The sequence below is a fragment of the Actinocorallia aurea genome, assembly GCF_054783995.1.
Window position 1 is genome coordinate 1 of the sequence record NZ_BAAGPQ010000026.1, and the last position, 55,567, is coordinate 55,567.

Annotated in this window: 52 protein-coding genes and 1 pseudogene (1 of these 53 cut by a window edge); 21 read left to right on the top strand and 32 right to left on the bottom strand. The window is 73.3% G+C overall.

Annotated features, from left to right (window positions below):
* Nucleotides 1–57 precede the first annotated feature (57 nt).
* Together ACYVOM_RS28770 and ACYVOM_RS28775 are read right to left on the bottom strand one after the other, a co-directional pair.
* Nucleotides 58–738 (bottom strand): DNA alkylation repair protein, encoded by a 681-nt coding sequence (locus ACYVOM_RS28770; protein WP_460306663.1) that lies wholly within the window; start codon nt 736–738, stop codon nt 58–60.
* 121 nt (nt 739–859) lie between these two features.
* Entirely contained in the window at nt 860–2,683 is a 1,824-nt protein-coding gene (locus ACYVOM_RS28775) for an ABC transporter ATP-binding protein (protein WP_460306664.1), read from the bottom strand.
* Nucleotides 2,684–2,762: 79 nt separating this feature from the next.
* On the opposite strand from ACYVOM_RS28775, the gene ACYVOM_RS28780 reads away from it, so the two are divergent.
* Nucleotides 2,763–3,179: a MarR family winged helix-turn-helix transcriptional regulator gene (locus ACYVOM_RS28780; RefSeq protein WP_460306665.1), complete on the top strand. Its 417-nt coding sequence runs from the start codon at nt 2,763–2,765 to the stop codon at nt 3,177–3,179.
* 76 nt (nt 3,180–3,255) lie between these two features.
* Here the strand turns inward: ACYVOM_RS28780 and ACYVOM_RS28785 are convergent, their stop codons facing one another.
* From ACYVOM_RS28785 to ACYVOM_RS28805, 5 genes are all read right to left on the bottom strand, one after another.
* A complete protein-coding gene (locus ACYVOM_RS28785) occupies nt 3,256–4,287 on the bottom strand; it encodes a DUF2889 domain-containing protein (protein WP_460306666.1) in 1,032 nt (343 codons plus the stop codon).
* Nucleotides 4,288–4,376: 89 nt separating this feature from the next.
* Complete coding sequence (locus tag ACYVOM_RS28790; protein ID WP_460306667.1) at nt 4,377–5,198, bottom strand: enoyl-CoA hydratase/isomerase family protein; 822 nt, start codon at nt 5,196–5,198, stop codon at nt 4,377–4,379.
* 87 nt (nt 5,199–5,285) lie between these two features.
* Complete coding sequence (locus ACYVOM_RS28795; RefSeq protein WP_460306668.1) at nt 5,286–5,759, bottom strand: hypothetical protein; 474 nt, start codon at nt 5,757–5,759, stop codon at nt 5,286–5,288.
* A 10-nt stretch (nt 5,760–5,769) separates the two neighbouring features.
* Nucleotides 5,770–7,227 (bottom strand): arylsulfatase, encoded by a 1,458-nt coding sequence (locus ACYVOM_RS28800; protein ID WP_460306669.1) that lies wholly within the window; start codon nt 7,225–7,227, stop codon nt 5,770–5,772.
* 205 nt (nt 7,228–7,432) lie between these two features.
* Nucleotides 7,433–7,783: a hypothetical protein gene (locus ACYVOM_RS28805; protein ID WP_460306670.1), complete on the bottom strand. Its 351-nt coding sequence runs from the start codon at nt 7,781–7,783 to the stop codon at nt 7,433–7,435.
* Between the two features lie 214 nt (nt 7,784–7,997).
* On the opposite strand from ACYVOM_RS28805, the gene ACYVOM_RS28810 reads away from it, so the two are divergent.
* Both ACYVOM_RS28810 and ACYVOM_RS28815 read left to right on the top strand, forming a co-directional pair.
* Nucleotides 7,998–8,429, top strand: a complete 432-nt coding sequence (locus ACYVOM_RS28810; protein WP_460306671.1) for a PPOX class F420-dependent oxidoreductase — start codon at nt 7,998–8,000, stop codon at nt 8,427–8,429.
* Between the two features lie 420 nt (nt 8,430–8,849).
* On the top strand, nt 8,850–10,382 hold the full coding sequence (locus ACYVOM_RS28815; protein ID WP_460306672.1) for a DHA2 family efflux MFS transporter permease subunit: 1,533 nt from the start codon (nt 8,850–8,852) through the stop codon (nt 10,380–10,382).
* A gap of 246 nt (nt 10,383–10,628) precedes the next feature.
* Here ACYVOM_RS28815 and ACYVOM_RS28820 read toward each other — a convergent pair whose 3' ends face one another.
* Nucleotides 10,629–11,300 (bottom strand): class II aldolase/adducin family protein, encoded by a 672-nt coding sequence (locus ACYVOM_RS28820; RefSeq protein WP_460306673.1) that lies wholly within the window; start codon nt 11,298–11,300, stop codon nt 10,629–10,631.
* A 218-nt stretch (nt 11,301–11,518) separates the two neighbouring features.
* On the opposite strand from ACYVOM_RS28820, the gene ACYVOM_RS28825 reads away from it, so the two are divergent.
* Both ACYVOM_RS28825 and ACYVOM_RS28830 read left to right on the top strand, forming a co-directional pair.
* On the top strand, nt 11,519–12,715 hold the full coding sequence (locus ACYVOM_RS28825) for a cytochrome P450 (protein ID WP_460306674.1): 1,197 nt from the start codon (nt 11,519–11,521) through the stop codon (nt 12,713–12,715).
* A gap of 4 nt (nt 12,716–12,719) precedes the next feature.
* On the top strand, nt 12,720–13,919 hold the full coding sequence (locus ACYVOM_RS28830; protein WP_460306675.1) for a cytochrome P450: 1,200 nt from the start codon (nt 12,720–12,722) through the stop codon (nt 13,917–13,919).
* A gap of 1,075 nt (nt 13,920–14,994) precedes the next feature.
* Here ACYVOM_RS28830 and ACYVOM_RS28835 read toward each other — a convergent pair.
* From ACYVOM_RS28835 to ACYVOM_RS28850, 4 genes and pseudogenes are all read right to left on the bottom strand, one after another.
* Nucleotides 14,995–15,102, bottom strand: a pseudogene (locus ACYVOM_RS28835) (TerD family protein); the annotation flags it as partial.
* Nucleotides 15,103–15,106: 4 nt separating this feature from the next.
* Entirely contained in the window at nt 15,107–16,612 is a 1,506-nt protein-coding gene (locus ACYVOM_RS28840) for a penicillin-binding transpeptidase domain-containing protein (protein ID WP_460306676.1), read from the bottom strand.
* A 114-nt stretch (nt 16,613–16,726) separates the two neighbouring features.
* A complete protein-coding gene (locus ACYVOM_RS28845; protein ID WP_460306677.1) occupies nt 16,727–17,359 on the bottom strand; it encodes a TetR/AcrR family transcriptional regulator in 633 nt (210 codons plus the stop codon).
* A 149-nt stretch (nt 17,360–17,508) separates the two neighbouring features.
* Nucleotides 17,509–18,153, bottom strand: coding sequence for a TetR/AcrR family transcriptional regulator (locus ACYVOM_RS28850; protein ID WP_460306678.1), 645 nt, complete (start codon nt 18,151–18,153; stop codon nt 17,509–17,511).
* Nucleotides 18,154–18,268: 115 nt separating this feature from the next.
* On the opposite strand from ACYVOM_RS28850, the gene ACYVOM_RS28855 reads away from it, so the two are divergent.
* Nucleotides 18,269–18,826 carry an NAD(P)H-dependent oxidoreductase gene (locus tag ACYVOM_RS28855; RefSeq protein ID WP_460306679.1) on the top strand — a complete coding sequence of 186 codons (558 nt, stop codon included), beginning with the start codon at nt 18,269–18,271 and terminating at the stop codon, nt 18,824–18,826.
* Nucleotides 18,827–19,072: 246 nt separating this feature from the next.
* Here the strand turns inward: ACYVOM_RS28855 and ACYVOM_RS28860 are convergent, their stop codons facing one another.
* Both ACYVOM_RS28860 and ACYVOM_RS28865 read right to left on the bottom strand, forming a co-directional pair.
* Nucleotides 19,073–20,185, bottom strand: a complete 1,113-nt coding sequence (locus tag ACYVOM_RS28860) for an FAD-dependent monooxygenase (RefSeq protein WP_460306680.1) — start codon at nt 20,183–20,185, stop codon at nt 19,073–19,075.
* A 134-nt stretch (nt 20,186–20,319) separates the two neighbouring features.
* A complete protein-coding gene (locus ACYVOM_RS28865) occupies nt 20,320–21,567 on the bottom strand; it encodes a cytochrome P450 (RefSeq protein WP_460306681.1) in 1,248 nt (415 codons plus the stop codon).
* A 100-nt stretch (nt 21,568–21,667) separates the two neighbouring features.
* On the opposite strand from ACYVOM_RS28865, the gene ACYVOM_RS28870 reads away from it, so the two are divergent.
* On the top strand, nt 21,668–22,327 hold the full coding sequence (locus tag ACYVOM_RS28870) for a TetR/AcrR family transcriptional regulator (RefSeq protein WP_460306682.1): 660 nt from the start codon (nt 21,668–21,670) through the stop codon (nt 22,325–22,327).
* A gap of 273 nt (nt 22,328–22,600) precedes the next feature.
* On the opposite strand, the gene ACYVOM_RS28875 is transcribed toward ACYVOM_RS28870, so the two are convergent.
* The 3 genes from ACYVOM_RS28875 to ACYVOM_RS28885 form a co-directional block, all read right to left on the bottom strand.
* A complete protein-coding gene (locus ACYVOM_RS28875; protein ID WP_460306683.1) occupies nt 22,601–23,260 on the bottom strand; it encodes a response regulator transcription factor in 660 nt (219 codons plus the stop codon).
* On the bottom strand, nt 23,257–24,597 hold the full coding sequence (locus tag ACYVOM_RS28880; RefSeq protein ID WP_460306684.1) for a histidine kinase: 1,341 nt from the start codon (nt 24,595–24,597) through the stop codon (nt 23,257–23,259). The genes ACYVOM_RS28875 and ACYVOM_RS28880 overlap by 4 nt, the downstream gene beginning before the upstream one ends.
* Nucleotides 24,598–25,049: 452 nt before the next feature.
* On the bottom strand, nt 25,050–25,544 hold the full coding sequence (locus tag ACYVOM_RS28885) for an SRPBCC family protein (protein WP_460306685.1): 495 nt from the start codon (nt 25,542–25,544) through the stop codon (nt 25,050–25,052).
* A 279-nt stretch (nt 25,545–25,823) separates the two neighbouring features.
* On the opposite strand from ACYVOM_RS28885, the gene ACYVOM_RS28890 reads away from it, so the two are divergent.
* Nucleotides 25,824–26,519, top strand: coding sequence for a tetratricopeptide repeat protein (locus ACYVOM_RS28890; RefSeq protein ID WP_460306686.1), 696 nt, complete (start codon nt 25,824–25,826; stop codon nt 26,517–26,519).
* 378 nt (nt 26,520–26,897) lie between these two features.
* On the opposite strand, the gene ACYVOM_RS28895 is transcribed toward ACYVOM_RS28890, so the two are convergent.
* The 4 genes from ACYVOM_RS28895 to ACYVOM_RS28910 all read right to left on the bottom strand — a co-directional run bounded on the left by ACYVOM_RS28895 (nt 26,898) and on the right by ACYVOM_RS28910 (nt 30,150).
* Nucleotides 26,898–27,215 carry an ArsR/SmtB family transcription factor gene (locus tag ACYVOM_RS28895; RefSeq protein WP_460306687.1) on the bottom strand — a complete coding sequence of 106 codons (318 nt, stop codon included), beginning with the start codon at nt 27,213–27,215 and terminating at the stop codon, nt 26,898–26,900.
* A gap of 82 nt (nt 27,216–27,297) precedes the next feature.
* Nucleotides 27,298–28,518, bottom strand: coding sequence for an MFS transporter (locus ACYVOM_RS28900; RefSeq protein WP_460306688.1), 1,221 nt, complete (start codon nt 28,516–28,518; stop codon nt 27,298–27,300).
* A 211-nt stretch (nt 28,519–28,729) separates the two neighbouring features.
* Nucleotides 28,730–29,380 (bottom strand): response regulator, encoded by a 651-nt coding sequence (locus ACYVOM_RS28905; protein WP_460306689.1) that lies wholly within the window; start codon nt 29,378–29,380, stop codon nt 28,730–28,732.
* Nucleotides 29,377–30,150 (bottom strand): sensor histidine kinase, encoded by a 774-nt coding sequence (locus ACYVOM_RS28910; protein WP_460306690.1) that lies wholly within the window; start codon nt 30,148–30,150, stop codon nt 29,377–29,379. The genes ACYVOM_RS28905 and ACYVOM_RS28910 overlap by 4 nt, the downstream gene beginning before the upstream one ends.
* A 139-nt stretch (nt 30,151–30,289) precedes the next feature.
* Between ACYVOM_RS28910 and ACYVOM_RS28915 the strand changes: the two genes are divergently transcribed.
* The gene (locus ACYVOM_RS28915) at nt 30,290–30,964 is read left to right on the top strand and encodes an ABC transporter ATP-binding protein (RefSeq protein ID WP_460306691.1); all 675 of its coding nucleotides are present in this window, start codon (nt 30,290–30,292) and stop codon (nt 30,962–30,964) included.
* Nucleotides 30,961–33,219, top strand: coding sequence for an ABC transporter permease (locus tag ACYVOM_RS28920; RefSeq protein ID WP_460306692.1), 2,259 nt, complete (start codon nt 30,961–30,963; stop codon nt 33,217–33,219). Before ACYVOM_RS28915 ends, ACYVOM_RS28920 begins: the two co-directional genes overlap by 4 nt.
* Before the next feature lie 46 nt (nt 33,220–33,265).
* Here ACYVOM_RS28920 and ACYVOM_RS28925 read toward each other — a convergent pair whose 3' ends face one another.
* The gene (locus ACYVOM_RS28925; RefSeq protein WP_460306693.1) at nt 33,266–34,126 is read right to left on the bottom strand and encodes an LLM class F420-dependent oxidoreductase; all 861 of its coding nucleotides are present in this window, start codon (nt 34,124–34,126) and stop codon (nt 33,266–33,268) included.
* 226 nt (nt 34,127–34,352) lie between these two features.
* Here ACYVOM_RS28925 and ACYVOM_RS28930 point away from each other — a divergent pair, with 226 nt between their 5' ends.
* The gene (locus ACYVOM_RS28930) at nt 34,353–36,224 is read left to right on the top strand and encodes a peptidoglycan D,D-transpeptidase FtsI family protein (RefSeq protein WP_460306694.1); all 1,872 of its coding nucleotides are present in this window, start codon (nt 34,353–34,355) and stop codon (nt 36,222–36,224) included.
* Between the two features lie 42 nt (nt 36,225–36,266).
* Here the strand turns inward: ACYVOM_RS28930 and ACYVOM_RS28935 are convergent, their stop codons facing one another.
* Both ACYVOM_RS28935 and ACYVOM_RS28940 read right to left on the bottom strand, forming a co-directional pair.
* A complete protein-coding gene (locus ACYVOM_RS28935; protein ID WP_460306695.1) occupies nt 36,267–37,268 on the bottom strand; it encodes an NAD-dependent epimerase/dehydratase family protein in 1,002 nt (333 codons plus the stop codon).
* A 149-nt stretch (nt 37,269–37,417) separates the two neighbouring features.
* A complete protein-coding gene (locus ACYVOM_RS28940; protein WP_460306696.1) occupies nt 37,418–38,401 on the bottom strand; it encodes a hypothetical protein in 984 nt (327 codons plus the stop codon).
* A 382-nt stretch (nt 38,402–38,783) separates the two neighbouring features.
* On the opposite strand from ACYVOM_RS28940, the gene ACYVOM_RS28945 reads away from it, so the two are divergent.
* Both ACYVOM_RS28945 and ACYVOM_RS28950 read left to right on the top strand, forming a co-directional pair.
* On the top strand, nt 38,784–39,821 hold the full coding sequence (locus ACYVOM_RS28945; protein ID WP_460306697.1) for an agmatine deiminase family protein: 1,038 nt from the start codon (nt 38,784–38,786) through the stop codon (nt 39,819–39,821).
* On the top strand, nt 39,812–40,759 hold the full coding sequence (locus ACYVOM_RS28950; RefSeq protein ID WP_460306698.1) for a nitrilase-related carbon-nitrogen hydrolase: 948 nt from the start codon (nt 39,812–39,814) through the stop codon (nt 40,757–40,759). Before ACYVOM_RS28945 ends, ACYVOM_RS28950 begins: the two co-directional genes overlap by 10 nt.
* A gap of 40 nt (nt 40,760–40,799) precedes the next feature.
* Here the strand turns inward: ACYVOM_RS28950 and ACYVOM_RS28955 are convergent, their stop codons facing one another.
* The 5 genes from ACYVOM_RS28955 to ACYVOM_RS28975 form a co-directional block, all read right to left on the bottom strand.
* A complete protein-coding gene (locus ACYVOM_RS28955) occupies nt 40,800–41,558 on the bottom strand; it encodes a sporulation protein (protein ID WP_460306699.1) in 759 nt (252 codons plus the stop codon).
* Between the two features lie 101 nt (nt 41,559–41,659).
* Nucleotides 41,660–42,259, bottom strand: coding sequence for a CbiQ family ECF transporter T component (locus ACYVOM_RS28960; RefSeq protein ID WP_460306700.1), 600 nt, complete (start codon nt 42,257–42,259; stop codon nt 41,660–41,662).
* The gene (locus tag ACYVOM_RS28965) at nt 42,256–42,930 is read right to left on the bottom strand and encodes an energy-coupling factor ABC transporter ATP-binding protein (RefSeq protein ID WP_460306701.1); all 675 of its coding nucleotides are present in this window, start codon (nt 42,928–42,930) and stop codon (nt 42,256–42,258) included. The genes ACYVOM_RS28960 and ACYVOM_RS28965 overlap by 4 nt, the downstream gene beginning before the upstream one ends.
* 4 nt (nt 42,931–42,934) lie before the next feature.
* Nucleotides 42,935–43,507 (bottom strand): biotin transporter BioY, encoded by a 573-nt coding sequence (locus tag ACYVOM_RS28970; protein ID WP_460306702.1) that lies wholly within the window; start codon nt 43,505–43,507, stop codon nt 42,935–42,937.
* A 53-nt stretch (nt 43,508–43,560) separates the two neighbouring features.
* A complete protein-coding gene (locus ACYVOM_RS28975; protein WP_460306703.1) occupies nt 43,561–43,944 on the bottom strand; it encodes a ribosomal maturation YjgA family protein in 384 nt (127 codons plus the stop codon).
* Between the two features lie 108 nt (nt 43,945–44,052).
* On the opposite strand from ACYVOM_RS28975, the gene ACYVOM_RS28980 reads away from it, so the two are divergent.
* The 3 genes from ACYVOM_RS28980 to ACYVOM_RS28990 all read left to right on the top strand — a co-directional run bounded on the left by ACYVOM_RS28980 (nt 44,053) and on the right by ACYVOM_RS28990 (nt 47,917).
* Nucleotides 44,053–44,640, top strand: coding sequence for a TetR/AcrR family transcriptional regulator (locus ACYVOM_RS28980; protein WP_460306704.1), 588 nt, complete (start codon nt 44,053–44,055; stop codon nt 44,638–44,640).
* Nucleotides 44,637–46,133, top strand: a complete 1,497-nt coding sequence (locus ACYVOM_RS28985) for an MFS transporter (RefSeq protein WP_460306705.1) — start codon at nt 44,637–44,639, stop codon at nt 46,131–46,133. The genes ACYVOM_RS28980 and ACYVOM_RS28985 overlap by 4 nt, the downstream gene beginning before the upstream one ends.
* 68 nt (nt 46,134–46,201) lie before the next feature.
* Nucleotides 46,202–47,917 (top strand): serine/threonine-protein kinase, encoded by a 1,716-nt coding sequence (locus ACYVOM_RS28990; protein WP_460306706.1) that lies wholly within the window; start codon nt 46,202–46,204, stop codon nt 47,915–47,917.
* A 27-nt stretch (nt 47,918–47,944) separates the two neighbouring features.
* On the opposite strand, the gene ACYVOM_RS28995 is transcribed toward ACYVOM_RS28990, so the two are convergent.
* The 3 genes from ACYVOM_RS28995 to ACYVOM_RS29005 all read right to left on the bottom strand — a co-directional run bounded on the left by ACYVOM_RS28995 (nt 47,945) and on the right by ACYVOM_RS29005 (nt 50,786).
* Entirely contained in the window at nt 47,945–48,913 is a 969-nt protein-coding gene (locus tag ACYVOM_RS28995; protein WP_460306707.1) for a patatin-like phospholipase family protein, read from the bottom strand.
* Between the two features lie 134 nt (nt 48,914–49,047).
* A complete protein-coding gene (locus ACYVOM_RS29000; protein ID WP_460306708.1) occupies nt 49,048–49,941 on the bottom strand; it encodes an LLM class flavin-dependent oxidoreductase in 894 nt (297 codons plus the stop codon).
* 44 nt (nt 49,942–49,985) lie between these two features.
* The gene (locus ACYVOM_RS29005) at nt 49,986–50,786 is read right to left on the bottom strand and encodes an SDR family NAD(P)-dependent oxidoreductase (protein ID WP_460306709.1); all 801 of its coding nucleotides are present in this window, start codon (nt 50,784–50,786) and stop codon (nt 49,986–49,988) included.
* A 63-nt stretch (nt 50,787–50,849) separates the two neighbouring features.
* Here ACYVOM_RS29005 and ACYVOM_RS29010 point away from each other — a divergent pair, with 63 nt between their 5' ends.
* The 5 genes in view from ACYVOM_RS29010 to ACYVOM_RS29030 are tightly spaced (at most 17 nt apart) and all read left to right on the top strand, a layout consistent with a single transcriptional unit that may run on beyond the window.
* On the top strand, nt 50,850–51,797 hold the full coding sequence (locus ACYVOM_RS29010; protein WP_460306710.1) for an acyl-CoA dehydrogenase family protein: 948 nt from the start codon (nt 50,850–50,852) through the stop codon (nt 51,795–51,797).
* Nucleotides 51,794–52,579, top strand: a complete 786-nt coding sequence (locus tag ACYVOM_RS29015) for an enoyl-CoA hydratase/isomerase family protein (RefSeq protein ID WP_460306711.1) — start codon at nt 51,794–51,796, stop codon at nt 52,577–52,579. The genes ACYVOM_RS29010 and ACYVOM_RS29015 overlap by 4 nt, the downstream gene beginning before the upstream one ends.
* A gap of 17 nt (nt 52,580–52,596) precedes the next feature.
* Nucleotides 52,597–53,403: an enoyl-CoA hydratase/isomerase family protein gene (locus ACYVOM_RS29020; RefSeq protein ID WP_460306712.1), complete on the top strand. Its 807-nt coding sequence runs from the start codon at nt 52,597–52,599 to the stop codon at nt 53,401–53,403.
* Nucleotides 53,388–54,194, top strand: coding sequence for an enoyl-CoA hydratase/isomerase family protein (locus ACYVOM_RS29025; protein ID WP_460306713.1), 807 nt, complete (start codon nt 53,388–53,390; stop codon nt 54,192–54,194). The genes ACYVOM_RS29020 and ACYVOM_RS29025 overlap by 16 nt, the downstream gene beginning before the upstream one ends.
* Nucleotides 54,191–55,567: the 5' portion of a class I adenylate-forming enzyme family protein gene (locus tag ACYVOM_RS29030; RefSeq protein ID WP_460306714.1), read on the top strand. The gene runs 171 nt beyond the window's last position; 1,377 of the gene's 1,548 nt are visible here — the first part of the coding sequence; it begins with the start codon at nt 54,191–54,193; its stop codon lies off the right edge, out of view. The genes ACYVOM_RS29025 and ACYVOM_RS29030 overlap by 4 nt, the downstream gene beginning before the upstream one ends.

A 55,567-nucleotide genomic window follows, 5' to 3' on the forward strand; every position in this document is an offset into this window, starting at 1 on the left:
TCACACCCCCACACCAAGATCCACCTCAGCCGAACACCAAGATTCACAGGACACGGCCTAGGCCCCGGCGCGGCGGACCATCTCGGCGATCCACGTCGGGGCGTAGGGGGAGGTGCAGTTCGGTGGGGTCGGGTAGTCCTTGAGAACCTCCAGGCGCTCGCCGACGGCGACGGCCCGGGGCCGGAGCCCGGCGTGGCTGATGCCGATCTGGGCCAGGCAGTGGTTCATCGCCCACTGGAGGCGGTCGGGGGCGTCCTTCATGTCCTTCTCGATGGTGTCGAGGAGGCCGGGGAGATCGAGGCCGGCGGGCTTCTTGGCCACCCGTTCGACGGTCAGCGCCCAGCCCGCGCTCGCGACGACCGGATCGGGGTCGGCCAGCCAGGCGAGGCGGAGCCCTTCGGCGTGCGGGCTCTTCTTCACCACGTAGTTGACGAGCCAGTCGTGCACCTTGGGGGTGCGCGCGTCGCGGAGCATGGCGTCCAGGGCGTCGCTCTCGAAGGCCTTCGGCCGGCAGACCAGGATCGCCAGCAGGCGGGCCGCGGAGTCCCGCGTCTCCCACAGCGCGGGCACGAGGTCCTGCCGCGTCCTGAGCCGTTTGGCGACCTCCCGCAGCCGGGTGAGGTTCACCCCGTGGTCGTCGCCGTGGCGCTCGTTCACCGCCTGGATCTTCGGGTCGTGCAGCGCGGCGAGCTCGGCCGCCAGCTCGGCGACCTGCCCGTCCAGCGTCGGATCGGCCATCGGGCCTCCTTCCGTCGTCGGAGGCCAGCCTACGAGCACCGTCCGACACTCTGGCCGGCACTCTGACCGCGGCGCCCGCCCGGCCGGGGCCCGGCTCCTCGCGGCCGCGAGCGCGGCGCGCTCAGGCGGTGGCCGCGAGCTCGGGCGAGCCCCCGGCGAGGGCCGCGTAGGGGCCGCCGGCGGCGATCAGCTCCGCGTGGGCGCCCCGGTCGGCGACCCGCCCGTGATCGAGGACGATGATCTGGTCGGCGTCGCGGATGGTGGACAGGCGGTGCGCGATGGTGATGGTGGTCCTGCCCTCGGACAGGGCGTCGAGGGCGTGCTGGACCTCACGTTCCGTGGTGTTGTCGAGGGCGCTGGTGGCCTCGTCGAGGACGAGGATCGGAGGGTCGCGCAGGAGGGTGCGGGCGATGGCCAGGCGCTGCTTCTCGCCGCCGGAGAAGCGGTAGCCGCGCTCGCCGACGAGGGTCGCGTAGCCCTGGGGCAGCGACATGATGTGGTCGTGGATGCGGGCGGCGCGGGCCGCCTTCTCCAGTTCGGCGTCGGTCGCGTCGGGCTTGGCGAAGCGGAGGTTGTCGGCGATGGAGGAGTGGAAGAGGTAGGTCTCCTGGGAGACGACGCCGACGGCGGCGGCGAGGGTCTCGGCGGACAGGTCGCGGACGTCGACGCCGTCGATCGTCACCGCGCCAGAACCGGCGTCGTAGAGGCGGGGGATCAGGTAGCCGAGGGTGGTCTTGCCGGAGCCGGTGTGGCCGACGACGGCGAGGCTCGTGCCGGCCGGGACGGTGACCGTCACGTCGTCGAGGGCCTTGCGGTCGGGCCCGTAGGAGAAGCCGACATGGTCGAGGCGGACCTCCCCGCGCACCTCGGGCAGCGGGACGGGCCGCGCCGGCTCGGCGACGTCGGGCCGCAGGTCCAGGTACTCGAAGATGCGGTGGAACAGGGCGGTGGACGTCTGGAGGTCCACACCCGTGGAGAGCAGCATGTTCAGCGGGCGGTAGAGGTTGCCCTGGAGGGTGGTGAAGGCGACGAGCGTGCCTATCGTCACCAGCGGGCTGCCCTGCGCGGAGGCGAGGCCGGCGACCCAGTAGATGATCGCGGGCATCGTGGCCATGACGAGCTGGATGTTGGAGATGCGCCAGCGGCCCGCCGTCTCCGAGCGGATCTCCAGATCGGCGAGCTTCTCGGACTCGGCGGCGAACTCCTCGGTGAGCGAGGCCGAGCGGCCCATGGTGCGGCCGAGCAGGATGCCGCTGACCGACAGCGACTCCTCGACCATCGCCGACATGTGCGCGAGCTGCTTCTGCCGCCGCACGGTGAACTTCTTGCGCTGCCCGCCGACCTGCTTGGTGACCAGCATGAACACCGGCAGCATCACCAGGGACACCAGGGTGAGCCGCCAGTCGAGGGCGATCATGGCGACGAGCGCGGCGAGGACGGCGGTCAGGTTCGACACGAGCTGGGTCGCGGTCGAGGTGACCGTCGACTGCATGCCGCCGATGTCGTTGGAGATGCGGGACTGCACCTCGCCGGTGCGGGTCCGTGTGAAGAACGCGAGCGACATGTGCTGCATGTGCCCGTAGACGGCGGTGCGCAGGTCGTGCATGACCCGCTGCCCGACCTTGGTCGACAGGTAGGCCTGCACGACGGAGAACACGTTGGTGACGACCGCGATGGCGACCATGCCGAGCGCGAGCAGGCTCAGCAGCCCGACCCTGCCCTGCGGCAGCGCGGTGTCGACGATCTCGCGCAGCAGGAACGCCGACGCCACGGAGACCAGGGCGGAGAACGCCACGAACAGGGCGATGACGAGCAGGGGCCTGCGGTAGGGCGTGAACAGGCGCAGGATCCGGGGGATGTCGGCCTTCTGGCCGGGCCCGCGCGCGGGTTCTCGGTGGGGCTTTGAGGTGGTCTGGAGCTTCTGATCGGGGTGCGGGAAGGTCATCGTCGCCTCCTTAGTGAGCTTGTCTCTTAATGAGTCTACCTCACAGTTTTCGAACTGAACAATGAGGTAGACTCCGACCATGGACTCCGCCCAGTTGGCCGATCTCCTGATGCAGGCGGCGCGCCGCATCAGGCACGGGGAGAAGCAGGCGATGGCACCCCTCGGGCTCACCCCCGCGCAGGCCAGGGCGCTGCGCGTCGTCCTCAACTCGCCCGAGCCACCGCGCATGGCCGTCGTGGCCGAGTCGCTGCGGATCGTCCCCCGCTCGGTCACCAGCGTGATCGACGCCCTGGAGCAGGAGGGGCTCGTCACCCGGGTCCCCGATCCGGCCAACCGACGCGCCACCCTGCTGCACCCCACGGCCAAGGCCCTCGGCGTCGGCGCCCGCATGCGCGAGGCCCGCCGCGCCACCGCCGAGTCCCTCTTCGCGGCCCTCACCGACGCCCAGCGCACCGAACTCGGCGCCCTCCTCACCGCCCTCACCGGCGACCGCTGAGCGCCCCGCCCGCACCCGCCGCACGCACCCGCGCTGGGCAAGGCCGCGCGGGACGCGGCGGCGGCCGGAGCGTGGGTCAGGTGGCGGCGCGGGAGCCGACCGCCAGGAGGTGGGCGACGTCTTCGAGGGCGCGGAGCGTGTCGTTCAGGTGGGTGCAGGTGGACGGGCCGGTGAAGGCGGTCCGGACGTGGTCGCGCAGGCTGGCCAGCGGGAGTCCCGCGAGGCGGCGGGCGCTGGCGACGGCGGCGGGGCACTCCATCCAGGGCAGGACGCGCGGCGTCGCCTCGCAGGCCGTCAGGACGCCTCCGGAGCCCGAGGGGTCCGCAGCGCACGAGGCTTCCAGGGTGTACTCGTGGATGACGGTCTCGACGCCGTCGGGGCGCGTGTAGGAGTCGCGGAAGACCGCCTGGATCTCCCCGGTCGACGGGTCGACGTCGATCCTGCGGGCGCGCCGCATCCCCGTCGGCGGGAGCGGGTCGAGGACGTGCCAGCCGTCCGGGTCGGCCGGGTCGGTGAGCGCGGGCGCCTCGGGGCCCACGACGATCGGGGGCATGCCGGTCCGCTCGACGTTCCCCATGAGGGTGCTTCCTGCGGCGAATCCGGCGCACAGGTCGACGGGGAAGGCCGCCGCGGCCCGGTCGGGCGGCAGCGACAACTCGGGAAGGGTGACGACGACGGCGTGCCCGGACACCAGCGACGTGACGGGGAAGTCGTCGAGGATGAGGTACAGGAGGCCGTGCTCGGCACGGAGTGCCGGGTCGGCGGCGTCCAGCCGGTTGCGGAACCCGGACCCGATCGTGTCGCCGAGGAGCGCGGCGAGGCCGGGCCGCTCCGGCGAGGTCGACAGGGACAGCAGCCGTCGACCCGCCGCGTAGTCCACCACGGCCTCGGTCTCGGCGGCGGCCACGACCACGGCCCTCCCGTCCGGGCCGGTGACGATGTCCCGGCCTCTTCCGCGCAGCACGAGAGGGCCGCCCGGCCCGTCCGGGCGGAGCATGTCGGTGGTCGCGGTGCGCCGCACCGAGCCGGGGCGCCGGGCGGGGCTGCCCGCCGACGGCGCGTGGATCCCGTGCCGGGGGTGCGGGACGAGGGGCACGGCCATCGACATGAGGGGCTCCAGGGGTGGGGGCTCCCATGCTCGGCAGCGGGACGCGGAGGTGTCAAGACCGCGCCGTCCGGCCGACGCCCCGCCGCGCGTCAGAGGTCGAGGGGGTGCTCGCGGTTCACCTGGGCGAAGTCGGGCCGCCGCTTCTCCCGGTGCGAGGCGAGCCCCTCGCCGACCTCGTGCCCGCTGAAGCCGAGGAACTCCAGGCCGAGCGAGGTCTCGAAGATGGGCGACGCGACCCGGTACCAGTGGTTGAGCGACCGCTTGGTCCAGCTCAGCGCCGCCGCAGGTCCCGCCGCGAGCGAGGTCGCGACGCGCAGCGCCTCGTCCTGCACCTGGTCGTCGTCGACGACCTTGGAGACCAGGCCGATCCGCTCGGCCTCCTCGCCGGTGAGCGTCTCGCACGTCAGGAGGTAGTACTTGGCCTTGGCCATCCCGCACAGCAGCGGCCAGCAGATCGCGGCGTGGTCGCCGGCCGCGACGCCCAGGCGCGTGTGCCCGTCGACGATCTTCGCCGAGCGCGCGGCGATAGAGATGTCGGCGAGCATCCCGATGACCAGACCCGCCCCGACGGCAGGGCCGTGCAGGGCCGAGACGACGGGCTTGGCGCAGTTGATGACGCCGTAGACCATGTCCCTGGCCTCGCGCATGACCCGGGCGCGCGCCGTGTAGTCCTCGGCGAGGCTCTCGATGAGGTCGAACGTGCCGCCCGCCGAGAACGCCTTGCCCGCGCCGCGCACGAGCACCACGCGGGTCTCCTCGTCGCGGTCGATGACGTGCCAGATGTCGGCGAGTTCGCGGTGCGCCTTCGGGTCGACGGCGTTGAGGTTGGGCGCGTCGAACGTGATGCGCAGGACGCCGTCGGCGGGACGGTCGAACCGCAGGCTGGTGAAGGCCGCGTAGGTGTCGGTCACCGGCATTCCTCTCTCCGGGGTGGACGGGGACAGCAGCGATCTTCGCCCATCCCGCTCGGCCCCCGGCGCCCGCCCCGCCCCTTACGGTCAGGGCGCGGCGCGATGGGCGCGGGCGCGGGCGCGGAGGACCGCGACGACGCCCGCGAAGTCCAGGCCGTCGACCGGGGGGTCGCCGTCGCGGATGCCGGAGAGGGTGCGCGGGCCGTGAGAGCGACGGGTGAGCGCGACGACGCGGGTGCGCTGCCCGGCCACCACGACGTCCGTGACCTCGTCCCACGGGATGAAGAGCTCGGCGGCGAACGGGCGCTTGTCGCGCACGCCGTCGACGCCGACGACGGTGCGGGCGCCGAGCGTCACCACGACGAGGAAGCCGATGCCGACGGCGCAGAAGAGCGCCAGGAAGAGCAGCTCGCCGGACTCCAGGCGCACCGCGGCGGCGCCCGCGGCCGCCCCGAGCACCGCGAAGGCGGCGATCAGGGGCAGCGTCGGCCGCCAGCTCAGCCGCCTCTCCAGGAGAGGCGGCCCGCCGGGCGACGCGCCGGGTGCGTGCTCATCGGCCATGGGGGTCTCCTCAGGGGTTGCGCCAGGAGGCCTTCATGTAGGTGCGGGACCTGGCCACGAGGTCGGGGTGCTTCTTGGCCAGGTTCTTCTTCTCGCCCGGGTCGGCGGTGAGGTCGTAGAGCTCGATCTTCCACCTCGCGTCGGGCGTCGTGTACCCGGCGCCGGGGGCGAAGCCGACGGCCTTCCACTTGCCGAACCGGACGGCCGCCGCGGCGTTCCGGCCGAACTTGCCGTCCTCCTTGCGCTGCGACGGCGTGGAACCCGCGTACAGCCGCGACCAGTACAGGTACTGGTGCTTCGGCACCGCGCCCTTCCCGACGAGGACGGGGAGCAGGGACAGGCCGTCGGTGTCGGCCGGGGCCTCCGCCCCGACGAAGGCGGCGAAGGTGGCCATCAGGTCGTAGTGGACCGTCGGGTGGGCGGTCTTCTTGCCCTTGGTCTTGGCCATGATCTTGGGGGAGCGCACGATGAAGGGGACGCGGATGCCGCCCTCGTAGAGGTTGCGCTTGTAGCCGCGGAACTTCCCGTTGGCGTCGAAGAAGTTCGGGCGGACGCCGTTCTCCTCGTGCGGGCCGTTGTCGCCGGTGAAGATGACGACGGTGTCATCGTCGAGGCCGCCCGCGCGCAGCCCGTCGAGGATCCTGCCGACGTACCCGTCGAGGTGGGTGATCTGGGCGGCGTGCACCTTGTCGGGCCGCCGCCAGGTCTTCTTGCTCGCGTACCTGCCGAGCGACGGCGGGCCGACCGACGGGGCGTGCGGCAGCGGCAGGGTGAGCATGAGGAGGAAGGGCTCGTCCTTGGACTCCTTGAGGAAGGCCATCGCCCTCTTCATGATCGCCTCCGGCCCGTAGGTGGGCCCGGAGTCGCCCTTGTTCCCTTCCAGGTACTCGTACTTCATGCCGTCCATGAGCCGCGTCGGGTAGTAGCTCTTGGCGGCGAAGTGCGTGAGGTAGCCGTAGAAGTCGGTGAACCCGTGCGCGAAAGGGTGGGACGGGTTCGGCATCTGTCCGCCGAAGCCCCACTTGCCGAACAGGCCGGTCCGGTAGCCGGCGTTCTGGAGCAGCGTCGCGATGGTCGGGATGCCGTCGGGCAGCGGCAGGTCGCCGTCGTCCGGCGGGTTGCGGCGGACGGGGGAGTGACCGCCGTGCAGGCCGGTCAGCAGCGACGCGCGGGCGGGCGCGCAGACGGGCGCGGCGGCGTAGGCGTCGGTGAACCTGAGGCCTTCGCGGGCCATCTTGTCGATCCGCGGCGTCGCGATCTTCGTCTGGCCCTGGACGCCGATCTGCCCCCACCCGAAGTCGTCGGCGATGATCACGACGAAGTTCGGCTTGGCGGGGGCCCGGTAGGCGGTCTCGTCGTTCGCGGAGCCGCTCGTGGTGAGGGGCGCCGCGGCCGGGAGGACCGCTGCCGTCGTCAGGACGCCCGAGCCGAGCAGGAATCTGCGGCGTCCGAGGCTGCGCTCAGCCATGGGCGGGGGGTGGGGACGACTGTCGATGCGAGGTCACGTGGCTCCGCGGCGTCGTGTCCCGGCCGCGCGGACGCCGTCGCGCCGGTCTCGACTGAAGATCTTGGGGGATGGACGTCTCGGACCATAGCAGTCATAAGCCGAACGAGCCGACTTGTTGGCTTGTCCGGTCGGAGAGGGATTCTAGATCGTTATTTCTCACTTCCCCTCAGCGGACGAACGCGGTGGTGCTCTCGTGCGGGTCGGCCCCGGCCTGCACGGTTCCGTCGGGCAGGGTCCGGACGATCCCGACGCCGTCCAGCTCCCTGTCCCAGCGGGCGAGCCTCCGGACCGTGTAGCCGCGGGCCTCCAGCGCCTCGTGGAGCGCGTCGTAGAGCGGGGCCTCCAACTCGACCGTGCGCGGCTCGGTGGCGTGCGGGGTGATCCTGGGGCGCTTGCCGGGGGCCAGCGCGTTGGGGCTCGCCGGGTCCCCCTCGGCGAACGTCATCGTGCCCTGCTCGGCGAGGAGCGCGGTCAGGACGTCGGGGGAGGCGGGCAGGAGCTGCGCCCAGATGTCCATCTCCGGGACGGAGTCCCGGCCTTTCGCGCGGAACCGCTCCAGGGGGCGGGGGGTACCGGGGCGGCCCGAACATTACGGCACCCCGGTAGAAACCGGCAGAAATATGGCCTTAATTCGACCGTGTCGTCTGGGACGATCGCCGTGGTCCGGGAAGCAGCGGAACCGTTGCGCAGGAAGGGGAATAGCGCGCGCAGGCCGGAGACTTCTCCTGGATATGAACGCCACTCCGTTCGACCCGCGCGCGCTGCTCGCCGAAAGCAGGCTCGGCGTCCTGGCGACCCTCAAGCGGGACGGACTCCCGCAGCTCTCGCCCGTCATGCCCTTCTACGACCGGGACGCCGGAATCCTCTACGTCTCGATGACCGAGGGCAGGGCCAAGACGGCGAACCTGCGCCGCGACCCGAGGGCCGCGCTGGAGGTCACCGGGCCCGACGGAAGCTCCTGGGCGACCGCCGAAGGCACGGTGACCCTCACCGGCCCCGGCGCCGACCCGGACGGCCCCGAGGTCGAGGCTCTGGTCCGGTACTACCGGGCCGCCGCAGGGGAGCACCCGGACTGGGCCGAGTACCGCGCCGCGATGGTCGCCGACCGCAGGGTGCTGATGACGATGGCCGTCGAGCACGTCTACGGCGCCTCCCTGCGCTGACCCCGCTGACCGACCCCGCTGACCGACCCGCTGCCTTCACGGCGGCATCCCCCTGCCCGACGGGCACGGCGGTCTCACCGCCGGGCCCCGGCGCGCCCTCCGCGGAGCCCGTCAAGATGGAACCTGCCGGGGTCGCGCGGAGCCGTCACCAGCGGGAGAGGGCTCGGCGGGCGATTCTGTCACCGGGGTCCGATAGGTTTCGGGATTCGTGCGAAGCCGAGAGGCAGCCCCCTCCGCGAGTCTCTTCCGGAGGGCGGGGACACTTGGCACAAGCGCGTTCACCGGGGCTGGGATCCGCGGCAGGGGTTTGTCCCGCGGCGGACGAAAGGCGAACACCGCACACGCCTGCGAAGGCGTCGGGGGGTGTCCGGTCGACGAGTCCTTTTCGCATGTCGCACATCGATCAAGATAGGAAGATAGTTGAGTTCCTCAGCCCCCCCAGAGGCGAGCGCCGCCTCTGTAGGCAAGTCGAACGAGGCGGCCGGCCTCGACCGCGGCGTGCTCGCCGTGGCCGCCGTCGTGGTCCTCGGCGCGATCATGTCGATCCTCGACGTGACCGTCGTGAACGTCGCCATCCGCGACCTGTCCGTGGAGTTCAACGCTCCGCTGTCGCAGATCCAGTGGATCGCGACCGGCTACACCCTCGCGCTCGCCACCGTGATCCCCGTCACGGGATGGGCGGCGAGCCGCTTCGGGACCAAGCGCCTCTACATGGTCTCGATCGGCCTGTTCGTCATCGGCTCGGGCCTCGCCGGCATGGCGTGGTCGGCCGAGTCGCTCATCGCGTTCCGCGTCCTGCAGGGACTCGGCGGCGGCATGATCATGCCCGCCGGTATGACGATCCTCACCCAGAAGGCCGGCCCGCAGCGCGTCGGGCAGGTCATGAGCGTCGTCGGCATCCCGATGCTGCTCGGCCCCATCTCCGGCCCGATCCTCGGCGGCTGGCTCGTCGACGACGTCTCCTGGCGCTGGATCTTCTACATCAACGTGCCGATCGGCGCGCTCGCCCTGTTCCTCTCCTGGCGCATCCTCGACAAGGACTCGCCGCAGCCCGGTGAGAAGCTCGACCTCCTCGGCCTGCTCCTGCTGTCGCCCGGCCTCGCCTCGCTCATCTACGGGCTGGCGACGGGCGCCGAGCAGGGTGCGTTCGACTCCGCCAAGGTCATCGGGTTCACCGCGGTCGGCGCGGTCCTCGTCGTCGGCTTCGTGCTGCGCGCGCTGCGCGCCGAGGTGCCGCTCATCGACCTGCGGCTCTTCGCGCGCCGCTCGGTCGCGACGGCCTCGGGCACGATGGTGCTGTTCAACCTCGCGTTCTTCGGCGCGATGCTCCTGATGCCGCTCTTCTACCAGGTGGTGCGGGGCGAGAGCGCCTTCCACACCGGCCTCCTGCTCATCCCGCAGGGCATCGGCGCGATGATCACGATGCCGATCGGCGGCAAGCTCGTCGACAAGATCGGCCCCGGCCGGATCGTCCTGGGCGGCCTCGCCCTGGTCATCGCGGGCCTCGCCGGGTTCGCCGGCCAGGTCGGCGCCGACACGTCGGGCTTCGCGCTGGGCGGGGCGCTGTTCGTCATGGGTCTCGGCATGGGCCTCACCATGATGCCGACGATGTCCGCGGCGATGCAGACGCTGGAGCACGACGAGGTCCCGCGCGCCAGCACGGGCCTGAACATCATCCAGCAGGTCGCCGGGTCGATCGGCACCGCGTTCATGTCGGTGCTGCTCACCACCCAGATCCAGGACCGCCTGGGCGACACCGGCGAGGGCGGCGGCCTCGGCGCGGCAGCCAGCCTGCCGCCCGAGGCGGCCGCCATGGTCCTGCCGAAGATCGCCGACGCCTTCGGCGCGACCTTCTGGTGGGCCACCGGCCTCATCGTCCTGGCCTTCATCCCGGCGCTGCTCCTCCCGCGCCACAAGCCCGAGGCGTCCGTCAACGTCATGCCGATGCACTGACGGCCCCCACCGGCTCGCGAAGGGGTCCCCGCTACGGCGGCGGACCCCTTCGGCGTTCCCGGGGCCGGCCTCGGCGAAGGTCGCCGAAGCGCAGCGGCCCCTTCGCCAGGCGCGGGGCGGCCGGGCCGCCTCTGGCTTACTTCGTAAAGGCGGTGGGCCGGGACGTGGGCAAGGGTCCACGGCTTCGAGCCCGGCGGCGGGCATAGGACCAGGCCGCTTCGGCGGCGGCGACGCGCGGGCGGGCGGTCACGCTTCGGCTGGCCTGGTCGTGCCGTAGCCCGTGGCCAGGGCGGCTTCGATGACGGCGAGCTGCTGGGCCTCGGTGAGGGCGCGGGGGGCGCCCAGCGCGCGGGCGCGGGTGTAGAGGTCGGCGGCCCATTCGAGGAGGAGGGCGTTCTCGACGGCCTTGGGGAGGTCGGCGCCGGTCGCGACGGTGCCGTGGTTGGCCAGGATCGCCGCCTGCTTGCCGGTGAGAGCGGCGCGGACGGCGTCGGCGAGCTCCCGGGTGCCGAACACCGCGAAGGGCGCGACCCGGACGGATCCCCCGATCGTGAGCTGCTGGTAGTGCACGCAAGGCAGCTCGTCGAGGACCAGCGACAGAGCTGTCGCGGCGAGCGAATGGGTGTGCACGACGGCCCCGCCGCGCTCGCGCAGCACGTCGAGGTGCAGACCGACCTCGCTGGTGGGGGCGAGGTCGCCCGCGACGTGGCCGCCGTCGAGATCCAGGACGGTGACCTGCTCCGGCGTGGCGTCGGCGAGGACGACCCCGGTGGCGGTGACCGCGACCTCCTGCCCGCTCGGCCCGGCGAACCGGAGGCTGACGTTCCCTGCCGTGCCGATGAGCAGGCCTTCCCCGGCCAGCCTGCGGCTCGCGGCGGCGACGGCCTCCCGGGCGCGTGCGCGTGCGTCTGCGGTCATGGCGGGAAGCGTAGGACCTCGATCGAACCCGACTCAAACCCTGGTCCCCGGCACGGGCCCGGTCAGGGCGGTGCGGGTGAGAGGTGAGGGGAACCTGGCGTTCGGGTGATATTGCCGGACTGGCATGTCGGGCATTTCGGTGGATGCTGAGAATTTCTCGTTCGTCCCGCTCGTTTCCCCCTGCTCATGTCTCCCCAGGGGAGGCCGTTGGAGACGCCATGCAGACGCTCCCGTCGTATCCGTTCCCGACCGGCCACCGCCTCGACCCGCCGCCCGCCGCGACGCGGGCGCGGGAGGGCGGCGCGCCCCTACGGGTGCGGCCGACGTTCGGGGACGCCGCGTGGCTCGTCACCGGATACGAGGACGCCCGCTTCGTGCTGAGCAGCCCGGTCTTCGGACGGGACCGAACGCGGGTCGGCATCGCCGTCGACGCCGTCGCGGGCGTCGTCCCGATGGACTTCTCCGAGGGGACGTTCCTGGCCGCGGACCCGCCGGACCACACGCGACTGCGCAGGTTCGTGTACCGGACGTTCACGCCCCGCCGCGTCGAGGACCTCCGCGCGGGCACCCGGCGGATCGCCGAACGCCTCGTCGAGGCGATGATCGACGCGGGGCCGCCCGCCGACCTCGTCACGGGGTTCGGGCTCGACCTGCCCGGCGAGGTGATCGGCGACCTCCTCGGCGTCCCGGCGGAGGACCGGTCCCGGTTCGTCGTCTGGCTGGAGGCGCTGGTCGGGGGGAGCGGCGGCACCGTCGAGGAGTCGATCGCGCTCACCGGGGAGCTGAACGCCTATCTGAGCGGCCTGGCCGCCCGCCGCGTCGCCGAGCCGACCGACGACCTCATCGGCGCGCTCGTCCGCGAGCGGGTCGAGGGCGACCGCCTCACCGGCGCGGAGGTCGACGGCCTGCTGCGCGCCCTGCTCGGCGCCGGCCACGAGACGACGGCCGCGCAGATCCCCAACTTCGTGTTCCTCCTGCTGCGCGGCGACTACGCGCGGCTCACGGCCGAGCCCGCGCTGATCCCGCACGCCGTGGAGGAGCTGCTCCGGTGCGTCCCGCTGATCGCGCAGGGGTCGCTGACCCGGTTCGTGCTGGAGGACGTCGAGGTCGGCGGGGTCCTGCTGCGCGGGGGCGAGCAGGTCCTCGTCGACCTCGCCGCCGCCAACCGTGACGCCGCGGCCTTCCCCGACGCTGAGATCTTGGACGTCTCCCGCGAGACGAACCCGCATCTCGCGTTCGGCCACGGCCTGCACCGCTGCGTCGGCGCGGCCCTGGCCCGTATGGAGCTCCAGGTGGCGCTGGAGACCCTCACCGCGCGGCTTCCCGGCCTCCGCCTCGCCGTTCCGCCCGACGACGTCCACTTCGCCCCCACCCGCTTCATCCGCAGGCCCGACCACCTCCCAGTGACTTGGTGACATCTTGACGACGCTCCCCCCGTACCCGTTCGCGAACGACCACCGCCTCGACCCGCCCGCCGCGACGAGCGAGGCGAGGGAGGGCGGCGCGCCCGTCCTGGTGCGGCTTCCCTTCGGCGCGCCCGCGTGGCTCGTCACCACCTACGAGGACGCCCGCCTCGTGCTCGGCAGCCCGGCGTTCGGGCGGGACCGCGAGCGGGCCGGTGTCCCGTTCGGCGGCGTCGCCGGGGTCCTGCCGATCGACCCCACCGAGGGCACCCTCCTGGCCGCGGACCCGCCGGACCACACCCGGCTCCGCAAGTTCGTCTTCCGGACGTTCACCCCGCGCCGTGTCGAGGACCTCAGGCCGGGCACGCGCAAGACCGCCGACGCCCTCGTCGAGGAGATGATCGAGAAGGGCCCGCCGACCGATCTCGTCACGGGGTTCGGGCTCGACCTGCCCGTCCAGGTGATCTGCGAGCTGCTCGGCGTCCCGGCCACGGACCGGCCCCGCTTCGGCGCGTGGCTGGCGGCCCTCGCGTCGGGCAGCGGGCTGACGATCGAGCAGGCGATGGCGGCCATCGGCGAGATGAACGCCTACCTGGGCGGCCTCGCCGCCGAGCGGGTGGACGCGCCGACCGACGACCTCATCGGCGCGCTCGTCCGCGAGCGGATCGAAGGCGACGGCCTCACCGGCGACGAGGTGATCAACCTGGTGCGGGCGCTGCTCGGGGCGGGCCACGAGTCGACGGCCGCGCAGATCCCCAACTTCGTCTACCTGCTGCTGCGCAGCGGCTCCTACGCGCGGCTGGTGGACGAGCCGGCGCTCATCCCGGGCGCGGTCGAGGAACTGCTGCGCTACGTGCCGCTGAGCGCCCAAGGCTCCTTCACGCGCTTCGTCCTGGAAGATACGGAAGTGGGCGGTGTGCTGCTCCGCAAGGGCGAGCAGGTCCTGGTCGAGATCGGCGCCGCCGACCGCGACCCCGCCGTCTTCCCCGACCCGGAGACCCTCGACGTCGCGCGCGAGACCAATCCGCACCTCGCGTTCGGCCACGGCCTGCACCGCTGCCTGGGCGCGGCCCTCGCCCGCATGGAACTCCAGGTAGCCCTCGAAGCCCTGACCGCCCGCCTGCCCGGCCTCCGCCTGGCCGTCCCCGCCGAGGACATCGGCTTCGACCCCGTCCGCCTGATCCGCCGCCCCGACGCCCTCCCCGTCACCTGGTGACCCCTGCCTAGGCCGGGACCACTCCCTTGAGCGCGTTCAGGACCTCGGCGTGGAACCGGTCGACCGCGGTGTCGACGCTCCGGATGAATCCGGCCTCCTCCGGGCCGCGCCTGGTGCCCATGCCCGTGGTGAGGCTGAGCCGGAACGCGCTGATCTCGCCGTCCCCGGGCGTGAGGAGCAGCCCGGGTTCGGCGTGCAGGTTCCGCAGCAGCTCGCACCGGGCCGCTGCCGCGGCCCGGTGCGCAGGTCCGCTTCGACCAGCAGCGGTCCTGGCACCCCCGGAATCTTGACCTCGGCCCCCATCCGCCCGGCCCCGACGAGCCCGGCGACGGTCCTGGTCCCTGGCACCCGGCGTTGTCCTGTTCGAGGTAGTACAGGAGTTCGCCCAGCAGCCACGCGTGGACCTCGTTCGCGGCCCCTTCGTGATGGCACAGGACACGGGCCTCGTGCGCGACCTCGGCCCACGATAGGTGCTGGAGCGCGACCTTGCGGGTCTTGCGCTTCGCCACGGCCACCGGGCGCACGCCGTCCAGCGCGAGGTCGTTCGAGAGCGTGATGACGCTCTCGTAGCCGTTGCGGGACGCGACGTCCAGGTAGGCCTCGACCTGGTCCTGCCTCAGCGGGTTGCCGCCCGTGTTGGTCTCGATGAGCGCGGTCCAGATCCGGCCCGCGCGCGACACCCGCACGATCCCGTCCGGACGCACGGTCGTCTCGCCGTGCTTGAACTGCGCCTCGGCGAACGTGGAGCAGTCCCGCGGGGGCGCCGAAGCGCGCGGTGAGGCGGCGGCCGAACTCGGGGACCTGCGCCAACCGACAGGAGCGTCGAGGTCGCCCTGACCTCCCTTTCCTGGTCGTTGCGCAGGCCGTCGACGGAGAACAGGCGGGCCTGCCTCCAGTGCGGGTGGTCGGCGAGGTCGGTCTTGGCGGGGCTCAGCGTGCACTTCTTCGAGGGCCGGCGCCCCGTCCGCACCGGCCGTTCCGCCGCGGGCGGGGCCTCGTCGGCGGGGGCGGCCTGAGGGGGCGCCTCGTGCCCGGCGGGCGCACCGTCGGCCTGGTCGGCGGGCTCGTCGCTCTGGACGGCGATGCCGAAGTCCGCGGCGAGGCCCGCCAGCCCCGAGGCGTAGCCCTGGCCGACGGCACGGAACTTCCACAGCGCGTCCCGCCGAAAGCGCTCGCCGAACATAGCGTCAGCCGCGGTCGAGGGCCGCGGCGATTTCGGCGGCGATGGGGCCCGCGTCGCCGGCGCCGTTGAGGGTCGAAGGGCCCTCCACGAAGACGGCGAAGGCGTGGCGGGGCTCGTCGAGCGGGGCGAAGCCCACGAACCAGGCGCCGCCTCGGGTGGCGGTGAGTTCGGTGGTGCCCGTCTTGCCGGCGATGTCGCGGCCGCTCAACGCCTTGGCGGTGCCCGTGGTGACGACCTCGCGCATCATGTCGCGGAGGTCGGCTGCGGTGTCGGAGTCGATGGGCTCGCCGTAGACCTCGGGTTCTGCCGCGTGGACGGTGCCGGTGTCCTCGGGCTCGCCGTCGTCGCCGGCGACCCGGCCCACGGCCTTCTCGACGAGGTAGGGCTTCATCATCGTGCCGTCGCCCGCGATGGCCGCGGCGACCATCGCCATCTGGAGGGCGGTCGTCTTGGTCTCGCCCTGGCCGAAGGAGCCGCGGAGGATCTCGTCGCGGTGCGCGGCGTCGTGCGGGTACTGCGAGGCGGGCGCGGCGAGGTCCTGCTCGATCGGGATGTCCCGGTAGAAGCCGAACTTCTCGGCCTGGGCGCGGACCGCCTCGTTGCCGAGCAGGCCGTCGTCGGCGCCGAGGAGCGCGTAGGTCGTGTTGCAGGATTCGGCGAAGGTCCCGATCAGCGGGGAGCCGTTCCGGACGCCGCAGATGCCGTTGTCGTGGCTGTTCCTGATCGGTCGGCCTCCGGTCGGGACCTGCGGAGGGGCGGGCACGATGGTGTCCTTGTCGTTGCCGTCCCTGGCGAGGAACGCGGCCGAGACGACCGCCTTGAAGGACGAGCCGGGCGGGAACAGTTCGCGGAGGGCCTTGTTCACCTTCGGCTGGCCCTTCACTCCGTCCAGTTCGCCCAGCTTCTTCTGGTCGTCGCCGGGGTTCCTGATGTCGGCGACGGTGTTCGGGTCGAACGACGGGAAGCTCGCGGCGACCTTGATCGCCCCGGTCTCCACGTCGAGGAAGACCGCGGCGGCGCGCGACGGCGTCGGAGTGAACGAGGAGAGCGCCCGGTAGGCCTTGAGCTGGGCCTTGGCGTCGATCGTCGTGTGGAGGCTGCCGCCGAGAGGCTCCTCGCCCGTGAGCAGCCGCATCCAGGAACCGACGTTCTGGCGCCGGTCGGTGCCGTCGAGGAGGGAGTCGAAGGCGACCTCCAGGCCCGTCCGTTCCAGGGTGCCCGCGTAATAGCCGGTGACGGGCAGGAACGCCGCGCCGTTCTCGGTGTACCGGCGCTGGTACTTGGTCTTGGGGTCGCCCGGGCTGAGCGCCTCGGACCAGGCCAGCCTGACCCCGTCGGCGGAGACGATGTCCCCGCGCGCCCGCAGCGCGACGCCCTGGAGCGAGCGGTTGTTCAGGTCGTGCGTCCGCAGGTCCTCGGCCTGCCCGGCCTGGATCCAGGTGGTGTGGACGGCGAGGGCTCCGATCAGCGCCAGCCCCGCCACCGCGACCCGCTTCAGTTGACCGTCCATGCCGTCCGCGCCCAAGACCCGCCCCCTCCAAGATCGAGATCTTGCGCTCCATCTTGGAGGGGAGGGCTTGGATGTGGGTGGGAATTGCGAAATATCGCGAAATGGAACGCGGCGTCAGCGGGCCGGGTCGGCGGACAGCCAGGACGGGAGGAGGCGGGCCATCCAGGCGACGAGATGGTCCCGGTCGACGTCCGGATCGGCGATCCACCGCATCGTGACCCGGATGATCCCGGCCGCCATGAACTCCGTCGTCAACCGCAGATCGGCCTCCGACAGCCCGGGCAGCTCCGCCAGGACCGTCGGACGCGACAGCCGGGCCACCTCGGCGACGAGACGGTCCTGGATGGCGGGCTGCGAGCCGAGCGCGACGGTGTACCGGACGAGGTCGCGCGCGTCCCACAGGGCGTCGACGATCGCGCGCAGCCCCAGCGCGGTGATCTCCGTGCGGGGGAGCGCCTGAAGGGTGCGCCGTTCGGCGTCGGCCGACGACGCTCCGGCGAAGAGTTCGGCGATCACCGAGGCGGCGAGGTCCTCGACCGTCGCGAAGTGCGTGTAGAAGGTGCTGCGGGCGATCCCCGCGCGCCTGCAGATCTGGACGACCGACACGTCGGCGGCGCCGTCGGCCGCCGCCTCCCGGAAGGCGAGGGAGAGCCGCCGCCGGGTCTCGACGGCCCGGGTGTCCGCGGTGGCCGCGAGGGATTCTCGGCGGGTCGCCTGCGGCTCCTGGGGTTTGCGGCCTGGCTTCATGCGCCGAGTCTCTCAGGCGGGCGGAGGCGCGGTGAGCGGAGGCGGGCAGAGCGTGCAATCCCCCACCCGCCTCGCGGAAAGGCTACTCCGCGACGATGGACACTGTCTATTATCGTCCGCCGAAGCCGCCGCGACCGGAGAGATCCGGCTCAGCGGTCGGCGGCGAGGCGTCCCACGAGGTGGTGCCAGGAGGCTTCGAGCCGTGGGAGCGGAACGCGCTGGCGGGTGGTGAGGAACTCGACCAGGGCCGTGTCGAGCGAGGCCAGGAGGGTGCGGGCGAGAAGGTGCGGATCGCCGGAGACGCCGGCCTCGCGCAGCAGCATCGCCAGATGGCTCGCGCGCAGGTTGTTCGCCGGGACGCCGTACTGGCGGACGGGGTCGGTGCGCGAGGCGAGGATCAGGTCGCGGCGGCCGCTCTCGTGGCGCAGGGCGGCGGGCCCGAACGCGTGCAGGCGGTCGAGGGCGGGGGCGCCGGGGCCGAGCGGCGGCGGGCCCGTCAGGAAGGCGGCCTGGAACTTCTCCTCGTGGTGGCTGAGGAGTTCGATCAGGAGGCCGGCGCGGTCGCCGAACCGGCGGAAGACGGTGCCCTTGCCCACGCCCGCCGCCGCGGCCACCGACTCCATGGTGAGATGTGCCACACCGTGCTCCACCAGGAGCCGGGAGGCGGCCTCCAGCAGCCGGAGGCGGTTGCGCTCGGCGTCCGCACGCAGGGGGGACGGCTCGCCGAAGAGCGGGAGGAGCGCCCCTTCGGCGCGGATCGAAGAGGGGTTCCCCGGGGCGATGTGGTCGGTCACACTCCTAGAGTAGCCGCGGCGGAATGAAAATGGACCCGGGTCCGTTTAAGCTCTGAGACGTCCAAGTGGACTGCGGTCCGCTTGCCTCACTGACCCTTTCCCTGAAGGAGAACGTATGTCCGTCCGGATCCTCGCCCTCGTCGGCAGCCTTCGCGCCGGTTCGCACAACCGCCAGCTCGCCGAGGCCGCTGTGAAGCACGCCCCCGAGGGCGTGGAGATCGAGCTTTACGAGGGCCTCGGCAGCGTGCCCTTCTACAACGAGGACATCGACGTGGCGGGCTCCCTCCCGGTCGAGGCGGCGGCGCTGCGCGAGGCCGCGGGCCGCGCCGACGCGTTCCTGCTGTTCTCGCCCGAGTACAACGGCACCATCCCGGCCGTGCTGAAGAACGCCATCGACTGGCTGTCCCGCCCGTTCGGCGAGGGCGCGTTCGGCGGCAAGCCGACCGCCGTCGTCGGCACCGCGTACGGCCAGTACGGCGGCGTCTGGGCCCAGGACGAGACCCGCAAGGCCGTCGGCATCGCCGGCGCCAACGTGCTCGGAGACGTCAAGCTCTCCATCCCCGGCTCCATCGTGCGCTTCGCCGAGACCCACCCGGCCGACGACGCCGAGGTCGTCGAGAAGCTCTCCGAGGTCCTCGGCCAGGTCGCCGCCTCCGCCCAGCCCGTCGCCTGACGACGAGACCAAGGGACAAGACCTCCCGTCGCACACATCAAAAGCCGGACGCCCGCCTCGGGCGTCCGGCTTTTCCCATGCCCACGTGAACGGGCTCGCTCCGGGTCTCGTCGCCGAGACGAAGGCCCCGCAGCCCGGGGATCTGTCGATTCATCCCCTGTACCGATGCGCTGCCCTGCCGACCGCCTAACGGAATTTGGCTCGGCGGGGAGCAGGCGGAGCCGTGCCGTCGTCTGGAAGCCCGGCTCAGGCGGTCGGAGGGCGCCAGCCGAAGATGGAGTCCGCCTGGCGCAGGGAGGCGCTGCGCAGGGCGAAGTCGCGGACGGCGACGGCGGCGGGCCTGCGCAGGGCGGTGAGGCGGCCGATGAGGGCTGACGTGCGGACGATGCGGGAGGTACGGGGGAGTCGTTCGGCGGTGTAGGCGGTGAGGCCGCCACCGCGCGCGGCGGCGTGCGCGAGGACGACGGCGTCCTCGATGGCCTGGCAGGCCCCCTGGCCGAGATTCGGGGTCATCGGATGGGCCGCGTCGCCGAGCAGCGCGACCTTCCCGTGGTGCATGGCGGGCAGGGGGCGGACCATCGTGCGGACGTCGTTGCGCAGGACCGCCGCGGGGTCGACCGCGGCGAGCGGGACCGCCACGTCCGCGTGCCAGCCGCCGAACAGGGCGGTCAGAGCGGCCTTCTCGTCGGGGGCCCGCTCGCCTTCCGGGGCGGGGGCCGTCGCGTAGCAGTACACCTGGTCGCCCGCGACGGGCATCACGCCGAAGACGAGGCCGCGGCCCCACGTCTCGCCGAACGGCACCGACAGGCCGGGCGCGCGGGCGAGCATCCGCCAGGCCGTCAGGCCCGTGTACGCCGGCTCCGGGTGCTCGGGGAACAGCGCGCGGCGCACCCGCGACCCGATGCCGTCCGCGGCGACGACCAGGTCGCCGCGCTCGGCACCGCGCGTGGTCGTGACCTCCCCGCCGACGGCGTCGACGGCCGTCACCTCGGTGTCCAGGCTCAGTTCCCCGCCGCCGAGCAGGGACGCCAGCACCTCCACCACCGCGGACCGCAGCAGCACGACCGTCGGCTGGCCGAACCTCGCCTGCGCGGCCTCGGCGCTGTTGCGGTTCAGGTACCTCCCGTCAGGGCGGCGGATGCCTCCGTCGCCCTGGATACGCGAGAGGGAGCGCACCGCCTCGCCGACGCCGAGCGTGTCCAGCGCCCGCAGCGCGTTCGGCGCGATCGCGAGGCCGGAGCCGACCTCGCGCAGCTCCGCGGCCCGTTCGACGACCCGGACCGACCATCCCGCCTTCTTGAAAGCCGCGGCGGCCGCCAGCCCGCCGATCCCGCCGCCGATCACGATCACCCTGGGCATGAAAACCTCCTTGCCCCGATCCTCATCCCTCATCTGAGGGAGGCGGAGGCGGCCCCGTCGCGGGAGAGAATGCACAGGTGACGGGGCCGGGGGAGGATCGGTGGTGGCAGTGCTTGTCAGTGGTGTCAGTGGTGTCAGCGCATCGTGTAGCGGATCGGCAGGTGCTTCAACCCGCCGACGAAGGTCGTGGCGGTCCATTCGGGCGTGCCCGCGAGCTCGATCGAGTCCAGGCGCGGCAGGAGGGCGTTGTAGAGGGCCTTGATCTCCATGCGGGCCAGCGCCGCGCCGAGGCAGTAGTGCACGCCGAAGCCGAACGCGAGGTGGCGGTTGGGGTCGCGGCCGACGTCGAAGCGGAACGGGTCGTCGAAGATGTCCTCGTCGCGGTTGGCCGAGGGGTAGGACAGCAGCACCGACTCGCCCGCGGCGATGGGCACGCCGTGCACCTCGGTGTCGCGCGTCGCGGTGCGCATGAACTCCTTGACGGGGGTGACCCAGCGGATCATCTCGTCGGTCGCGAGGGTGAGCAGGCCCGGGTCGTCCTTGAGGCGGCGCAGCTCGCCGGGGTTCTCGATGAGCGCGTGCAGGCCGCCGGAGATCGTGGAGCTCGTGGTGTCGTGCCCGGCGGTGGCGATGATGACGTAGTAAGAGGCGACGTCCACGTCGTTCAGGTACTCGCCGTCGATCTTCGCGTTGGCGATGGCGGAGGCCAGGTCGTCGGTGGGCTCGGCGCGGCGGGAGGCGGTGACCGCGTTGAAGTAGTTGAAGAAGTCGAACAGCGCGGCGAGTTGCTCTTCGGCGGTGGTGCCGCGCTGGAGCTCCTCGTCCTGCCCGCCGAACAGCTCCTGGGTGAGCTTCAGCATGCGCGGGAAGTCCGATTCGGGCAGGCCGAGCAGCGAGAGGATGACGTACAGCGGGTAGTGCACCGCGACCTGCTGGACGAAGTCGCATTCGCCGTTCAGCTCCGCGAGGCGGTCGACGTAGCGGTGGGCCAGCTCGTCGATGCGGGGCTGGAGGGCGCGCATCGCCTTCGGCCGGAACCAGTCGGCGCCGATCGCGCGCACCACCCTGTGGTGCGGGTCGTCCATGTGGATGAGCGTGGAAAGGGCCATGCCCTGGGCGCGCTGCTCTTCCTGGAGGCGGTCGAACTCGGCGTTGGCCAGCAGCGGCCGGGGCCGGTTGATCCACAGCGCGTGGTCGCGCTCGATCTCCATGATGTCGGCGTGCTTGGTGACGGCCCAGAACGGGTTGTAGTCCGGCGCCTCGACCCGGTGCACCGGGGATTCGCGGCGCAGGAGGGAGAGGTCGGCGTGCAGGCGCTCCTCGTCGAGGTAGGCCTTCGGGTCCGCGAGGGAGAGGCCGGCCTGCTCCACGGTGTTGCTCATGATCATCTCCGTGGGGGTGGGACGCGGTGCGTCTTCGGGGAGGGAGTCAAAGAGTCATTTTTCGCACTTTGTATCATGCGCGCATGGGACAGGGAAGAAGATGACCGAATCGGATTCGGCTGAGCTGGGCGCGGCGCTCGACGCGGGGCGCGTCTCCTTCATCGCCGAGGTTTTCGACCCCGTCGCGGGACCCCGGGACGACATCGACCGGCGCATCCTCGACGCGGCCCGCGCGGAGTTCGTCCAGCTGGGCATCCGGCGGGCCCGGATCGAGGAGATCGCCCGCCGGGCCGGAGTCGCCCGCGTCACCGTCCATCGCAGGTTCGTCGGCAAGGAACGCCTGCTCAAGGCAGTCCTCATCGAGGAGGCCCGCCGCGCCCTGACCCTCGCCCGCGCCCGCATCGAGGCCGAGGAGACGGTGCCGGAGAAGGTCGCCACAGGCTTCGTCCTGGCCCTCGCCTACGCCCGCGAAGGCGACCTCAGCTCCCTCCTGCGCAACGACACCATCCCGCCCCTGCCCGGTCCCTCCTCCGAAGGCGACCCGGTCGTCCTCCTCATCCGCTCCTTCCTCCTCCAGGTCCTCTACCCACCCGCCCAGGGCCCCCGCCAACTCCTCGCCGCCGACACCCTCGCCCGCCTGGTCGTCTCCCACTGCCTCTACCCCGACCCCACCCTGAACCTCGAAGACCCCGCCCAAGCCGCCACCTTCGCCCGCGACCACCTGGCCCCCATCATCACAGCGACCCCACCCCTGCCCTGAGCAACGCCCGTCACCACCTCGCCCCGTCATCACGGCGGCGCCCTTGCTCGGCTGAACACGCCCTCGGCTACAACGCCCGTAACCGCGGCGCACCCCGTCATCACGGGGATGCCCCGCTCTTCTGACAACGGGCCGCAACGCCGATCGCCACAACGCCTCTGTCGGAAGGGCGCGGTTCGCGCGCCGCGCCATCCGGCAACAGGCCCGCAGTACCTGCGCCGGCCCAGCCGCAGCGCCTCCGGAGCTCGGCTGGAACGGCCCGGCAGAGGTCGGTCAGGGGGTGGGGAGGTTGGCGTCGGCGACGAGGAGGGCGATCTGGACTCGGTTGTCGAGGTCCAGGCGGGTGAGGATCTGGGAGACGTGGGTCTTGACCGTGGACAGGGCGATGTGGAGTTCGCGGGAGATCTCGGTGTTGGACAGGCCGCGGCCGACGGCATGGGCGACCGCGTGCTCCCGATCGGCGAGCAGGCCGAGGCGGGCGCGCGCGGCGGCGGCGCGGTCGCGGCGCTCGGAGGTGCCCGTCACCTGGAGGATCAGCCCGCGCATGACGGCGGGGGAGAGAACCGGATCGCCCGCGCGGACCGTGCGGATCGCCGTGACGAGGTCCTCGGGGCGGGTGTCCTTCAGCAGGTAGCCCGCAGCCCCGGCGCGCAGCGCGTCCAGCACGTGCGCGTCGACGTGGAACGTGGTCAGGATGAGGACCTCCGGAGCGTCGGGGCGCTCGCGTACGGCCCGGGTGGCGGTGACGCCGTCGACGCCGGGCATCCGGACGTCCATGAGGACCACATCGGGCTGGTGGGCGGCCACCAGCGCGGGCACCTCGGCGCCGTCGGCCGCTTCGGCGACCACGCGCACGTCGGGTGCCCCGCCCAGCATCAGCCGCAGCCCTGCCCTGACCATCGGATCGTCGTCGACGAGCAGGACACCGATCATCGAGCCCCCTCCGGCACGCTCTTCAACTCGTGAGCAGAAGCGGTTCGCTGCTCCGGTCCGGCCCCTGGTCCAGTCTCCATCGTGGCCCCTGGCGTGGCCTCCCACTTGGTCTCCGGCTCGGCCTCTCGCTCGGTCACCGGTGTGGTCTCGGACGTGGTCTCCTGCTCCGACTCTGGCGCGGTCTTCGACGTGGTTTCTGGCTGGGCCTTCGGCACGGTCTCCGGCCAGGGCAGCCAGGCGGAGACCTGGAACACGTCTCCGCAGGGGCCCGCGGTGAGATCACCGCCGGCCATGCGGGCGCGTTCGACGAGGCCGAGGAGCCCGTGACCTTCGGGCGAAGGCACGCCCGGTGGCAGCGGGTTGGCGACCTGGATCGTGAGACCGCGCCCTGGCCCGCCCGATACGGCGACGTCGACCGCCGTGCCGGGTGCGTGCTTGCGCGCGTTCGTCAGCGTCTCCTGGACGATCCGATAGGCGGCCCGTCCGACGGAGGCGGGTGCCGCGCCCAGTTTCGGGAGGATCAGCGCGATCCTCCCGCCTGCGGCGCGCTCCTCCTCCACCAGCCGACCGAGATCTTCGAGGCAGGGCTGCGGCCGCTCGTCCGCGCCCTGCCTGGCGCGCAGTACTCCGATCACCTCGCGGAGCTCGGTGAGGGCGAGCCTGGCGTTCTCGGCGATGAGTCCGCTCGCCCGGGCGGTCTCTTCACGGCTCGCCGTCTCGTTGTACTGCAGTGCGCCCGCGTACAGGCTGAGCAGCGAGAGCCGGTGCCCGAGGACGTCGTGCATCTCCCGGGCGATCTCCTCTCTCGCCTCCTGACGGGCCCGCTCGGCGCGCAGCTCCGCGCCGGCCTCGGCGAGTTCGGCGCGTTCGCGCAGAGAGGCGAGCAGCAGCCTGCGCGAGCGGCGCCACAGGCCCCAGCCGATCGCGCTGAGCACGAGTGCGAAATAGATGAGCGCCTGCGCACGGCGCTCCGGCGGCGCCTCGGCGAACCTGATGAGGAAGGGCACGGCGGGCGTGAACGCGATGACGGCGATCCCGGCCGTCTCTCTGGCGGGACGCGCTGCGGCGACGGTGAAGACCGCGACGAGCACAGGGCCCGTCAGATAGTGCGTGATGTTGCCCAGCAGCAGCAGGACGACCGCGAGGCCGAACGCGTGGCGGCGGCGCAGGAGAAGGGCCGCGCACCCGAGCCCGCCGACGATCTGCTCGAGCTCGCGCGTGGAGAGATCTTCCGGCAGCTCCAGGTTCGGCCCGCTGAGGGCCGCGAAGCAGGCGGAGAGAACGAGGGCCGCCGCGTCCGCAGCGAGGTCCCGCCTGCTCCTGCCCGTGTGCTCCATGCCCCGAATTTATGCGCTCCCCGCCCCGGCCTGCGAGGTCACGCGGGTTTTCGGTACTTAAGTACGACTGCGGCCGATGATCGCGAGACTTAAGTCTTCCGGGCGCGGTCTTTGTGCCGAGGCGCCGACGCGGCGGGACGGGACACGATCGGGGCATGTCCTCTTCATCGGAATCCTCATCGGAATCTCGGAAGCCGCCGTCACCGGAATCTCGGAAGTCACCGCTCACCCCCGTGCGGAACGCGCTCTGCTTCGTCCTGCTCGTCGGCGGGGTGAGCGGCCTGCTGCACCTCTGGCTCGGCTGGCCGCACTTCATGGGCTTCGTCAGGTTTCTGGCGCCCAGCGGCTACGAGACCTACGCCTACCTGATCATGATCGTCCTCGGCGTCGCGGTGGGCGCGGTCGGCCCGAGATCCGACCGCGACTTACCGTCCGCGCGGGGCCGGCCGCGATCAGGCTTCGAGGGCGGCTTTGAGGTTGCGGAGGGTGGTGTCGATGTTGCGGCGCTGGAAGTCGGCGAAGGTGCTGCCGCGGGTCGCGATGCGGTCGAAGACGTCGGCGACGGAGTCGGGCCAGCCCTTGCGGTCGTCGGTCCAGATCTCGGTGACGCGCGTGCCGTCGCCTTCGGCCTCGAACCGGTACTCCCATGTCGCGATCGGCGAGGGGAGGAACGGCCGCTTCAGCCCGATCTTGCCCACCCGGAACGCGAAGTGCCGCCCTGGCTCGACCGCGGTGACCGTGCACCGGGTCGTCCGCCGGACCGGCCCGCGCCTGTTGCGACCGTCGAACACCGTCCCCAGGCGTACCGGACCCGGGTCCCGCATCGTCGCGCCCAGGTTCTCCGGGCTCCACCGGCCCATCTGCGTGGGGTCGCTCACCGCCGAGTAGGCGACGTCCGGCGCCACCTCGACGAACACGCTTCCCGTGACCACCATCGTCCGCCCCATACCGGGCTCCTCCCACGCGAGTCCCGAGAGCCTACTGGACGCCCCGTCGAACACCCGTTGGGTCCCCTGTGCCTTGGGTCCCCCGACTGGACGCAGCGGTGGGCGGCTGAGGTCCAGGGCGGGTGGCCCGACGGGCCCGCGGCAGCGGGGCGGGTTTGGGGGAGGGGCGGGGAGGAGGCGCGGGCGTGGTGGGGCGGGGGAGAATGGGGAGGTGAGTAGATCGATGGGTGGGCCGCGGAGCGGCGGGAAGTCCGCTGTTCGGGCTGGGGGGAAGGGTGCATGAGTGCGGGAGATGGCGCTGAGGCGTTCGAGGCGGCTCGGGGGCTGGCCGGGCGGGGTGACGTGCAGGGGGCCTGCGGCGCGTATGCGCGGGTGATCGAGTCCGGGGATCCGGAGTACGCGCCGCGGGCGGCGGTCGATCTCGGGCAGTTGCTGGCGGAGTGGGACCAGGCGGACGACGCGCGGGCGGCCTTCGCCGTGGCGATGGATTCCGGGCATGCCGAGCAGGGGCCGCGGGCGACGGTGCACCTGGCGCAGCTCCTCGAACGGGAGGGTGACCCGGCCGGGGCGCGGGCCGCCTATGAGACGGCGATCGGCTCCGGGCACGCCGAGCACGGTCCGAAGGCCGCCTTCGACCTGGGGGTCCTGCTGGGTGCGGGAGGCGATGTTCCGGGGGCGCGCCTCGCCTACGGGCAAGCGATCGACTCGGGCCACCCCGAGCACGCGCCGGCGGCGGCCTTCGACCTGGGTCTTCTCCTGGCCCGCGCGGGAGATGTTCCGGGGGCGCGGGCCGCCTACCAGCGGGCGATCTCCTCGGGGCACCCGGACCACGCCGCCCGGGCGGGATTCGCCCTGGGGGTGCTCCTCAAGCGCGCGGGAGACGCCGACGGCGCCCGTCCGGTGTTCGACCGCGTCATCGAGTCCGGCCATGTCCTGGCCGCCGAGGCATCCCGCCAGCGCTCGTCCCTGACCTGAAGAACGGGGCGCCGACTCACCTGAAGAACGAGGCGCCGATTCCCGCGTCCGGCCGGCGAGCCCGTCCGACGTGACCGGGCCGCGGCGGGGGCGTTCCGCTCTGGACGGCGGCGGGCATCCCCCGCCGCCGCACGCGATAAGACCGTAGAGCCGGCCGACGAGGCCGAGCTCCGCCTCGATGATCGCCCTGATGCGCTCCGCGCTGCGGACCTCGGCGGCCGGACGGGTCAGCTTCGTGATCCCCGCCGGGAGCAGGAGGCCCGCCTCCAGCAGGTGCACGGCCGTCCGGTTGAACAGCTGTCGGAAGGGGTGCCTCTTCGCATCCCGAATCCGGATGCCCGCACATGGCGGGGTGGGCTCGGGTCGGCGTGGTCGAGGTCAGGGGGCTTCGGCCGGGGTGGGGATGGCGACGGCGTCGAGAAGGCCGGGGAAGCGGGCGTCCAGGTCTTCGCGACGGAGGTGGATGATCCGGGTGTTCCCTCGGATCTCGGTGTGGACCAGGCCCGACTCGCGGAGGACCTTGAGGTGGTGCGAAAGGGTGGACTTGGCGATCGGGTACTGGAAATCGCCGCAGGGCAGGGGTCCGCGGCGGTTGAGGCGGGCGGCGATGTCGCGGCGGAGCGGGTCGCTGAGGGCGTGCAGCACCTGGTCGAGGGAGAGGTCCGCCCGGTCGGGGTGGAAGAGCGGGGTCCGCACGGGCGCCTCCTCGTCGGGGATCCGGTGCGTCGTCGGGGATCTCCCGTCGCCGCACACTCGGCACTCCTAACCTAAGGCAGGCTCACGCGGTGGCGGTCCGCGGCCGGAACACTCCTGCGGCGGCGAAGCCGGCGGCCGACGTCAGCAGGGTCGCGACCGTGAAGGCGGCGATGCCGTAGAACCCGGCGACGCCGGTGATGAGCAGGCCGCCGAGGACGGCGCCGAGGGTGGTCCCCGCGTACATCACCGCGTTCGCGAGCGACGCGACGGTGCCGCGCGCGTCGCCCGCCTCCTGCTGGAGCAGGGTCATGAAGACGGGGAACATGAACCCGACCCCGGCGACGATCAGGGACAGCAGCACGAGCGCGACCGCGAGGTTCGGCGCGAAGGGCACCGCGCAGAAGAGCGCCACCGAGTAGGCGAGCCCGAGCAGGAGCGCGCGGTGCGGCCCGATCCTGGCGGTGACGCGGCCGGTCAGCAGCGAGCCCGCCACGTTGCCGACGCCCAGCGCGACCATCGCCGCGCTCAGCGCGCCCATGCTCAGCCCGAAGTCGCGGACGAGCCAGGTGCCGATGAACGAGAAGGAGCCGAAGTTCCCCGTCTGGTAGACGAAGTAGCCGAGGAGGAAGAGCGTGAGCCTTCGGCTGCCGAGGACCGCGCCGTACAGGCGCGGCGCGTCGCGCAGCCCGCGCCCGGCTCCGGACGCGGCCGGCACCGAGGGGAACGCCTTCAGCAGCACCAGCCAGACGACGAGGGCGACCGCGCCGATCGCCCAGAAGGACAGCCGCCACGTGACGGTCGCGAGCCAGCCGCCGAGGGGGATGCCGAGGCACTGCGCGGTGGACAGGCCCGCCGTCGCGAACCCCATCGTGCGGACGATCCGGTCGGGCGGCACCAGCGCCGGGATGGACGCCCAGATCTGCGGGGAGACGAAGGCCGCGGCGGTCCCGGCGAGGAACCGCAGCGCCACCATCGACCAGAAGCCCGTCGCGCAGCCGCAGAGCGCCGTCGCGGCGCTGAAGGCCAGCAGGCCGGACAACAGGACGCGCCGCCGGTCGAGGCCGTCCGACAGGGGTCCGGCGATGAGGGCCAGCAGTGCGTATCCGAGCGCGTAGGCGCTCACCATCCAGCCGGAGACCTCGGTGGAGACGTCGAAGGCGCGCGTGAGTTCGGGCAGGAGGGGCGTGACGAGGAGGGTGTCGGTCCCGATCACGAACATCGTCGTGAATCCGACGAGGCCGATCCGGGAGGCACGGGGAGGCGCGGGCACCGCGGTGGCCGAATCGACGGAGACGTTCTCCATGCGAGGATTCCGATCTCTCATAGTTCGTTGTTCGTCGAATATCGAACTAGCGCGGCGATCGTAACAGCGCCCGCCCCGCCCGCACAGGGGAACGGGCGGACGGGAAGGGGCTCGGCGCGACGGGCGGGCGGTGCGATGCGTCCTGGCCGTCGGCAGGACCCATGGAGGCGCCGGCCCCCGGCACCGCCGTGCGAGAAAGCGCGGATCGCGGTCAGGCGCGGGGCGTGATGAGGCCGGATTCGTAGGCGACCACGACGGCCTGGGCGCGGTCCCGAAGGCCGAGCTTGGCGAAGATGCGCGCGACATGGGTCTTCACGGTGGCCTCGCTGAGGACGAGGCGGGCGGCCATCTCGGCGTTCGACAGGCCGCCGCCGAGGAGGCGCAGGACTTCGGTTTCGCGCGGAGTGAGGTCGTCGAGGCCCTCAGGGGCAGGGCCCGGTCTGGCGAAGCGCTCGACGAGCCTGCGGGTGATCGACGGGGCGAGCAGCGCGTCGCCGGTCGAGACCAGCCGGACGGACGCGACGAGGTGCTCGGGCGTGACGTCCTTGAGGAGGAACCCGCTGGCCCCGGCGGCGAGCGCGGCGTACACGTAACCGTCGAGGTCGAAGGTGGTGAGGATGAGGACCCGGCAGTCCGGGGCGTCGGCGAGGACGCGGCGGGTCGCTTCGAGGCCGTCCATCTCGGGCATGCGGAGGTCCATGAGCACCACGTCGGGCCGCAGGCGGCGTGCCTGGGCGACCGCCTCGCGGCCGTCCGCGGCCTCCCCGGCGACCTCGATGCCGCCCTTGGCGAGGATCATCCGGAAGCCGCCGCGGACCAGCGTCTGGTCGTCGGCGATCAGCACCCTCGGCGGCCCGCTCACCGGCCGTCCAACGGGAGGCGTGCGCGGACCCGATAGCCTCCGCCGAGCCTACGGCGCGCGTCCAGGTCGCCGCCGTACACCGCGACGCGTTCGCGCAGTCCGGCAAGGCCGCGGCCGTCCTTCGTCTGTGCGGGCGGCGGCGCGCCTGTGCCCGCCAGCACGGACGGCCCTGTGTTGAGCACCTCGACGCGCAGGCTGCGCGTCCCGTAGGAGACGCGCACCTCCGCGCGCGCGTCTGCCGCGCCGTGCTTGAGCGCGTTGGTCAGCGCCTCCTGGACGACCCGGTAGGCCGTGGCGTCGAGTCCGGCGGGCAGCTCCCGGGGTTCGCCGCTCACCATGACCTCGACGGGCAGGCCCGCGAACGCGACCCGGTCGACGAGCCCGCCGAGCCGGCCGAGCGTCGGCTGCGGCGTCAGCTCGTCGCCGTCGGCGGAGGGGGCGAGGACGCCGAGCAGGTGCCGCAGCTCCGTCATCGCCTCCCGCCCGGTCCGCTCGACGGCCAGCAGCGCCTCCTCGGTCTCGCCGTCGGTCCCGAGCCGGGCCGCGCCCGCCTGCACGACCATGACGCTCACGCTGTGGCTCACGATGTCGTGCAGATCGCGGGCGACCCGGGCCCGCTCGGCCTCGACCGCCTGCCGTGCCGCCCCCTCGCGCTCCCGCTCCAGGTCCCAGGTCCGCGTGCCGCGTTCGCGCAGGCGCAGCCGCCGCTCCCGCAGCGCCCACGCGCACGGGACCGCGACGAGCAGCACGACCGCCCAGACCGGAAGCATGCCGCCATTCTCCCGTCTCCGGACGCATCGGGCCATCCTCCGCGCAGCCGACCCCCGTACATCGCGCGGATGACGGGCCCGCAGAGCTACATCCGCCGCCCGATGCGCCCGCCTTCCTCCCGGTTCTACCTTCGGCGTCATGGAACAGATGGTGCAGCTCACCGGAGTGCGCAAGGAGTACGGCGAGGCGGTCGCCCTCGACGGCGTCACCCTCGCCATCGCGGCGGGTGAGGCGGTCGCGGTGATGGGCCCGTCGGGCTCGGGGAAGTCCACGCTCCTCAACATGATCGCGGGCCTGGACCGGCCCACGTCGGGCCGGATCGTCATCCACGGCGAGGACATCACCGCGCTGTCGGAGACCGCTCTGGCGCGCTACCGCCGCCGCAGGATCGGCATGGTCTTCCAGTTCTTCAACCTGCTCGACGACCTGCCGGTGCTGGAGAACGTCATGCTGACGGCCGAACTCATAGGCACGCCGCGCAAGGAGGCCAAGAAACGCGCGCTCGAACTCCTCGACGAACTCGGCGTCGCCGACCGGAGCGGCGCCTACCCCGTCGTGCTGTCGGGCGGGGAGCGGCAGCGGGTCGGCGTCGCGCGGGCGCTGATGAACCGGCCCGCGCTGCTCCTCGCCGACGAGCCGACCGGCGCGCTCGACTCCCGCTCGGGCGAGCAGGTCATGGATCTGCTGCTCGACCTCAACCAGATCGGCCAGACCCTCCTCATCGTCACCCACGACGAGCGGCTCGCCGCCCGCTGCGCCGACCGGATCGTGCACTTCGCCGACGGGACCGTCGCGCCGGAGCCCGTCCGATGAGGGCGGTGTGGCGGGCGGCGCTGCACGCGGTGCGCCGCCGCAGGCTCCAGACGGTGATCACGGGCGCGGTCCTGGCGCTGTCCACCGCGATGTCCGTGCTCGCGCTGGGCCTGCTGGTGACCGTCGACGGCCCGTACGACCGGGCCTTCGCGCAGGTGGACGGGGCCCACCTGACGGTCTCCTACGCCGGTGCGGCGGCGCGCGAGGACGTGGCGGCGACGGCCCGGGCCGAGGGTGTCACCGCCTCGGCGGGCCCGTTCCGGACGGCCCTCGCGGAGATCCCGGTGCCGAAGGACGAGGGCGTGCCGGGCGCTCCCATCTCGCTGCCGCCGGGGCCGTACCTCCTCGCCGAGCGCACCCCTTCCGACGCCGATCCCGTCGACCGGCTGACGCTCCGCGAGGGCCGCTGGGCGACCGCTCCGGGCGAGATCGTCCTGTCGGCCGCCCAGGTCCCGAGCGACTTCCCGGTGCCCGTGCTCGGCACGAAGGCGGCCTTCACCGACGGGCGGTCCTTCACGATCGTGGGCGTGGCGCGGTCCATCACCGGGTCGGCCGACGGCTGGATCGTCCCCGGGCAGCTCGCCGACGGAGGCGACCTCCAGATGCTGTACCGGCTCGCGGACACCGGGACGCCTGCGGCGGCCGTGGCGGGGGGCCTGGCCTTCAACGGGAGCCAGTCCTACCTGGTGCCGCGCCAGGAGGCCACCGACGGGGCCAAGACCGCGATCCCGTTCCTCGGCGCGTTCGGGATCGCCAGCCTGCTCGTGGCGGTGCTCATCATCGGGAACGTGGTCGGCGGGGCGGTCGTGTCGGGCATCCGGCACATCGGGGTGCTGAAGGCCATCGGGTTCACTCCCGCGCAGGTCACCGCCGTCTACCTGGTGATGATCGCGATCCCCGCGGTGCTGGGCGCGGGAGTCGGCATCGTGGTCGGCAACGCGCTGGCCCGGCTGCTCGCCGAGGCGATGGGCGTGTCCTTCGACCTGCCGACGCCCGACGGGGTGTCCGTCGCCGTGGACGTCGCGGCGTTCGCCGGGGTCCTCGCGGTCGCCGCCGTCACCGCGCTCGTCCCCGCCGTGCGGGCCGGGCGGCTGCCCGCGGCGCTGGCGCTCGGCGCGGGACCGCGTTCGGCGCGCGGCCGGGCGCAGCGCGTCCAACTGCTGCTCGCGCGGACGCGGCTGCCGCGCGCGGTCAGCCTCGGGCTGGGCCTGCCGTTCGCCCGCCCGGGCCGCTCGTTCCTGACCGTCGGCGCGGTGCTGATGGGCGTGGCGGCCGCGGTCTTCTCCTTCGGTCTCCAGCAGACCATCAACGCCTACTACGGGGACGAAAGCCGCGAGGGCGTCTACCAGGTCGGCGCGACCGGCGACCGCGCCGACGTCGAAGGCAGGCCCGGCACCGCGAAGGTCGTCTCGACGCAGATCGAGGAGGGGCGCGTCGCCGGGACGTCCCGCACGGTCACGGTCCAGGCCTACGAGGGCGACCCGGCGGACTCGCACGGCTACCGGCTCACCGGGGGCCGCTGGCTGCGCGGCCCCGGCGAGGTCGTCGCGACCGGGCCGCTGCTCAGCAAGGCCGGCCTGAGGATCGGCGACGTCATCACGGCGGCCGCCGAATCCCGGCAGCTCCGCCTCACCATCGTCGGCACCGCCATCCAGGACGACGACCACGCCCTGATGACCGATCCGGCGTCCCTGCGCTCGCTCTTCCCCGACGCGGCCTTCCGGGACCTGGAGATCACCCTCGCCCCCGGCACTTCGGCCGACGACTTCGTCGCGTCCCTGCGCGCCGACGGCCTCAGCGCCTACGCCCTCACCGAGAACGGCGACACGGGCCGCACCGTGGTCCTCGCCCTCATGGCGGTCCTCACCCTCGGCATCGCCGCGATCGCCGGACTCGGCGTCTTCAACACCGTCGTCCTCAACACCCGCGACCGGGCCCGCGACTTCGGCATCCTCAAGTCCCTGGGCGCGACCCCGCGCCAGGTCCTCGCCATAGTCCTGTCCTCGATGGCGCTCCTGGGCCTGACCGGCGGCCTCCTGGGCATCCCTCTGGGCCTCGCCGCCTACGCCCGCGTCCTCCCGATGATCGCCTCCTCCGGAGGCGTCGACCTCCCCTACGGCATCACCGAGATCTACCCCTGGCTCTCCCTGGTCCTCTTCACCCTCGCCGGCACCGCGATAGCCCTGGCCGGCGCGTTCATCCCCGCCACCTGGGCCGCCCGCACCACCACCGCGGCGGCCCTCCGCTCCGAATAGCGCCGCGGGCCCGCTCTCCAAACCGGGAGCGGGCCCGCGCCGTCGGTCAGACGAGGGCGGCGGCGAGGCGGCGCCATTCGGCGCGAGGGAAGGCGCGTTGGTCGGCGGTGAGGACCTGGAGGGCGACGTGGTCGGCGCCCGCGGCGCGGTGCTCGGCCACGCGGGCGGCGATGGCGGACTCGTCGCCCCAGGCGAGGAAGGCGTTGAAGAGGGCGTCGCTGACGGTGTCGATGTCGTCCTGGGTGAAGCCCAGGCGCAGGACGTTGTTGGCGTAGTTCGGCAGGGACAGGTACGACTTGAGCCAGTCGGTGCCGATGGCGCGGGCCTCGTCGGCGGAGGACGTCAGGATGACGGTCTGCTCGGGCAGGACCAGGGGGCCTTCGCCGAGGGCCTCGCGGGCGACGCGGGTGTGCTCGGGCGTCACCAGGTAGGGGTGGACTCCGTGCGCGCGCCTACCGGCGAGGTCCAGCATCTTCGGGCCGAGGGCCGCGAGGACGCGGGAGGCGGTCGGGACGGGCGGGGCCGCCGCGTCGAGGCCGTCGAGGAAGGCGCCCATCGCGGCGAGGGGGCGTCGGTAGCGGCCTTCCTCGGCCTGGTCCACGAGCGGGGCGTGGCTGACGCCGATGCCCATGAGGAAGCGGTCGCCGTGCGCCGCGGTGAGGGAGGCGTGGGCGGCGGCGGCGACCTCGGGCTCGTGCATCCAGAGGTTGAGGATGCCGGTCGCGACGACGGTCTCGCGGGTCGCGGACAGGAGGTTGCCCACGGCGTCGAAGACGGGCCCGCCGACGTCGGGGATCCAGAGCGCGCTGTATCCGAGTTCTTCGAGCTCCGCGGCGGCCTCGGCGGCCTCCTCCGCCTTGCCGTACCGCAGCTGCTGGCTCCACACACCCACACCGGAGAGCTCCATGGACGCCCCTTTCGTTCGTTTCGTCGGTGGCGGGCCCGGGTCGGCCGCGCACCTCATCAAGATCGGTTGTCGGCCGCACTCTATTCCCCCGGCCTCCCGCGTCCCGGCCACGACGGGGCGCGACGGTGGGGCGGGTTCGGCGGTCGAAACACGCGGAAGGTGTAATCCGGAGAATTCCCCAGGCGGTGGCCTAGTCTCACGGCCATGAGCGAGTCCGGGGTGTCCCATGCCGCGACCGCCGCGTGACGGCGGCGCGCGCAGGCCGCCGCCCGGCAGGCCCGCCGTCCGCCGCCGTCCGCCTGAGCGGACCGACAGCCCGCGCGCCAAGGGCGGCCGTGCGCGCCGTCGCCCTTCACCGATGCCGCTGTCGCCCCCGGCCAGAAGGCTCAACGCGGCCCTGCTGATCGTCGCGTTCCTCATCGCGCTGTGCGCCGGGCGCCTCGTGCGCGTCCAGGGCCTCGACGCCCCGGCCTACGCCGAACGGGCCCGCGTCCAGCGCGAGCACCGGATCGAGCTGCACGCCGAGCGCGGGCCCATCACCGACGCGAGCGGCGCCCGCCTCGCCATGAGCCAGGACGCGTTCGGCGTCTTCGCCGACCCGTCCCTGGTCCAAGCCGCCGAGCGGGAGGAACTCGCCGCCCGGCTGGCCGGTGTGCTCGGTCTCGACCCGGCGGGCGTCGCGGCGCGCCTGGCCGAGCCGAAGACCCGGTACGTCGAGATCGCGCACCGGGTCCCGCCGGAGCGCGCGAAGCTCATTACCGCGCTCGGGCACCGCGCGATCGGCACGTTCGCCGAGCCGCGCCGCGTCTACCCCGCCGACGTGCTCGCCGCGCACCTCGTCGGTTTCGTCAAGGCCGACGGCGACGGCGGCGCGGGCCTGGAGTTCCAGTACGACGCGCTGCTGAAGGGCACCGACGGCTGGCAGCAGGTCGAACTGGACGGAGGCCGCCGCAGGATCCCGCTGGGCGACGGACGCGGTGTGCCGCCCGTCGCGGGCCGGGGGCTCAGGCTCACCATCGACCAGGACGTCCAGTGGAAGGCCGGGGAGCTCATCGCGCAGGCCGTCGAGGAGCACGACGCCGACTGGGGCACCGCGATCGTCATGACCCCCGACCAGCGGATCCTCGCCATGGCCTCCGCGCCGGTCTTCGACCCGAACGCCTACCAGGAGGCGCCCGCGTCGGCGCTTCGCAACCTCGCCGTCGAGGAGCCGTTCGAGCCCGGCTCCACCGGCAAGGTCGTCACCGCGGCGGCGCTGCTGGAGGAGGGCCTGGCCGCGCCCGAGCAGGTGTTCACTGTGCCGTACTCGATCCGGCGGGCGGGCGAGGAGTTCCATGACGCGAAGTGGCATCCGACCCAGCGGCTGACGTTCGCGGGCGTCCTTGCCGCGTCGAGCAACGTCGGCACGATCCTGGCCGGGGAGCCCCTCGCGAACGAGGACCTGTACCGCTACCTGCGGGCGTTCGGGCTCGCCGAGCCGACGGGGGTCGGCCTTCCCGGCGAGACGTCCGGGCTGCTCGCGCCGCCCGGGGAGTGGAGCGGCGCCGACCGCTACCCGATCTCCTACGGGCAGGCGGTGTCCGTCAGCTCCCTGCAGATGGCGAGCGTCTACGCGACGATCGCGAACGGGGGCGTCCGGGTCGCCCCGACGGTCGTCGCCGGGACCTACGACGCCGGGGGCGGGTTCGAGCCCGCGCCGGAGCCGCCGCGCCGCCGGGTGGTCGGCGAGGGCACCGCGCGGCAGGTGAGCGCGATGCTGGAGGCCGCCGTCGACCGCGGCACCGCCCGCGAAGCGGCCCTGGGCGGCTACCGGGTGGCGGGCAAGACAGGCACCGCGAACCGCTACGACCCGGCGAAACCGAACCCGGACGGGACGGTCGGCGGGTACGACGGCCACACCGGCATGTTCGCGGGCTTCGCCCCGGCCGACGACCCGAAGGCCGTCGTCCAGATCGTGCTCCAGAATCCCCGCAAGGGCTACTTCGGAGGCGACGTGGCGGCCCCGGTGTTCCGCGCGCTGCTCGACTTCTCCCTGCGCACCCTCAAGGTCCCGCCGACGGGGACCGTCCCTCCCGCGCTGCGCCTGACGGACGACTGACGAGGAGGGCCCCGGAGCCGTTCGCGGAACTGCGGTGAATCGTCAGCCGCCGCCCTTTTCGGCGAGCAGTGCGAGGAGTTCGCGCTCCCGCTCGGCGCTGAGGCCCGCGCCGCGCGGCCGGTCGAGGCCCTGCGCCCGCTCCCAGGCGAGGGTGTCGGCGATCATGTCGGCGCGCGGACGGTGGCGGAGGCCCGCGCGGAGGGCGGCCCGGCCGCTGCGGGCGGTGAATCCGGCGAGGGCGGGGTCGGCGAGCCACAGCGGTAGCGAGTCCGGGCCCGCCCACTCCGCGACGCCCTGGGCGAGCAGCCAGGCGGGGTCGGCGGCGACGACGGGGCCCGTGTGTCCGGCGGCCGCACGGGACAGGCCGGTCCATTCGGCGAAGGGGAGGACCGGGCCCACGGCGTCGTAGGCGCCCGTCGTGCCCTGCTCTGCGGAGTCGAGGAGCCAATCGGCGAGGTCGCGGACGTCGACGACCTGGGTGGGGAGGCCGGGGGCGTCGGGCACGAGAAGCGGGCCCCGCGGGTCGCGGGCGGCGCGCGCGGCCCAGTGGCCGGTGCGCCCCGTGTGGTCGCCGGGGCCGCCGATGAGGCCCGCCCGCGCGACGAGGAGCCGGTCGCCCGCAGCTGCGCGGGACGCCTCCTCGCAGGCCGCCTTCGCCTCCCCGTACACCGCGCGGTCCGCCTCGCGGCGGCCGGTCGCGGGCAGGACCGCCGCGGACTCGTCGGCACCGGCCTCGGCGTGGGAGGCGTAGACGCTGCACGACGACACGTAGGTCCAGTGCCCGGCGCGGTCGGCGAGCGCGGCGAGCGCGTCCCGGACGAAGCCGGGCTGCCACGAGACCTCGACGACCGCGTCCCAGTCCCGGTCGGGCAGCGCCCGGTAGGCGGCGGGGTCGCGTCGGTCGGCCGTCACGAGATCGGTTCCCGGAGCCGCCGCGCCGCTCTCCCCGCGCGCCAGGCACGTCACCCGGTGGCCCCTGGCCGTCGCCCGCGCCGCCACTTCCCGTCCGACCCAGGCGGTTCCGCCCAGTACGAGGATCTCCATGCGCTCCATCCGATCATCCGGAGGCCGTCCCGCGCGCCGTCCTCTGCCGACGGCAGAGAAAAGCGACGGCGGGGATCCGAGGACGGGGAAGGACAGGGAAAAGGAAGAGGCCCGGCCGGGGGCCGGGCCTCAGGGGAGGTGCGCAGGGGTCAGCTGTTGGGGATGACCGCGGCGAGGGGAAGGCTGCCCGAGGGGGCGAGGAAGGTGTTGAGGTACGAGCCGCAGGTGCTCAGGTCGTCGGAGTCGGTGCAGTAGTGCGTGGCGGTGTACGAGCCGGTCGCCAGGTCCTTGGCCCAGGTGGCGGCCATGCCGCGCAGGCGGGCGGTCTGGGTGGAGTTCGGCGAGCACAGCGCGCCGGCGACGCCGATCACGTCGGTGTTCTCACCCTCGGAGTCGATGTGGCAGGAGCCGCCGTTGGGCGAGCCGAGCACGTACTTGGTCCAGACGAGCTGGACGCCGACGAAGTCCGCGCCGAGGTCGGCGAGGGCGCCGAAGGAGTTGTTGAACAGGTTGATGACGCTCGGGCGGGCCGCGACGGACAGGACCGGGCGGGCGCCGTTCTGGGAGATGGCCTGCAGGTTGGCGGTGAAGCCGTCGCTGGCGACCGGGTCGAAGAGGATCGCGCCCTTGAGGTTCGCGTAGCCGTCGTTGTTGAGCTTGGCGCCGACCGCGGAGGCGAAGTGGCCGCCGGCGGAGTGCCCGCCGACGATGTACTTCACGGGCAGGGCCTTGCCGCTCGGCGGCGTCAGGGTGCGGGCGGAGAGCGCCGCGCCCAGGGTGTTCGCGAGGTCGGCGTTGCCGCCGGTCATGTCGGCGTTGACGCAGAAGACCATGACGCCCTGCTCGGCGATGGCCTTCGAGGTGCCGCGCAGGTTGCCGCAGCCGCGGCTGAAGCCGTGCTCGACGAGCGCGAGCGCGGTCGCGGTGCCGTTCGGGAAGTACCAGTCGGTGCTGTAGGACGAGCCGCCGATGGTGATGGTCTCGTTCACACAGGTGGAGGTGGACGAGGAGTAGTTGTTGCAGGTGACCGCGGCGCTCGCGGGCGTGGCCGCGACGAGGGGCGCCACGAGTGCGGCGGCCGCGGCGACGACGGCGGCCAGGACCTTGCGCGGCCGGCGGATGGTGACCTTCACTGTCTCTCCTGTGCTCGGTGCTGCGTTGGGGGGTGTGAGCCCGCCGGGAACCCGCTGGTGACGGGCCCCGGACGGTGCAGGAACGGAAACTATGTTCCGCACAGTAGAACGATGTATCCCATCAAGAAATACTCCCGTCGCGGTATTTTCAACGGGAGTTCACTGTGATACGAGCGCCGTGGCCTGCGGAAACGCCGCAAAAGTGAGTGAAATTCTCATTTGGCGACCGTAAGGGGCCAAAATTCCCTATTAATGTCGCCCTGAACCAGCCCTTTCGGATGTCCAGGTGGTCACTTTTTTTAGGAGGGGTCTCGCGGCGGGACACGTGGGACGAATGTCCGTTTCCACGCTAGGGTCTGCGGCAGGCGGTGAGAGGACGCGCATGACGGACCCGGGGCCCGCGGGGATGCCCGCGGAATGGGCGCCGCACGCCCGCACGTGGATGGCGTTCCCCACGGCGAACGCCACTTTCGCGAGCGGACCGGAACTCGCCGCCGCACGGACGGCCTGGGCACGGGTCGCGAACACCGTCGCGCGGTACGAGCCCGTCACCGTCCTGGTGCACCCCGGCGACCCGTGCGAGGAGCTGGACCGGCGGGTCGAGGTCGTCCGCGTGCCCCTGGACGACGCGTGGCTGCGCGACACCGGACCGACGTTCGTGCGCGCGCCGGGCGGCGGCCTGCACGCGGTGGACTGGGCGTTCAACGGCTGGGGCGCCCAGGAATGGGCGGCCTGGGAGCGCGACGGCCTCCTCGCGCGGAGCGTCGCCGAACTCGCCGGGGTGCCGCGCGTCGCGTCGCGGCTGACCCAGGAGGGCGGCGGCCTCCACGTGGACGGCGCGGGGACGGTCCTGCTCACCGACACCGTCCAGCTCGACCCCGACCGCAATCCCGGCTGGACCCGCGCCGCCGTCGAGGCCGAGGTCCACGCAAGGCTCGGCACCACCAAGGCGATCTGGCTCCCGCGCGGCCTCACCGCCGACTACGGCGAGTTCGGCACCCGCGGGCACGTCGACATCGTCGCGGCGTTCACCGCCCCCGGCCGCGTCGTGGTGCACACCCAGCCCGACCCCGGCCATCCCGACCACGAGGTCGGCAGGGAGGTCGCCGAACTCCTGCGGGAGGCGACCGACGCCAGAGGAGAGCGGATCGAGGTCGTGGAACTGCGCGCGCCGACCGTCACCGAAGCGGGCGGCGAACTCGTGGACTACTCCTACGTCAACCACTACGTGGCGAACGGGGTCGTCGTGCTGTGCGCGTTCGACGACCCGCGCGACGCCGAAGCCTCCGCCGTGCTCCGGCGCGCTCACCCCGGCCGGGAGGTCGTCCTCGTGGACGCGCGGGACATCTTCCGGTTCGGCGGCGGCGTCCACTGCATCACCCAGCAGCAACCGCTTCAGGAGGCGCCCCCGTGGAACTGATCACCGCCCCGCCGACCGGTTCCCCGGCCCGGGTCGCGCCCCCCGAGCGGGGCTCCCTCACCGTCGGCCTCGTCCAGACGCGCTGGCACGCCGACCCCGCCGAGCACGCCGCGGTCCTCCTCGACGGCATCGCGACCGCCGCCGCGGCGGGTGCGGAGGCCGTCTTCCTCCCGGAACTGACCCTTTCGCGGTACCCGGCCGACACCCGGCCGTCCGGCGACGCGACGGCCGCCGCCGAGGACCTGGAGACCGGTCCGACGCGCGCGTTCGCCGCCAGGGCCGCCGCCGAGCACGGCGTGCACGTGCACGCCTCGCTGTACGAGCGCGCGCCGGGCGGCGACGGCCTCGGCCTCAACACCGCGATCCTCGTCGCCCCCGACGGGTCGCTCGCCGGGCGGCGCCGCAAGACCCACATCCCGCGGACCGCCGGCTACTACGAGGACCACTACTTCCGGCCCGGCCCCGCCGACCCCGAGGCGCTCGCCCCGGTCGACCTCGCCGGGAAGGCGGCGATCGGGATGCCCACCTGCTGGGACGAGTGGTTCCCGGAGGTGGCCCGCGCGTACGCGCTCGCCGGAGCCGACGTCATCGCCTACCCGACCGCGATCGGCTCCGAGCCCGACCACCCCGCGTTCGACACCGCCCCGCTGTGGCGGCAGGTGATCGTCGGCCACGGCATCGCGAACGGCACGTTCATGGTCGTCCCCAACCGCTGGGGCACCGAAGGGCTCATCACCTTCTACGGCAGCTCGTTCATCTCCGACCCCTACGGCCGCGTCCTCGCCGAAGCGCCCCGCGCCGCCGACGCCGTCCTCGTCGCCGCCCTCGACCTCGACCAGCGCCGCGACTGGCTCACCCTCTTCCCCTTCTTCACCACTCGCCGCCCCGACCTCTACGCGCCCCTCACCGAGCCCGTCGCCCCGCCCCCGCGCTCCTGACGGCCGCGCGGGGACGGCGTCTCGCCCCCGCGTAAGACCGTCAGTCGGTGTGGCCGTCGAGCCAGTCGGTGAGGGTGGTCTCCCAGTCCTCGTCGGCCACCTCGTCGTGGGGGATCTGGTAGCCGCCCGCGGAGTCGCCGCCGCCGATCGCGACGGTCAGGTCGCCGGCGGTGGCGACGAAGGTCAGCTCGACGGAGCTGACGGCGCCCGCGTACTCGGGCGGGGTCAGGAACTCGATCTCCTGGTAGAAGGGGAGTTCCTGGTCGTCGAAGAGCTCGGCGGCCTCCACATCGGCGCCCTTGAGCGAGAAGCCGAGCGCGGCGAACGCGTCGAGGACGGCCTGCTGCGACGGCAGGGGGCGGACCGAGATCGGGTCGAGGTCGCCCTTGTCGAGCGCCCCGGCGATCTCCAGCTCGGTCCGGACGCCGACGGACGTGCCCGCGAGCGGGTTCCCGTCGACCTCGGTCAGCGGCAGCTCCCACGGCAGCTCGATCTCGAAGGCGAAGACGTGCTCCTCCTCGGCGCCCAGCTCGAACGGCTCGGCGATCGCGACCCGGTGGAAGGCGATGGTGCCGGCGTACTCGCCGTCTTCTCCCTCGCCTTCGAAGTCCTCGTACTCGACCTCGGCGCGGGTGACCAGGCTGAGCGCGATCGCCCGTACGTCGACGTCGTGGTCGCCGCCGGTGATCCGGACCTCGCCCTGGAGCACGCCGCCGGGCGTCACGTCGGTCTCGTGCAGCACGGTCTCGACCGTCGGGCCTCCGACGCCCAGTGCCCGCGCCAGCCTTTTGAAGATCACAGTGTTCCTCTCCCGAAGCCTCGAAGCGGGCACCGTACCGAAAGCGGGTCAACCCGGGCCGTCGGCGGCGTGAACCGTCGGCGAAGCGGCGCGGAATCCGGCTAGTCCGGCTCGCCTCGGGCGGCGAGGGCTTCGGCGAGGTCGTCGGAGTGGCGGATCGTCCGGACCAGGAGGGGGGCGACGAAGGCCGTCAGGGAGTAGCGCGCGTCCCGGGCGACGGCGGCCTCGCGGACCTCTCCGGCGATCTTGGTGAGCGCGGCGACGGCCTGGAGCGTCAGCCCGACGAGCAGCCCGAGCCGCTCCGGCCGGACCCCGAACCGGCGGAGGGGGCCGGCCGCCCGTTCGACCGCCGCGACCAGGTCGTCCACCCGGGTGGTCACCGTGAACAGGTGCGCGGCGGCCAGCGCCGCGACCAGCCGCAGGCACACCACGAGCGCGGCGCCGGGCCCGAGCAGCCAGCCCTGCACCGCGAACACGAACACCGCGACCAGCGCCAGCGACCGCACCAGCGGCAGGCAGCGCCGCGCCGGGATCCGGGCGACCGCGTACCCGGCGGCGACCGCCGCGCAGACGCCGCCGAGCCAGGCCGGAGAACCCACCGCGAACACCAGGGCGGCGAAGAGGAACAGGAGGACCAGCTTGGCGCCCGCCGGGACCCGGTGCACCGGGCTCGTGCCCGGCTCGTACCCGGTGGCGCTCATCCGATGATCTCGCGGTAGCGGCGCAGCGCGGGGGCGGGCGCGTCGTCGGCGACGACCCGGCCGCCGTCCAGGACGATCACCCGCTCGAAGCCGCCGAGGAGGTCGAGGTCGTGGGTGACCAGGACGACCTGCTGCTCAAGGGTGTGCAGGAGGTCCACGAAGCGGCGCTTGTTGCGCAGGTCGAGCAGGGTCGTCGGCTCGTCGCAGACCAGGACCGCCGGGTCGCGGACGAGCATCGCGCAGAGGGCGAGGAGTTGCTTCTGCCCTCCGGACAGCAGGTGCGCGGGATGGTCGAGGTGCTCGCCGAGCCCGTGGGCGGTGAGCACCTCCGCCGCGCGCTCGGCCCGCGCGGCCTTGGACAGGCCGCTGCGCCGCAGCGAGAACGCCACGTCCTCGACGGCGGTCGGCATGACGATCTGGCTGTCGGGGTTGGCGAAGACGAACCCGACCCTGCGCCGGACGGCACGGGTGTCGCGGGCGACGTCGAGGCCGTCGACGACCACCCTGCCCTCGCTGGGCTCGACCAGGCCGTTGATCGTCCGGGCGAGGGTGGACTTGCCCGAGCCGTTCGCGCCGACGAACGCGATGCGCCGCTCGGGCAGTCGCAGGTCCACCCCGTGGAGCACCGCCCGCTCCCCGTAGCGGTGCCCGACCCCGTCGAACTCGATCATCGCGTCACGGCTTGGCGGCGGGCCTGAGCGCGAGCCGTCCGGGGAGCGCGCGGTGCACCACCGACGCGACGAGCGCGGCGCCGACGACCTTGATCGCGTCACCGGGCACGAAGACCAGGGACTGGGTGAATGCCGCGCCCATGTCGCCGGTGTACAGGCCGAGCCACGGCACGCCGATCACGTAGGACGACGCGACGCCCGCCGCCGCGGCGACCAGCAGGATCGGCAGGCCCGCCTTGCGGCTGCGCGCGATGATCAGCCCCGCGACGATCGCGGACAGCAGATACCCGTAGAGGAACCCGCCGCTGGGCCCGACGAACGGGGCGACGCCGCCGCGGCCGCCCGACAGCAGCGGCAGCCCCAGTGCGGCCAGCGCGAGGAAGAGCGCGACGGCCGCGGTCCCCCGGCGTGCGCCGAGCAGGCAGGCGACGAGCACGGGCCCGATGTTCTGGAGCACGATCGGCACCCCCGAGCCGCCGACGTTGATCCCGGGAAAGACGCCGAGCACCGCGATGAAGGCGGCGAACACCACGGTCGCGGCGAGGTCGGCCGAGGCGGAGGGGCGAGAGTCTGACACGCCGCACACCATAGCCAACCGCCGCAAACCATCTTTCGGGCGGCTCCCCCAGGTCAGGGGCCGGACTGCGGAGCCCGCCGCCACAGGACGGCCTGGACGCCGCCGCCGGCGACCGCGCCGATGACGTAGAGCGCCAGATCCGGTGCGTTGAAGGTCGTGCCGAGAACCAGGCGGGCCGCCGTGCTGTGCGCGCTGAGCTCCCCGACCCAGGGGGCCAGCTGGAGGAACTCCACGCCCCAGGACAGCGCGGCCGCCACCGCCGCGGCCCGCCACGGCCCGAGCCGGGGGAAGGCTGCCGCGACGAGGAAGCAGACCAGCGTCGCGTACAGCGCGTCGCCGGTGTACCCCGCGATCTCGCCCTCGCCCACCGTATGGACCGCCAGCCCGGCCGCGAGGGTCGCCAGCGCGCAGAGGAGCAGGACCGACCGTCTTCTCACCACGCCAGCATCAGACGCCCCGCGACCGCCCCGGGTTCGCCCCGGGGGCGGGTGCGAATGCGGGTAGGATTGAGACATCAATGTCTCAGTTTGAACAGGGGTGTTCTAGTGATCGTGGGGCGGGAGGAGATCGTCGAACGCGCGGTCGATCACCTGAACCGGTCGCCCGCCGCGTCGATGGCGGAGATCGCGCAGGCGGCGGGCGTGAGCCGGGGGACCCTGCACCGGCACTTCTCCACCCGCGAGGAGCTGATCGTGGAACTGGGGTGGCGATGCCACGCGGCCTGGCGGCGGGTCCACGAGGTCTGCGGGCTCGACGCCGCGCTGGCCGGCGCCGCCGACCGCGAGCGGCTCTCGGCGACCCTGCGCCTGCTCGTCGTGGAAAGCGTCGCCGCGGCCGAGGCGCACGGGTTCGCGCTCACCGAGCACCTCGTCGGCGTCGAGCCCGCCCTCGTCCGCAGCGCCGAGACCCTCGTCGAGCGCGAGGTCGCGTTCATCGGGGCCTGCCAGCGCGCGGGGGTCCTGCGCGCCGACCTGCCCGCCCGATGGATCGAGAACGCGCTGTACGGGTTGCTCATCGCGGTCCGCGACAGCCTGCGGGCCGGCGACGTCGCCCGGCGCGACGTGCCCCGGCTGCTGCTGGACACCTTCTTCGAAGGCATGTCCGGCCTTGAGAACGTGAAGGAGACACCGTGAGCCCGCCCGCCGCCCCGCCCCAGACCTCGCATCCCCGCAGGTGGGCCGCGCTGGGCGTCCTGTCGATCAGCCTGCTGCTGGTCGTCATGGACATGACGATCCTCAACGTCGCGCTGCCCGAGATCGCCGCCGACCTGCGTCCCGGCGCCCTAGAACTGCTGTGGATGGTCGACGTCTACTCCCTCGTCGTCGCGGGCCTGCTCGTCACGGTCAGCTCGCTCGGCGACCGGTGGGGGCGCAGGCGCATGCTGCTCACCGGGTTCACCGTGTTCGGGCTGGCCTCGGCCGCGGTGCTGTTCGCCGACAGCCCGGCCGAGGTGATCGCCGTGCGGGCGCTGCTCGGCGTCGGCGGGGCGATGATCATGCCGTCGACGCTGTCGATGATCCGGACGCTGTTCGCCGACCCCGCCGAGCGGGCCAGGGCCCTCGGCGTCTGGGCCACCATGGCCGCGGTCGGCGGCGCGCTCGGGCCGATCGTCGGGGGGCTGCTGCTGGAGGCGTTCAGCTGGCACGCGGCGTTCCTGGTGAACGTGCCGGTCATGGTCGTCGCGGTGCTGGCCGGGCTCGTCCTGCTGCCCGAGTCGCGGGACCCGTCACCGGGGCGGTGGGACGCGCTCGGCACGGTGCTCTCGATCGCCGGGATGGTCGGCCTCGTCTACGCGATCAAGCACCTGTTCACCGACGGGCCGACGGCTTCGACCGCGCTCTCCGGGGTGCTGGCCGTCGGGTGCCTCACCTGGTTCGTCCGCCGGTGCCTGCGCCGTCCCGATCCGCTGCTCGAGGTGCGGCTGTTCCGCGGCGGGGCCTTCACCTCCGGGACGCTCGCCGCGCTCACCACGTCGATCGGGCTCGCGGGGGCGATGCTCCTGCTCGTCCAGTGGATGCAGCTCGTCGAGGGCTACACGCCGCTCCAGACCGGGCTGGCGATGCTGCCGCTCGCCGTCGGCTCGGCGGTCTTCTCGCCGCTCGCGCCGGCCATCGCCGCGCGCGTCGGGGCGCGCGCCGTCCTCGCGGGCGGGCTGGCGATCAGCGCCGCGGGCCTGGCCCTGCTCGGGTTCGTGCCGCTGACGTACCCGTGGGTCGCGACCGGCGCGGCCCTCGTCGGCGTCGGCATGGCCTCACTCGCCGTCGCCTCCGCCGTCATCATGGCGGGCGCGCCCGTGGAGAAGGCGGGCAGCGCCGCCGCCATCGAGGAGACGTCGTACGAGGTCGGCGGTGCGCTCGGCGTCGCCGTGCTCGGCAGCGTCGCCGCGGCGCTGTACCGGCAGGGGCTGCCCGGGGACGCCGCGCCGGAGGCGCGCGAGTCGCTGGGCGGCGCGCTGGAGGCGGCGCGGGCGCTGCGCGTGCCCGACCTGGCCGTCCAGGCGCAGACGGCGTTCACCGCGTCCGTCGGGACCGCGTGCCTGTGCGGCGGGATCGTCATGTTCGCGGCGGCGCTGGCCGTCTGGCGGCTCACCCCGGCGCGCCTCGACCTCACCGAGGTCCAGCACTGACGCCCGACACGTGGTGGTATGCGGGCAATGTGGCAGAGCGTGAATGCCCGGGGATCTAGGCTGTGCCCGTGACATCTGGGCAGAGCGTGGTCGACGGGCGCTTCGAGCTGGTGGGGCGGCTCGGCAGCGGCGGTATGGGAACGGTCTGGCGGGCGCTGGACCTGGCCCTCCAGCGCGAGGTCGCACTGAAGGAGGTGCGGCCGGGCGGCGGCGAGGAGATCCCCGAGGAGCCCGCGCTCGCGGCGATGTACCGCGAACGGGTCCTGCGCGAGGCGCGCGCCCTCGCCCGGATCGACCACCCGAACGTGGTGACGATCCACCACGTCATCGACGCGCCGGGCATGCCGTTCCCGTGGCTCGTCATGGAACTTGTGCGGGGCGAGTCCCTCCAGGAGACGCTCGCGCGCGGCACGATGGCGCCCGTCGAGGCGGCCCGGGTCGGTCGCGGCATCCTCGCCGCGCTGCGGGCCGCGCACACCGCAGGGATCTGCCACCGCGACATCAAGCCCGCGAACGTGCTGATGCGCGAGGACGGCAACCCCGTCCTGACCGACTTCGGCATCGCCGTCCTCGACGAGGCGTCCCGGGTCACCGCGACGGGCGGGCTCGTCGGCTCGCCCGAGTACATCGCGCCCGAACGGCTGCACGGCCACGAGGGCGACCCGTCCTCGGACCTGTGGTCGCTCGGGATGCTCCTGTACGTCGCCGTCGAAGGCCAGAACCCGGTACGCCGCGCCACCCTCGCCGCGACGCTCGCGGCCGTCATGACCGCGCAGATCCCTCGCCCCGTCCATGCCGGCCCGCTCACCGACGTGATCGGCGCGCTCCTCGTCCCGGATCCTGCGGCCCGCCCGAACGCCGAGCAGCTCGACGGCCTCCTCGCCCGCGTCGCCGAGCAGTCCGGGGGCCCGGCCACGCCGCCGCCCGCGCCCGCGCAGTGGTCCGGGGGACAGCCCGCCGCCTTCCAGGCCCACGGCGCGCCCCCGACCTACCCGGTTCCGGGCATGCCTGCGCACACGCCGCCGCCGGCTCCGTTCCCGTACTCGGCGAACCCGCAGACGTTCCCCGGGGGCCACCAGCAGGGCGGCCCGTTCGGGCACCCCGGCCACGGCACGACGGAGCCGTCGGCGAAGCCGCCGCGCCGCGTCCGGCGCGGCAAGGTCAACCTCGTGGCGACGGCCGTCTCGCTCTGCGTCGGCCTCGGCGGCCTCACGATCGGCGCGAAGGCGCTCGTGACCTCGTTCGGCACCGTCACCGACTCGACGGACGGCGGGGGCGGCCTGGAGATCCCCGACATCGGCGGCCTGGGAGCGGACGACGGAGGCACGGACGAGGAGGCGCCGACGGCCGAGTCGTTCCTGACGCCGGACGGGATGCGCGAGGTGATCTCCGCGTTCAAGAAGAAGACCGGCGAGAACCGGTTCACCAGCATGACCGTCTACCCCACCTACGCGATGGTGGACATCCCCGTCAAAGGCCGCGACGCCACTGACACCTACATGTACCGGGACGGTGCAGTCACTCAGACGGGCACGGGCTCGTCCCCTGAGGGCTCCGTCGACTTCGAGGGCTTCGCCTGGAACAAGCTGCCCGCGCTCCTGAAGGCCGCCGAGAAGGACCTCAAGGTCCCCGAGCCGACCAGCCGGTATCTCATCATCGACGCCGAGTGGACCTTCAACGACGACAAGCCGACCATCCGCGTCTACATGGCCGACAAGTACGGCGGCGGATACCTGGCCGCCGACAAGAAGGGCAAGATCATCTTCAACAGCACCGACTCCTGAGGCCGCGCCGCCGAGTGGCCGGTCCCGTCAGCCCGCCAAGGCGGCGAGGAGGGGCTGGGCCGCGGCGTGTCCGGCGTCGAGGGCCGCGGTCAGGACGCGCCCGTCGCGGGTGAGCCGCCCGACGGCGGGGGCCTCGGGCGCGGGCCGCAGGGACAGTACGGCGGCTTCGGCGGTCGCGGTCGCGGTGTCGTGCCCGGCCAGGACCCTGTCGTCCTCGGCGAGCCGGGTCGGGCGGGCGAAGTAGGCGTCGCGCAGGGCCGTGGAGTGGCGCAGCGCGGCCACCGCGACGAAGCGGTCGCCGAAGGACGGCGTCGCGCGGGCCGCAGACAGGACCCCGGCGGCGCGGGAGCGCAGCACGAGGACGTGGGTGGCGCCCTGGGCGAGGGCCGTCCGGTAGGGGATCGACTCGGCGAGGCCCGCGTCGTAGAAGAGCCGGCCGCCGAGGGCGACGGGCGGGCCCGCGAGGAGGGGGAGCGCGGCGCTGGCACGCAGGGCGAGGCGGAGGTCGGCGGGCGAGTGCAGGTACGGGTGGAGGTCCGTGGACAGGCCGGTCAGCACGTCCGTCGCGAGCGGGTGGTAGCTGACGGGGTGGGCGAGGATCGCCGGGAAGTTCATGTTCGCGACCTCGACGTAGAGGCGTTCCACGAGGTCGTGGACGTCGACGATCGGCCTGCCCCGCCACACATTGGCGAACCGGATCATCGCGTTGGCGTATTCGGGCTCGGCCCAGCCGCGGAGCTGCTCGGGCGTGCCGCTGAGCAGCCACGCGCCGGTGATCGCCCCGGCGGAGGCCCCGTAGACGGCGTCGAACGCGTCGGTGAGCCCGGCCTCGGCGAGGGCGAGGGCCATTCCGGCGGAGATCGTCCCGCGCATGCCGCCGCCCTCGACGGCCAGGGCGATCCGCATTCCGTCGGTCCGCGCCCCTGGCCTGCTCCCCGCGCGCCTGCGCGCCGCGAGGGCCTCCACGACCGGATGCCCCGCGAGTTCCGCCCCCATACCGTGCCTGCCTTGTCCATGCCGATGATCTCCGCCGGGCCGGTCGGCCCGATTCGACCTCTTTGTCTACCGCGCCCCGGCCCGTCTGCCGAATCCGGGTGTCGTCCGCCACCTGATCCACCTCGGGCGGGGCGTCAGCGGGTGGCGGAGGTCACCGCCCGGATGAGGTCGGCGCAGCGGGCGAGGGTGGCGGGCGCGGCGAAATCGGTGAACCACAGGTAGAAGCGGTCGACGCCCTCGGCGTGCAGGGCCAGGAAGCGGTCGGTGAGCTCGGGCACGGTTCCGAGGAGGAGGCCGTCGCCCATGGCGGTGCCGCCGAAGCGCCGCCGGGCCGTCTCGGTGACGGCGGCCCTGTCGCGGTCGGCCGGGACGAGCGCGGTCATCGTCTGGAGCGAGATCCGGGCCGTGCCCCGCAGGTCGCGCAGGGCCGGAAGGCGGTCCAGATGCTGGACGGGGATGTTCCACCAGTCGGCGTGCGCGCGGACGAGGGCGAGCGTGCGCGGGCCGGTGCCGCCGATCGTCAGCGGGATCGGGCCGGTGGGCACCGGGAGCTGCCGCGCGCCGACGAGCGTGAAGTGCTCGCCGTAGTGGTCGACGGTCTCGCCCGCCCACAGCCCGCGCAGGATCTCTAGGGATTCCGCGAGCCGGGTCAGCCGGTGCCGCGCCGAGGCCGAGCCGACGCCGAACGCCTCGAGTTCCGAGGGGACCGAGCCCCAGCCGAGGCCGAGTTCGAACCTGCCGCCGGAGGCGTGGTCGAGGGTCACCGCCTCGCGGGCGAGCACGGCAGGATGCCGGAACGCGTCGCACAGGACGAGATGGCCCGCCTTCAGTGTCGTCGTGCGGGCCAGGACCCACGACGCGAGCGTCATCGCCTCCCACATGCCGTGCCCGTCGGCCATCGGGGGCACGAGGTGGTCCATGAACGCGATCCCGGCGAAGCCCGCCTCCTCGGCGGCGCGCGCCCGCGCGACGACGTCCGCCACGGGCATCCGCAGTTGCGGAAGGTACAGATGGAACTCGGGGGTCATGGCGCCATGGTCGCCCGGGGGCGCGTCCCCGTCCAGGGCCCCGGTCAGAAGTCCGAGCCGCCGTCGACGTTGACGAGCGCGCCCGTGGTGTAGCCGTTGCGGCGGGAGACGAGGTAGGCGGTGAGGGAGGCGACCTCCTCGGGGAGCCCGGCGCGGCCGAGCGCGGCGGACTCGTGGAAGGTCCGGCCGATCCAGGACATGACGTCGGCGGGATCGGACGCGTCGAGGCCGTCGGCGGCCAGGACCGGCCGGAGGGTCTCGGTGAAGCTCGCGGTGACGATCGTGCCGGGGCAGACGCAGTTGACGAGGATGCCTTCGGGGCCGAGGCTCTTCGCCAGGTTCTTGGTGACGCTCGCGAGCGCGGCCTTGGCGGCGGAGTAGGCGACGGTCCGCGCGTTCGGGCGGCGCACCGACATCGCGCCGAACGTGCAGACGCGGGCCCACTCGGCGGCGCGCAGCAGCGGCAGCGCCTCCCGCACGGCTCTGACGGCCGACAGGGTGCCCCGGTCGAAGGCGTCCGCCCAGGCCGCGTCGTCGAGGGCGTCGAACGTGCCGGAGCCGGGGCCGACGGTGTGCACGAGGACGTTGAGCGCGCCCCAGCGGCGGCCCACCTCGGCGAACGCGGCCGTGACGGACGCGGGGTCGGTGAAGTCGGCGACGACGCCGACGGCTTCGGGCGCGCCCTTCGCGCGCAGATCCGCGACGGTCTCCTCCAGCGCCGCGCCGCCGCGCGCCATGACCGCGACCCGCGCACCCTCCGCCGCGAGGACCTCCGCGACGGCCCGGCCCATGCCCCTGCTCGCGCCCGTGACGACCGCCGCAGCGCCGCCGAGTCCGAGATCCACCCGTTTACTCCTGAGCCGAGGGATGTCTATATTGCTAATCTTACCTAAGAAAGGCGTTCAGGGATGGCCCAGGACGAGGACCACGCCGAACTCCGCACCGCGCTGCGCGACCTCCTCGCGCGGCACTCCTCCGGCCCCCGCGCGCTTCTGCGCGACCTCGCGGGACTCGGCCTGTTCGCGCTCCCCGTGCCCGTCGCGGCGGGCGGGCTCGGGCTGGGGCGGCCCGCGTCGGTCCGGGCGTTCGAGGACCTCGGGAGCGCGCTCGCTCCGGGCCCGCTGGTGTGGACCCAGCTCGCCGCGCTCGTCCGGCCCCCGCTCGGCGACGGGTCGGCGGTCGTCACCGGCGTGGACCTGAGCGGCGTGCCCGAGGGCGATCCCGTCGTCGTCGAGCACCTCGCGGCCGCCGACCTGCTGCTCGTCCTCGACGGCGACGGCGTCCGGCTCCTGGCGCGGGAGGACGTGCGCCACACGGAACTCGCGAGGCGCCTCGACCCCGCCACGCCCGTGGCCCTGCTCGATCCGCCGGCCGGGGGCGAACGCCTGGGCGGCGCGGACCTCGCCGGGGAACTGCGCGCCACCGGGACCCTGCTGAGCGCGGCCTACCTCCTCGGCATCGCCGACCGGGCCGTCGCCGTGGCCGTCGAGCACGCCCGGCGGCGCGAGCAGTTCGGCCGCCCCATCGGCTCCTTCCAGGCCGTCAAGCACCTGCTGGCCGACGCGCACGTCCGGACGGCCCTCGCCCGCGCCGCCCTCTACGCGGCGGCCGAGACCGGCCCGTCCCCGGACCTCCCGTCCCCCGACCTTCCGGCCGCCCACCTCCTGTCCGTCCGCGCGGCGGAGGCCAACGCCCGCACCGCAGTCCAGGTGCTCGGCGGCATGGGCTTCACCTGGGAGACCGAACCGCACCTCCTGCTGAAGCGCGCCAGGACCCTCGTCGCGGCCTTCGGCGACCCCGGCAGGCACGCCCTCGACCTCGCCGAAGGCCTCCTCAGCCCGCAGGGGGCCGCGTGAGCGTCCGGCACGAGACCTCGGGCGGGGTGCTGACGGTGACGCTCGCCCGCCCCGCGAAGCGCAACGCCCTCGACCGGGAGGCGACCGCAGAACTCATCGCCGTCTTCGAGGCCGCCGCACTCGACGACGGCCTCCGCGCGATCCACCTCACCGCCGAAGGCCCGCACTTCTGCGCCGGGTCGGACTGGGTGTCGTCCAACGACGGCGGCGGCAGGCCCCGGCCCGCGAGCCTCGTCCGCCGCCTCCCGCTGCAGAGCCACCGGCTGATCGAGCTGGTGCTGAGCGTGCAGGTGCCCGTCGTCGCGACGGTCCGCGGCTGGGCGGCGGGCCTGGGCTGCCAGCTCGCGCTCGCCGCGGACTTCGCCGTCGCCGCCGAGGACGCGGTGTTCTGGGAGCCTTTCGTGCGGCGCGGCTTCACCCCCGACACCGGCGCGTCCTGGCTGCTGCCGCGGCTCGTGGGCGTCGCGAGGGCCCGCCGGATGCTGCTGCTCGGCGAGAAGGTCGACGGGGCCAAGGCCGCCGACTGGGGGCTGGTGCACGAGGCAGTGCCGCAGGAGGACCTGGAAGCCCGCTCGCTCGCCCTGCTCCGCACCCTCGCAGAGGGCCCGACCGTCACGCTCGGGCTGACGAAGCAGCTCATGCTGAGGTCTGCCGAAGCGCCCCTCGCGCGCGCGATGGTGGACGAGTCCTTCGGCCTCGAACTCGCCTCCCGGACCGCCGACTTCCGAGAGGCGCTCACGGCCTTCAAGGAGCGCCGCCCGCCCGACTTCACCGGCCGCTGACCCCCGACGAGGAGACCATGAGCCCCTACGAGACGATCGTCTACGCGGCCGCCGACCGCGTCGCGACCATCACCCTCAACCGGCCGCACGTCCTCAACGCGATCAGCCCGCTCATGGCCCGCGAACTCAAGGACGCCTACGCTTCCGCCGAAGCCGACCCGGCCGTCTGGACGCTCGTCGTCACCGGCACCGGGCGGGCCTTCACCTCCGGGGCCGACGTGAGCGAGATCCCCGGAAGCGGCAAGGTCGTCTACGCGGAGCCGTACCTCTCGACGCACGAGCAGTGGGACGCCCCGCAGGAGGCCACCCCGCCGTTCCGGACCATGACCAAGCCCGTCATCGCCGCGATCAACGGGCTGTGCTGCGGGGCAGGGCTCGACCTCGTCACCACGGCCGACATCGTCATCGCCGCCGACACCGCCGAGTTCCTCGACCCGCACGTGTCCATCGGCCTGGTGTCGGCGCGCGAGTCGGTGCGGCTCGCCCGCGTACTGCCGCCCGCCGTCGCGCTGCGGATGGCGCTGATGGGACGGCACGAGCGGCTGGGCGCCCAGCGCGCCTACGACCTCGGGCTGGTCAGCGAGCTCGTGCCCGCCGAACGGCTGCCGGAGCGGGCGCGGGAGATCGCCGCGACCGTCAACCGGAACGCGCCGCTGGCCGTGCGCGGCACCCGCATGGCGGTCCGCAAGGGGCTCGGCCTGCCCCTGTACGAGGCGGAACTGCTCGCCGAGGCCTACCGCGAGCGCGTCACCCGCACCGAGGACGCGCAGGAGGGCCCCGCCGCGTTCGTGGAGAAGAGGGAGCCGAAGTGGCAGTGCCGTTGACGTCGTCGCCGGGCGGATACGAGACGATCCTCCTGGACCGCGACGCCGAGAGCCGTGTCGCGACGCTCACCCTCAACCGGCCCGCGCGGCTCAACGCGTTCAACCGGCAGATGTGCCACGAGGTCGCCGACGCCTGGCGCCGCATCAAGGACGACGCCTCGGTGAACGCGGTCGTGCTGCGCGCGGCGGGCGACCGGGCCTTCAGCGCGGGCCTCGACGTCCGCGAGCCGTACGGCCAGCCCGACGACGTGTGGAACCACGAGGACCCGGGCGAGCTGCTCAGCCCGAAGTGGCAGAAGCTCTGGAAGCCCGTGGTCTGCGCCGTCCAGGGGATCTGCACGGCCGGCGCGTTCTACTTCGTCAATGAGGCCGACCTCGTGCTGTGCTCGCAGGACGCCACCTTCTTCGACTCCCACGTCACGTTCGGGATGGTCTCGGCGATCGAGCCCGTCGGGCTGATGCGCCGCGTCGGCCTCGGCGAGACGCTGCGGATGGCGCTCCGCGGCAACGACGAGCGCGTCTCGGCGGCGACGGCCCTGCGCATCGGGCTCGTCACCGAGGTCGTCCCGGCCGACCGCCTGTGGGCCCGCGCCGACGAGCTCGCCCGCGCGATCGCCGCCAAGCCGTCGGCCGCCACCCAGGGCACCGTCCGCGCCATCTGGGAATCCCTCGACAAGCCCTACCGGGCCGCCATGGAGCAGAACCTCATCTACACCCGGCTCGGCAACCCCCTCGGCATGCGCGAGGTCGACCGGGAGAACGCGGCGCCGACGGCGGTGACGATCCGATGACCGCCCTGACGGGCTCGCTCTCCTCCCGCCTCCGGGAGGTCCTCGCGCTCGATCCCGCGGCCCCCGCGATCGAGTTCGAGGACCGCTGGTGGACCTGGGGCGAGGTCGCGGGAATCGCCGAGACCGTCGCGGCCTCCGTGCCGGAGCCTGGCGCGCCCTTCGGCATCGTCCTGCGGAACACCCCCTGGCACGTGGCCGCGCTGCTGGGCGTCCTGCTCGGCGAGGGCTGCGCCGTCACCGTCAACCCGGGCCTCGGCGACGGGCGCACCCGGGCCGACCTCGCCGGCCTGGAGCTGACGGGCCTCGTCGCGACCGCTGCCGATCTCGACAGGTTCGCAGCGGATCGTCCGCACGCGGTCCGTGTCGCGCTGGACCTCGACTGCGGTGCCCTCCCGGCCGCCCAAGGCGCGGACGACCGCGCTCCTCGTGGCCGCTTCGGCGACGGGGCTCCGCACGGGGTTCTTGTAGCGGTGGGCGAGGCGCCGGGGGCGGAGGCGCGGCGCGGCGTGGCGGTGCGGATGCTGACGAGCGGCACGACGGGCCCGCCGAAGCGGGTGGACCTGGGCGTGGAGCTGCTGGTGCGGACGATGGCCGGGGCCAAGCACTACGAGTCGCGCCGGAGCGCGGCGGCGGAGCTGCGGCGCGGCGTCGCGATCGTCAACGCGCCGCTGGTGCATCTGGGCGGGCTGTTCCGGGTCGTGCAGTGCGTCCTGGACGGGAGGTCGTTCGTGCTGCTCCCGAGGTTCGAGGTGGGGAGCTGGGCGGCGGCGGTGCGGAGGCACCGGCCACGGACGGCGAGCCTGGTGCCCGCGGCGCTGAGGATGGTGCTGGACTCCGACCTCACCCGCGACGACCTCGCGTCGCTCAATTCCGTCATGTCGGGCACGGCGCCGCTCGATCCCGCCGACGCCGAGGCGTTCACCGAGCGGTTCGGGGTGCCCGTGCTCACCTCGTACGCGGCGACGGAGTTCGGCGGGGGCGTCGCCGGATGGAACCTCGCCGACCACCGCGAGTTCGGGGCGCGCAAACGCGGCAGCGCGGGCCGCGCCCACGCCGGGTGCGGGCTGCGGGTCGTCGCCGACGACGGCACGGCGCTCCCGCCCGGCGAGACCGGCCTCCTCGAGGTGCGCCCCGCCCAGTTCGGGCCCGACGCCGACTGGGTCCGCACCACCGACCTGGCCCGGCTCGACGAGGAGGGCTTCCTGTGGATCGTCGGCCGCGCCGACCAGACGATCATCCGGGGCGGGTTCAAGGTGCACCCCGACCAGGTCCGCGCGGTGCTGGAACGGCACCCGTCCGTCCGGGCCGCCGCGGTGCTCGGGGTGCCCGACGCGCGGCTCGGCGAGGTGCCCGTCGCGGTCGTGGAGGCGCGC

Coding starts and splice junctions, on each gene's coding strand:
- ACYVOM_RS28870 (WP_460306682.1), top strand. CDS start 21,668: ATGACCGAATCGGATTCGGCTGAGCTGGGCGCGGCGCTCGACGCGGGG.
- ACYVOM_RS28805 (WP_460306670.1), bottom strand. CDS start 7,783: ATGGACATCTGGGCGCAGCTCCTGCCCGCCTCCCCCGACGTCCTGACC.
- ACYVOM_RS28820 (WP_460306673.1), bottom strand. CDS start 11,300: ATGACCGCAGACGCACGCGCACGCGCCCGGGAGGCCGTCGCCGCCGCG.
- ACYVOM_RS28965 (WP_460306701.1), bottom strand. CDS start 42,930: ATGATCGAGTTCGACGGGGTCGGGCACCGCTACGGGGAGCGGGCGGTG.
- ACYVOM_RS28785 (WP_460306666.1), bottom strand. CDS start 4,287: ATGTCGATGGCCGTGCCCCTCGTCCCGCACCCCCGGCACGGGATCCAC.
- ACYVOM_RS28900 (WP_460306688.1), bottom strand. CDS start 28,518: ATGGAGAACGTCTCCGTCGATTCGGCCACCGCGGTGCCCGCGCCTCCC.
- ACYVOM_RS28930 (WP_460306694.1), top strand. CDS start 34,353: ATGCCGCGACCGCCGCGTGACGGCGGCGCGCGCAGGCCGCCGCCCGGC.
- ACYVOM_RS28910 (WP_460306690.1), bottom strand. CDS start 30,150: ATGCTTCCGGTCTGGGCGGTCGTGCTGCTCGTCGCGGTCCCGTGCGCG.
- ACYVOM_RS28890 (WP_460306686.1), top strand. CDS start 25,824: ATGAGTGCGGGAGATGGCGCTGAGGCGTTCGAGGCGGCTCGGGGGCTG.
- ACYVOM_RS28960 (WP_460306700.1), bottom strand. CDS start 42,259: ATGAGCGCCACCGGGTACGAGCCGGGCACGAGCCCGGTGCACCGGGTC.
- ACYVOM_RS29010 (WP_460306710.1), top strand. CDS start 50,850: ATGGCCCAGGACGAGGACCACGCCGAACTCCGCACCGCGCTGCGCGAC.
- ACYVOM_RS28825 (WP_460306674.1), top strand. CDS start 11,519: ATGCAGACGCTCCCGTCGTATCCGTTCCCGACCGGCCACCGCCTCGAC.
- ACYVOM_RS28880 (WP_460306684.1), bottom strand. CDS start 24,597: ATGGAGCACACGGGCAGGAGCAGGCGGGACCTCGCTGCGGACGCGGCG.
- ACYVOM_RS28800 (WP_460306669.1), bottom strand. CDS start 7,227: ATGGCTGAGCGCAGCCTCGGACGCCGCAGATTCCTGCTCGGCTCGGGC.
- ACYVOM_RS28935 (WP_460306695.1), bottom strand. CDS start 37,268: ATGGAGATCCTCGTACTGGGCGGAACCGCCTGGGTCGGACGGGAAGTG.
- ACYVOM_RS28995 (WP_460306707.1), bottom strand. CDS start 48,913: ATGGGGGCGGAACTCGCGGGGCATCCGGTCGTGGAGGCCCTCGCGGCG.
- ACYVOM_RS28780 (WP_460306665.1), top strand. CDS start 2,763: ATGGACTCCGCCCAGTTGGCCGATCTCCTGATGCAGGCGGCGCGCCGC.
- ACYVOM_RS28865 (WP_460306681.1), bottom strand. CDS start 21,567: ATGAGCAACACCGTGGAGCAGGCCGGCCTCTCCCTCGCGGACCCGAAG.
- ACYVOM_RS28945 (WP_460306697.1), top strand. CDS start 38,784: ATGACGGACCCGGGGCCCGCGGGGATGCCCGCGGAATGGGCGCCGCAC.
- ACYVOM_RS28915 (WP_460306691.1), top strand. CDS start 30,290: ATGGAACAGATGGTGCAGCTCACCGGAGTGCGCAAGGAGTACGGCGAG.
- ACYVOM_RS28775 (WP_460306664.1), bottom strand. CDS start 2,683: ATGACCTTCCCGCACCCCGATCAGAAGCTCCAGACCACCTCAAAGCCC.
- ACYVOM_RS28920 (WP_460306692.1), top strand. CDS start 30,961: ATGAGGGCGGTGTGGCGGGCGGCGCTGCACGCGGTGCGCCGCCGCAGG.
- ACYVOM_RS28855 (WP_460306679.1), top strand. CDS start 18,269: ATGTCCGTCCGGATCCTCGCCCTCGTCGGCAGCCTTCGCGCCGGTTCG.
- ACYVOM_RS28795 (WP_460306668.1), bottom strand. CDS start 5,759: ATGGCCGATGAGCACGCACCCGGCGCGTCGCCCGGCGGGCCGCCTCTC.
- ACYVOM_RS28925 (WP_460306693.1), bottom strand. CDS start 34,126: ATGGAGCTCTCCGGTGTGGGTGTGTGGAGCCAGCAGCTGCGGTACGGC.
- ACYVOM_RS28840 (WP_460306676.1), bottom strand. CDS start 16,612: ATGGACGGTCAACTGAAGCGGGTCGCGGTGGCGGGGCTGGCGCTGATC.
- ACYVOM_RS28885 (WP_460306685.1), bottom strand. CDS start 25,544: ATGGGGCGGACGATGGTGGTCACGGGAAGCGTGTTCGTCGAGGTGGCG.
- ACYVOM_RS28875 (WP_460306683.1), bottom strand. CDS start 23,260: ATGATCGGTGTCCTGCTCGTCGACGACGATCCGATGGTCAGGGCAGGG.
- ACYVOM_RS28810 (WP_460306671.1), top strand. CDS start 7,998: ATGAACGCCACTCCGTTCGACCCGCGCGCGCTGCTCGCCGAAAGCAGG.
- ACYVOM_RS28770 (WP_460306663.1), bottom strand. CDS start 738: ATGGCCGATCCGACGCTGGACGGGCAGGTCGCCGAGCTGGCGGCCGAG.
- ACYVOM_RS29000 (WP_460306708.1), bottom strand. CDS start 49,941: ATGACCCCCGAGTTCCATCTGTACCTTCCGCAACTGCGGATGCCCGTG.
- ACYVOM_RS29020 (WP_460306712.1), top strand. CDS start 52,597: ATGAGCCCCTACGAGACGATCGTCTACGCGGCCGCCGACCGCGTCGCG.
- ACYVOM_RS28845 (WP_460306677.1), bottom strand. CDS start 17,359: ATGAAGCCAGGCCGCAAACCCCAGGAGCCGCAGGCGACCCGCCGAGAA.
- ACYVOM_RS28860 (WP_460306680.1), bottom strand. CDS start 20,185: ATGCCCAGGGTGATCGTGATCGGCGGCGGGATCGGCGGGCTGGCGGCC.